Here is a 57,671-nt window from a genome sequence, read left to right on the forward strand (position 1 = left end):
TCCGGACGGCACCAAATTCCGATATAACCCCGGCGAGCAACGCTGAAAAATATCGCGTGAGTACATTTAGTTACAAAACCATTAAATAAGTAAGGTTATACTGCGACGCCCTTCGGGGCGTTTTTTATTTGCCTTTCAGTATTAATCAATTCGGGATCCACAGAATGAAAAAGAATCTGTTTGGTGCAGCCATGCTGCTTGCCTCCTTCTCCGCATTCGCCGCTGAACATCATGCCCACTGGGGTTACAACGGTGAAACCGGCCCTGAAAACTGGGCGAAACTGACACCGGAATTCGGTGCCTGCGCCGGTAAAAATCAGACCCCGGTCAACCTGACCGGTTTTATCAAAGCTGATTTGAAACCGCTGAAATTCAACTATAAAACAGGCGGCAGCCAGATCCTGAACAACGGCCATACCGTACAGGTCGTGTACGATGCCGGCAGCAACGTGGTGATTGATGGCGTGGAGTATGGTCTGAAACAGTTCCATTTCCATGCCCCCAGTGAAAATCTGATCCAAGGTGAATCTTATCCGCTGGAGGGCCATTTTGTTCATGCCGATAAGGATGGCAATCTGGCGGTGGTGACCGTCATGTTTAAAGAAGGCCATGAAAACACGGCGCTGAAAAACCTGTGGGCACATATGCCAGCCAAAGAAGGCGACAAGATTGCCCTGTCTCCGGCATTTAATGCGCAGACACTGTTCCCGAACAACCACGCCTACTATCGCTTCAGTGGCTCGCTGACGACTCCACCTTGTACCGAAGGTGTTCGCTGGATCGTGCTGAAAAAGCCGGCCTTTGTCTCTAAAGCACAGATTGACGCGTTCAAAAAGGTCATGGGACAGGACAACAACCGTCCTGTACAGGCCATCAATGCCCGCGAAATTCTGGAATAACATCGCTTGTGACGTTTCTCCGCCGGGAGAAACGTCTCTTTACCCCTACTTTCCCTGCTTTGATTTTTCGCGGCTGACGGGCTAGTGTGTACAGCAGTAGCCATGATTCAGGAGCCCGCCATGTTTTATCAGAAATATTACCCCGTTGATGTGGTAAACGGTCCGGGCACCCGCTGTACCCTGTTTGTCTCCGGCTGCGAACACCAGTGCCGGGGCTGTTACAACCAGTCCACCTGGCGCACCGATTCCGGCCATCCGTTCACTGCGGAACTGGCTGATCGCATTATTGCCGATCTGAATGACACCAAAATCAAACGCCGCGGCATTACCTTCTCCGGCGGCGATCCGCTGCATCCGGCCAATCAGGCCGATATACTGGCGCTGATCCAGCGTATCCGCGCGGAATGCCCCGGTAAGGACATCTGGATGTGGACCGGTTATCTGCTCGCCGAACTCACCCCCACCCAGCAGGAAATCACCGCCCTGATCGATGTGCTGATCGATGGCAAATTCGTGCAGGAACTGGCCGACCCGTCGCTGGTCTGGCGTGGCAGCAGTAATCAGGTGATCCACTACCTGCGCCAGCCGGCGGAATAATCCTCACTTGTTACCGCCTCAACTACACTAAGAGATAAAACAGCCCGTGATGTTGAGGTGTGTATGTCTGATGACACATCCACTACAGGACTTTTCAAGTCGCAGTACAAGCCGCTGATCCTGCTGCTGGATGTAGCGCTGCTGCTGATCCTGCTGAACTGGCTGCCGTTTGATCCCCGGATAAACAAAGGGTTATCGCTGTTCCTGTTCATTGCCGTGTTATGGCTGAGTGAAGCCATTCATGTCACCGTGACTGCCCTGCTGGTACCCATCATGGCGGTGCTGCTTGGGATCTTTCCGTTACAACCGGCAATCAGTCATTTCGCCAATCCGACCATCTATCTTTTCTTTGGTGGTTTTGCCCTGGCGGCAGCATTACATAAACAGCTGCTGGATCAGTTTCTGGCCCGACAGATCCTTATCCTGGCCAGGGGACGTCTTGATATGGCCGTCGGTTTGCTGTTTGCCATCACCGCGCTGCTCTCGATGTGGATTAGTAATACCGCCACGGCAGCCATGATGCTGCCACTGGCCATAGGTATTGCCTCACAACTGGGGGACGAAAAAAAACACAATACACAGACTTTTATTCTGCTCGGGATGGCTTACAGCGCAAGTATCGGTGGCATTGGTACGCTGGTGGGCAGCCCGCCCAATGTGATTGCCGCTGCGCAGGCACATATCTCCTTTCTGCAATGGCTGATGTTCGGCATTCCGATCGTCCTGATCCTGTTGCCCTGCGCCATGCTCGCCCTCTATCTGGTGTTACGTCCGCACTTAAATCAGCACTGCACCATGCAACAGATGGAACTCGTCTGGACGCGCCAGCATAAACTGACGCTGGTTATCTTCTCCGGTACGGTCTTAGCCTGGATCGGCTCCCAACCAATTTCTGCCTGGCTGGGCGGTATTGAGCAGATAGATACCCTGATTGCGCTCGCAGCGGCCGTGATGATCTGTATTACCGGTGTTGCCAGTTGGCGGGATGTGGAACGGCATACCGAATGGGGCGTGCTGATGCTGTTTGGGGGCGGGCTGAGTTTGTCTGCGATCCTGAAGGAGACCGGCACCAGTCTGTTTCTGGCACAACAGATCACCACCTGGTTCAGTCACACCCATCCGCTGCTGTTACTGCTGGCAATCGCCACCTTTGTGGTGTTCCTGACCGAACTGGCCTCCAATACCGCGACGGCGGCACTGATGGTCCCCCTGTTTGCCAGTGTGGCCGGCAACATGGGCATGTCGGTCAGTATCATGTCGATCATGATTGCGATCTCCGCTTCCTGTGCGTTTATGCTGCCGGTCGCGACGCCGCCGAATGCCATCGTCTATGCCAGTGGTTATGTACTGCAACGGGATATGATCCGGGTCGGATTCGTACTGAACATTATGTGCGCAATTTTGTTGGCCCTGTTCGCTTATTCCGGCGGGATCTGACGAGATCCACCAAGTTTTTTTTGCATGAATATGGGCGTTGTATGTCCTGATCCGCGTTTTTATTCACACTGGATCACTGCCTAGTCAAAGGTTTTCAATAGAAACCTTTTGTGGCTATAAAAAAATGTTTATCGCCAGAGTAATACGCATAAAATACGCCGCGATCAGAAGGGCGCACCAGGGATACTGCCATGTTGCTGACACGAACGCGCCCGATACTGCACCGTGATTATGATTGATTTTTACTAAGGAAATGCCATGGCAAACTGGTCCTGTCAGGACGCCCTGAAGATGTATAACGTTCCTTACTGGGGCGCGGGCTTTTTCAATATCGATGCGCTGGGCCGTGTCGTCGTGACACCGGATAAAACCCGGTTAGACTGCAAGATTGCCTTAGTCGATATTATCGAACAGTTACGTAAACAAGGCTATGCCGCACCGGTATTGCTGCGTTTCCCGGATATCATCAAAACCCGCATTAATGCGCTGTTTGGCGCCTTTGAACAGGCGATCCAGAGTTACGGCTACAAAGGCCGTTACCAGTGCGTTTATCCGATCAAGGTCAACCAGCAGAATCAGGTCATTGAATCGGTCACGCGCGCGTTTGCCGACAAGCCGGCACTGGGTCTGGAAGCGGGCTCCAAGCCGGAACTGCTGGCCGTGCTGTCCCATCACCACGATCAGGGTTCGGTGATCGTCTGTAACGGTTATAAAGATCGCGAATATGTTCGCCATGCGCTGCTCGGCTCCCTGCTGGGTCACCACGTTTATATCGTGGTGGAAAAACCGTCCGAGCTGGAGCTGATCCTGGATGAAGCGGCCCGTCTGAATATCGCCCCTCGTATCGGGGTGCGGGCCCGTCTGGCATCACAGGGTTCCGGTAAATGGCAGGCCAGCGGCGGCGAAAAATCCAAGTTCGGCCTGAATGCCGCCCAGATCCTACGACTGGTAGAACGTCTGCGTGAGGCCGGCAAACTGGATTGTCTGCAACTGGTGCATTTCCACCTGGGTTCACAGATTGCCAATATCCGTGATATTCAGGGCGGGATCCGTGAATGCGGTCGTTTCTATGCCGAGCTGCGTCATCTGGGCGCCAACATCGAAGTCGTTGACGTCGGTGGCGGACTGGGTGTCGATTACGAAGGCTCCCGTTCTCAGAGCCATTGCTCGGCCAACTACAACCTGCGCGAATATGCCAATAATGTGGTGTGGGGTATCGGTGATGTCTGCGAAGAGTTCGATCTGCCGCATCCGATGATCATCAGTGAATCCGGTCGTGCCATTACCGCACACCATGCGGTCCTGATCTCCAATATCGTCGGCATGGAAAGTCAGCTACCGACCTCGCTGCCGGATGCACCGAATGCCGAAGCTCCGATGCTGCTGCAGAACATGTGGGACAGCTGGAAAGAACTGCATGAGAAAGAAGATCCGGGCCTGCTGGAAATCTTCCATGACTCGGTGTCGGATCTGGCCGATGTGCATACCCAATACACGCTGGGCATGCTGTCACTGCAGCAACGCGCCTGGGCAGAAGATCTGCATCTGAATCTGTGCCTGAAACTGAAGGTCATGCTGGATCCGGTTAACCGCATGCATCGCAATCTGCAGGATGAACTGAACGAGAAGCTGGCAGACAAATGCTTTGTGAACTTCTCGCTGTTCCAGTCACTGCCGGATGCCTGGGGGATCGACCAGATCTTCCCGATCATGCCACTGAGTGGTCTGGATCAGCAGCCAACCCGTCGTGGTGTGATCATGGACATCACCTGCGATTCTGACGGTATGATTAAAGAGTATGTCGATGGTGTGGGTATCGAAAATTCGCTGCCAATGCCTGAAATGCGCAACGACGAAACCCACTATATGGGCTTCTTCCTGGTCGGCGCTTATCAGGAGATCCTCGGGGATCTGCATAACCTGTTTGGTGATACCCACAGTGCGGAAGTATGCCTGAACGATAACGGCGAACCGGTGATCACCAATATCATCAAGGGTGATAACGTCGATAACCTGCTGCGTTACGTCAATATCGACACTTCGGTGATCCGTCGCGATTACCAGAAGCTGGTAGCACACCCGTCGCTGAGTGAAGAGACCCGCAAGGAATTGCTGGAGGAACTCGAAGCCGGCTTGCAGGGTTACGCCTATCTCGAAGAGGAATAATCCTCTGACACTGTTTTCTCTCTCATAAGCAAAAGGGTTCGCCGTGAAAAGCGAACCCTTTTTATTTGTACTGCAATCAGGCGTAGGAATTACATCTGGTAACTGAAATCGACGTAGTAACTGCGCTCTGCCGTGGCATAGCCTTTGGCCAGGGTGTAATCCTTGTCAAACAGGTTGTCGATCCGGCCACCAATCCGCAACTGTGGCAGCACATGATAGCCTGCCGCCGCATTCCACAGCGCGTAAGGCGCCAGACGGGTGGCACTGTCATACCGCTCACTCTGATACTGACCGGTCAGTGACGCATCCCATTTATTCCAGTTCGCCATGCCAGTCCATTTGTAGTTACGTTTTGCACGACGTGACAGCGGCGTATCGTCTTCCAGATCCCGCGCATTCTTGAAGTCCGCGCTGAGTTTATGCGTGAGCCAGCCGGTGGCGAATTCCGCTTCCAGTTCAACCCCCTTGATCCGCGCACGACCCACGTTGCCCGGATACCAGGAGCCACTGCTGTCCGGAGCCCATTCGATCATATCCTCAAGATCATTACGATACGCAGTCACACGCCATAAAACCTCCCGGGTAGTCCCTTCCAGTGCAATTTCACTGTTTTTGGATGTTTCCGGCTTAAGATCCGGGGATGCGGCATACGGCGTATAAAGATCATTAAAGGTTGGCGCCCGGAAGGCGGTGCCATAACGGGCACTCAGACGATATTCCGGCAGGAAATTCCAGCCCAGACCCGCCTGCCAGGTGTTATGCCGGCCATATTGCTGGTTATCATCGGTACGGCCACTCAGCTCGCCCAGCCATTGTTCCCAGCGATATTGCGATAACGCATAGACCCCGACGTTGTTGCGGTTTTTATCTTCATCAAAAAACGCGCTACCGGAAGACAGCGAATCCGAATGCAATACGTCACGGCGCAAATCGACACCGGCGCCCACCGTCCAGGGATCCGTCACCTGATAATGATTCAGCCAGCTCAGCTGATATTGACTGGTTTTATACACCGAATCCGCGTCATGACGGGTGATCGTATCCGGATAATAATACATGTCGTTGTTGATCAGGCTGGCATTCAGTTCGGTCTGATAACGCTCTTTTCTGTATTTCGTGCCTAACTGATAGTGGGTGTTCTCTTCCCAGGTTTCATCGCGTTCATGCCCACCATATGTGACGCCATCATAAACATATGGCACTGATGAACCGTCACTTTGCACCGTGTTGCGGGACCAGTGCATCGCACCGTACACATTCACGTTATCCGTCAGCTGGTTCTGGTAATCCAGCATGGCATTACGCCCCAGAAAACCATGTGCATCACCGTCGTTGACACCTTCCACCGGATGCACGTTATAGCCATCTTCGGTTTCATAACCGGCTGCGAATTTCAGATGTTGCTGCTGGTTGATATCAAAGGAGGTGCTGCCATTCAGGTTCTGGTAATCGCGGGAGCCGGCACTGCCATTCAGCGTATGCTTATTCTGCCCGGCGCTGCCGCGGGTAATAATGTTGATGACACCGCCAATCGCATCCGAACCGTACACCGAAGCGCGGGCACCCCGGACGAATTCAATCCGTTCAACCTGATTGAGCGGAATACCGCTGAAATCCGTGCCGCCGTTGGTCGCGCTATTGATACGTACGCCATCCATCAGCACCAGTGTTTCGGCGGAGGTCGCGCCACGCACGATGACCGAGGATTGCTGACCGCGCCCCCCGTTAGACACCATTTCCACACCCGGCAATGTTTTCACAACATCGCTCAGAGAGCGGGCATGTAACTGTTCGATATCCTTGCGGGTAATAATATTTACCGGCGCCAATACAGAGGCAGTTGGTTCGGCAAAGCGTGTTGCCGTCACCGTGATCGGCAGGCCGGTGGATTCTTCGGCGTGTACAGGCGCAGCAATAGCCAGCGCCGACAGCACAGAAGCAGTCAGTCGTTTTGACATGGGTATTCCCTAGTTCGCGTAGTGGTCCCTGTTTGTCACATCAGAGGATATGACCCGGATTTTGCTCTGGCAGGTCTTCGGGCTTGGGGGCTTGTTCATTCCTACGGCGACGGCTTCCCGCCGGGCGGCAGTGCCTGAGTGTTCACTCGTTCGCTTTCGTTCCCCGATACCGCTGCGCGCCAGCTCCGGATTCACACCGGATTCCCTTTTAAGCAGGTTATTGCGCCAGAGAGCCGCGGATTATAGAGAGCCCATCAGGGTCTGTATAGCCGGACGTGACATTTTGTTAACAAATAACACCGCATAAAACGTAAGCATAAAACTGGACAACCACGCACAACCGCATACAATTTGCGCCCTTCCAGCCGTGACGGAGTTCAACATGACATACGCAGCGCATTCCGATGCCCTTTACCAGCAACAGTTGCATGAAAAACAGCAGCGCCTGACGCAATTGCTGGCTCCGTTTCAGGCACCGGAGCCGGATGTGTTTGCCTCTGCCCCGACGCATTACCGGATGCGGGCCGAATTCCGTATCTGGCACGAAGGGGATGACCTGTTCTATGTCATGTTCAATAGCGAAACCAAACAGCGTTACTACGTGGAAGAATTCCCTACCGGCAGTCTGCTGATCAACCGGCTGATGCCGCGCCTGAAAGCATTGTTACGTGCTGACCACGCCCTTAAACACAAGCTGTTCCAGGTCGATTTTCTGACCACCCTGAGTGGTGAAGCCCTGATCACCCTGCTTTACCACAAGCAGCTTACCGACGCCTGGGAACCGGCGGCACGTGAACTGCGGCAGGCACTGCGAGCCGAATTCGGCGAAATCGATATCGTCGGCCGCGCGTACAAGCAAAAGATCGTGCTGGAGCGGGAATATGTGCTGGAACAGTTGCAGGTTGCTGGCCGTACACTGGAATATATGCAGGTGGAAAACAGCTTCACCCAGCCCAATGCCGAAATGAACCAGCACATGCTGGGCTGGGCACTGGATGTCACCACGGATTGTCAGGGTGATCTGCTGGAACTGTATTGCGGCAACGGCAACTTCTCGCTGGCACTGGCGAAGAATTTTGACCGCGTGCTGGCCACGGAAATTGCCAAATCCTCCGTACACGCTGCGCAGCATAATATCGCGGTAAACCAGATTGAGAATGTGCAGATCCTGCGCATGTCAGCCGAAGAGTTTACCCAAGCCATGAACGGCGTACGCGAATTTAACCGGCTGAAAGGCATCGACCTGAAAGGCTATCACTGCAACACCATTCTGGTGGATCCGCCGCGTGCCGGGCTGGATCCGGATACTCTGGCGATGATTCAGGAATACGAGCAGATCCTCTATATCTCCTGCAACCCGGAGACCCTGAGCGATAACCTGAACACCCTGTGTCAGACCCACGAGATCAAACGCTGCGCCCTGTTCGACCAGTTCCCGTTCACGCATCATATGGAATCCGGTGTCTGGCTGGTGCGCAAATAGCAGACAAAACAAAACGGCATGCGGATGAGACTGGCATGCCGTTTCTTTTTCACCGTTAATTAGTGGATTTCAATTTCCAGTGGCTTGTCACCCGTCGGTGTACTCTTCAGCATATGCACATAGAGCATGCCATCACTGAAGTTGGCAGTGACATTTTCCGCCTTAACATCATCCGGTAACGTGAAACTGCGACTGAAACTACCATAGTAACGTTCTATGCGATGGTGTTTTTCATCGCTCTTTTCCATCTTACGTTCGCCGGTAATCGTCAGCGTGCCATGATTGACCTGCAGTTTGATGGCTTCGCGTGGAATTTCAGGAATTTCGACTTTGAGCTGATACTCTTTGTCGTCTTCCACGATATCCACAGCAGGAACCCAGTCGCTGCTGCCCGTCATGGATTCCCGGCCCCAGAACGGAACAGGGAAAGAGCGCTGATAATTATGGAAAATATCGTCAAGGTCACGGAACGGGTTCCATTTTTCGAGACGCATATAAACCTCCTTACGGCGCAGGTGGATCACTCAGATAACGATCACGCCTGTTATTATTATAGAACGCATTGAATATTTTTTAGGCAAAAACAAGCCTTTTTATACCAGTGAAACCCCGTGTCGCAGTAACCCTAACGCAATCAACCACATGATGCAGCCAACTCCGGCATCGATACATTGCTGAACCCGGACGCGCTGCAACTGCGGCGCCAGCCAGCTGGCCAGCAGCGCCAGACCAAAAAACCAGAGCAGCGAGGCCGAGATACTACCCAGCGCAAAACTCAGTTGCTGGGTTCGCGGATATTGCCCGGCAACCGCGCCCTGGATCATGACCGTATCCAGATAGACATGCGGATTCAGCAAGGTCACGGCCAGCGTCATACCCACCGCCTGTATCCGGCTCATCGTTCCCTTTTCTGCCAGTGACGATGTGGTCGCCCGCCAGGCGCGCTGCAGACTGGACCAGCCATAACGCAGCAAGAATGCCGCACCACCGACTGTCAACACCAACTGCAACGTCACGGATCCCGCAATCATCTTGCCAGCCCCACCCACGCCCAGTGCAATCAGTAACGTATCCGCCAAAAAACAGAGTCCGGCCACCAGCATGGCATGATTACGCCGGATCCCTCTTTCCAGCACAAAGGCATTCTGTGCCCCGATTGGCATAATCAGACTGGCTCCGACCAGCATACCTTGCAGATAAATAGCCGCGTTCAGCATCCGTTTTTCCATCTTTTATTCTTCAGTGGCTGCAGCATAAGAACGCGCTAGAATTAAGTAAAATTCATGATTCTTATAGAAGATAAGAAAAATTAATGAACCATCTGGATTACAAATTACTGCAGGCACTGGATGTGGTGTTGCGGGAACAGAGTTTTGAGCGGGCCGCACAGCAACTGCATCTGACCCAGTCGGCAGTATCTCAGCGTATCAAACAGCTCGAACTGCTGGTCGCACAGCCGGTACTGATCCGCTCTCAGCCATTGCAGCCCACCGCGACAGGGCAACTGCTGCTGACCCATTACCAGCAGGTACAACAGCTGGAACGGGAGCTGTTACCGCATCTGTCCCCGACAACGCCGGGAAAACCGCTGCCGGTCACCATCGCCACCAACGCAGACAGCCTGGCAACCTGGTTGATCCCGGCGCTGGCTTCGTTGCTGCAGCCAGGGCTGATTGAACTGAACTTACTGATTGAAGATGAAAACCGCACCATCGACCGCTTGCGCCGGGGTGAGGCATTCGGTGCCATCAGCACTCAGCAGGAACCGTTACCGGGCTGCCAGTCTGAACTGCTGGGGTACATGGACTATGTTCTGACCGCCTCGCCCGCGTTCATCCGCCGCTATTTCCCGGACGGGCTGACCGAGCAGGCCCTGCGCAAGGCGCCCGGGGTCGCGTTTGATCAGCGGGATGACATGCATGTCCGTTTTGTGGAGAAACATTTCGGCTTGCCGCCGGGCAGTTATCCCTGTCACACCGTCCGCTCTTCTGAGGCCTTCGTCGCTTTAGCCAAAGCCGGCGCTGCCTATTGCCTGATCCCGAAACTGCAGATCACGGTGGAATTGCATACTGGCGAACTGCAAGATCTGATGCCGGAGACCCCCTTGTTGCAACGCGGTCTCTACTGGCAACGCTGGGCCCTGGAGCGGGGCATCTACCGGCAGATTTCACAGCTCCTGCTGAGCCACTGTCGTCAGATCCTGCCGCAGCAATCAATATGTCGCTGATTTAACAGACAGTATTTGTGCTGCCGAACTGGCATCGTGCATCCGATTGTCTGATAATCAGACTTCAGGGCCAACAACTATCAAAGGACGGGATATGAATTGGCGTCTTATTTTTACCAGTGGATTTATCTTATCGGTGTTATTCCAGTGGCCGGCGCAGGCCTGTAGTGATGATAGTTGTTATCCGACCTGGAATCTGAAAAAAGACCTGCTTGATACCTGTAATAATGCGCCGTTTCTTTCCCCCGCCAATGACAGCCGAATCAATCTGCAATTACTGCTCGCCGACTCCAGCCACATTCCCCTGACCTCCCCGGCCTCGGACAATTACTACAAAGAGAAAGGCTACGCGCTGGTGCCGTTTCCGGCAGACTTTACCGAATTTTCAGAGAGCAGCGACAATGAGGCTGCCGCTCAGTCGCATTCCGCGTCAACACTGTTTACTCTGGCCGTACAGCTTGGCGTCAGCCGTGAAACAGCCACCGCTCTGCTGACACAAAGTCCGCGCTGGGAAGGCAGCCGCTGTGCCTCAAACAACCCGCAGACTGCCCTGCTTTATCTGCAGCAACTGGCACAGACCCGTGACATTCCCTCTTCCGAACGTCAGCAACTGGCACAGAGCCGCCTGGTCATGATCCAAAATTGCGCCCCCGATCCCGAACAGCAATCCGCTTTCTTACCCGGCGAGATAAAATCGCCGGCCGGGCAATTATTTGCCACTTACCAGCAGGGGGCACAGGCCTTTTATAACGGCGACTTTGCCCAGGCGATTGCGGCATTTAACGAACTCGGCTTGTCATCTCATCCCTGGCTGAAAGAAACGGCCACCTATATGAAAGGACGGGTCTTTCTGAACGCCGCCCAGCAGAATGCGTTCGATGAAATGGGATTTCCCAGCAATGATAAAGTCGATCTTGCGGCACTGCAGGCTGCGGAATCGGCCTTTAACGCTTATTTGAACACCTACCCGCAGGGACACTACTCCACTTCCGCGCAAGGACTGCTGCGCCGTGTATTCTGGTTGATGAATGATCAGAAACGGCTCGCGCAGGCCTATGCCTACTGGTTTGAACATCCACTCAGTGAAACGAATATCACCAGTAATCAGCTGATACAGGAGATCGATAACAAATTACTGATGTCTTCCAGTGACAACAGCATGATTGAAAACCCCCAGTTGCTGGCGATCATGGATCTGGTGCTGATGCGGCAGCGCAGCAGTGATGACAGCCGGCTGCCGTTGACCCTGACACAGTTGCAGGCGCAGGAATCCCGTTTTTCCGCACAGCCGGCGCTGTATACCTATTTGCTGGCCGCTTATGCCTTGTATGTGGAAAAGGACGCCGACAAGACACTGAGTATTCTGCCGGAAAGAGCCGCCGGAAAAATACCGGACTCTCTGGCCTTCAGTCAGCAGACGCTACGGGGATTTGCACTGGAAAGCCAGGAACAGTGGAGCCGGGCCGAACAGCTATGGCTGGACCTGCTGTCAGCGGTGACCGAGCCATTACAGCGGCAACAGCTGGAACTGGCGCTGGCGATGAATTACGAGCGCAGCGGGAAAACGGAACAGGTTTTTGCTTCCCGGTCCCCGGTCAGAACACCGATGATCCGGGAGATCCTGCTGCGCAACGTCGCCTCGCCGGCCTTGTTACGCCAGCAGATAACGCAGCCACAGTCGGAGCAGGAACATGATATTGCGCTGTTCACGCTGTTATACAAGGATCTGACCCGGGGTTTTTATGCCGACTTCCTCCAGGATCTTACATTATTGCCGGAAAAAGCCAGTACCCTTCCTCTGTTCATGGGCTTCACTTACAACACGCAGCAGGCCCTGGCGCTGTTTCAGTGGAATGGAAAAAACGCCACGGATTACCAGTGCCCGGCATTACGCGACATCGCGCAGACCCTGCAGGATGACAACACACACCCGCAGGCGCTGAATTGTCTGGGAGAGTTTATTTTCCGTCATGGCCTGGACGACTTTCCGCTGAATAATCAGCCTGAAGCGCAGGAGCTGGGTGGAACTGAAAGTCAGTTTACCGGCAAATTCTTCTCCCGCCTGGATGGATATCAGCAGGTCATCGCCAGCAAACAGGCCACGCACGAGGATAAGGCGTATGCCCTCTACCGTGCGGTGAACTGCTTTGCACCCAGCGGTTATAACAGCTGTGGTACGCAGGATATTCCGCTGACACAACGTAAACAGTGGTTTGACACCCTGAAATCCCGGTTCGGTGATACCCGCTGGGCGCAACAACTGAAATATTACTGGTAATGGCGGGATTGCAACGGCTCATTCTTCTGTTGCTGGCCAGCGTGATCCTGCCGGCACAGGCCATCGTCGATGCCCGGGAATATGATGCCTTCTGGTTATGGAGTGCCGTCCGCCCGCAGCCCGTGCTGGCGCAGGCAAAGTCGCTCTATATTCTGCAGGGGCAAATCAGTGAACAACGGGGAGAAAGCCGCTTCATCCCGCAAGGGATCGCCATTCCCCGTTTGCGTCACGGCCAGATCTGGCTGGCTTATCGGGTGGAAACCCTGAACTGGTCAGAAGCCATTTACCAGAGTATCGCGCAGCAGCTCACCCGCTGGCAGCAACAGGGCAATCCCGTCACCGGGATCCAGATTGATTTCGATGCCCGTACACTGCGCATGCAGCAATACGTCAACTTTTTACAGCAGTTGCGTCAGCGATTACCGGAACACTATGCGCTAAGTATTACCGGCTTGCTCGACTGGAGTAACCACACCTCGCCGGAATTGGTCAATCAGCTGGCCGGGATAGTCAGCGAGGTCGTCGTACAAACCTATCAGGGTCGGCACACCATCCACAATTACACCGACTACCTGCCGAGGCTGGCCCGGCTGCGTATTCCGTTCAAGGTAGGTCTGGCACAGCACGGGGAATGGCATGCCCCGGCGTATCTGGAGCAGGCTGCTTTTTTCCGCGGCTATGTGGTGTTTCTGTTCAATCACTAAGCTGGTGTGGGAATAAGACGGCCATCCCGGAGCTGGCGTAACAGCAGCAGCAACGCGGCAACACTGCGGGCCTCATGAAACTGCGGATGTTCCAGCAGCGCTTCCGCGTCTTTCAGCGGCCAGGCAATAATTTCCAGAGGTTCAGGCTCATCACCGGTCAATTGCTGCGGAAACAGATCCTGCGCCAGAAAAATCGCCATGCGGGCATTCATAAAACCGGGCGCCAGTGAAACCTGCTTCAGGAAAGACAGCTGACGGGTCGCCATCCCTATCTCCTCCTGCAGTTCCCGGTTGGCCGCTTCTGCATCCGTTTCCCCGGCATCCACCAGCCCTTTCGGAAAACCGAGTTCGTAAGCATGTGTTCCGGCGGCATATTCCCGGATCAGCAGCAAGGTATCATTATTCAGCACTGGCACAATCATCACCGCATGCCGGTTTCCTCCCGGAATGCGCTCATAGACCCGCTCCTCACCATTGCTGAAGCGCAGATGCAAAGACTCGACCCGAAACAGACGGCTCTGTGCCACAACATCCCGCTGAATGATTTCCGGTAAAGCACGTTCTGACGTGACTGGCTTATCTGACATGAAAATCACATGATGTTAAAAACTGTAACATCAGTATATCTTTCCCCGCCCGGACTGTCTTTGCTGATATTCTGTGATTTCTATGAAGATTTGCACATGAATTCCCGCAAATAGTTGTATAGGAAGGGGATCACATAGCAAAATGTTTCCTACACTGGGATAAGTATAACGATAAAGAGATCAACGTATGCAGTTACTGACGATCCGGGACTGGTTTCTGAGCGAGCGAGGGCTAAGCACGTTACAGCGCGCGCTGATATTGTTGCTGCTGATTGCCAGCAGTTATCAGCTGGCATTACTGAGCTGGCGTCTTATTCCTGCCCCGCAGACAACAGCTTCTCCGTCGGCCCCGGCAACCGTGGCGCCTGCTACTCCAGGCGCCAGTCAGGAACATCAGCAACGACTCACGCAGATCCGCGATGCCGCACTGTTTGGTGTCGCCCCACCTGCGGCAGAAAATATTCAGACTTCTGCCCCGAAAAGCCGGCTGAACGTACAGCTTACCGGCATTATGGCCAGCAGTATCGCCAGCCGCTCTATCGCGATCATTGCCCGTAACAACATCCAGCAAAGCTATGTCATCGACGAGGTGATCCAGGGCACCGATGCCAGAATTGTTCGGATCCTACCGGATCGGGTGATCATCAGCCGGCAGGGACTGCAGGAAGTCTTGTTTCTGGATGAAAATGCAGCCGCAAACGAAAATGTTGCCTCCCCGGCCCGGAATGATATTTCCGGATTAAGACAGAATCTCCTGAAGAACCCGGCCCGGTTACCGGACTATCTCAGCATTACGCCGGTCATGGAAAATGACAAGCTCAAAGGTTACCGATTAAATCCCGGGAAAAATCCGGAGTTTTTTAACCAGTCAGGCTTGCTGGCGAATGATCTGGCCATCAGTATCAATGGCCTTGATCTTCGGGACAAAGGCGACGCTGTCATGGCCATGCAGCAGCTGACCCATCAGACGGAAATGAACATCACTGTAGAACGCAACGGCGCAGAACAGGATGTTTACATTAATCTGGCACAACCATAAGCACGCGGAGTTATATATCTAAAATGAAAGCATTTCTCAAACGCAGTCTGATCATTGGTTGTCTGTGTACCCAACTCGGAATCCCGCCTGCCATCGCGGCTGAATACTCCGCCAGCTTCAAGGGAACCGATATTCAGGAATTTATTAATACCGTCGGGAAAAACCTGAATAAAACCATCATCGTCGATCCGGGCGTCCGCGGCACCATCAACGTCCGCAGTTATGATCTGCTGAACGAAGAGCAGTATTATCAGTTTTTCCTGAGTGTGCTGGATGTGTACGGCTTTGCTGCCGTGCCAATGCCGAACGGTGTGCTGAAAGTCGTCAAGGCGCAGAACGCCAAGACCTCCGCCATTCCGGTTGCGGACGACAAACGCACCGGCATCGGTGATGAAATGGTTACCCGGGTCGTACCGGTTCGGAATGTCTCGGTCCGGGAACTGGCGCCGTTACTGCGTCAGCTCAACGACAATGCCGGTGGGGGTAACGTCGTGCATTATGAACCGTCGAACGTCCTGCTGCTGACCGGCCGTGCCGCCGTCGTCAACCGGCTGGTAGAAATCGTGCGCCGGGTCGATAAGGTCGGCGATGAAAATGTCGATGTGATCAAACTCAAGTATGCCTCGGCCAGTGAAATGGTGCGTCTGATTACCGCACTGACCAAAAACGACAAGAATACTCTGGCGAATGTATTAACACCGAAGGTGGTCGCCGATGAACGTATGAATGCCGTCGTGATCAGTGGTGAAAATCAGGCCCGTCAGCGTATCGTGACCATGATCCGTCAGCTGGATCGCGAACAGCAAAGTCAGGGCAACACCCGTGTGTTCTATCTGAAATATGCCAACGCGAAGAATCTGGTGGATGTGCTGTCCGGCACCAGCAAATCCCTGCAGAACGAAAAAAGCGGCAGCGCGGGCGCGATGACAACCGAAGCCTCAGCTTCTGGCTCCGGTTCTGGTTCTGGCAGTACCGGTTATAACGGTAAAGACCTCAGTATCGTCGCGGATGAACAAACCAACGCGCTGGTCATTACCGCGCAGCCCGATCTGATGCAGGAGCTGGAAAACATCATCGCCAAACTGGATATCCGCCGGGCGCAGGTACTGGTGGAAGCCATCATTGTCGAAATACAGGATGGTGATGCCCTGAACTTCGGTGTGCAGTGGATCAACTCTAACGGTGGCGGGACACAGTTCACCGCATCCGGCTTACCAACCACGACGGTGGTCAACGCAGCACAGGAATATAAGAATGACGGCGAGCTTTCCAGCACCTCGACCTCTGCCCTCAGCAGTTTTAATGGTCTGGCCGCCGGTTTCTACGAAGGAAACTGGGGCGCACTGCTGACAGCGCTGTCCACCAACACCAAGAGCAATATTCTGGCGACACCGAGTATCGTGACACTGGATAACAAGGAAGCCGCCTTTAATGTCGGTCAGGAAGTGCCGGTGGTCACCGGCAGCCAGTCCAGCACCACCGGCAGTGTCTACAGCACCGTAGAACGTAAAACGGTCGGCACCAAACTCAAAGTCACCCCGCAGATCAATGAAGGTGACTCGGTGTTAATGGAAATTGAACAGGAAGTCTCCAGTGTGGCTTCCTCGACCTCCACCGATTCGTCATCCAGCAGCAGTGATCTGGGTTCCACCTTCAACACCCGTACCATTAAAAACGCGGTATTGGTAAAAAGCGGTGAAACGGTCGTCCTCGGTGGCTTACTCAGCAACAACACCTCCGAATCCGTTTATAAGGTGCCTTTGCTGGGAGATATACCGATCCTTGGTTACCTGTTCCGGTATAACAGTAGCTCCACTTCCAAGCAGAATCTGATGGTATTTATCCGTCCAACCGTTCTGCGTGATCCGGTCACTTATACCGGTGTATCCAGCAGCAAATACAACCTGTTCCGGGCTGAACAGCTTAACCAGGGAGAAGATGCGTTATTACCGTCGGTAGAGCGTCCCGTGCTGCCTGCTTATGGCACCGCGCCGACCCTGTCTCCTAAAATGAAAGCCTTGCTGGAACAACAAGGTCAGGCAGAAGGTGTGCGGTAATGCCTCAGGAGTCTACTGCAACAATGACAGAGCCCGGGCAACCGGTACGCCTGAATTTTGCCTTTGCCCGTGATCACGGTGTGTTACTGCAATGGCAGCAGACAGAACCCGTTCTGTTCTGTCGCACCGGCGTCAGTGCACAGACACTGCAGGAAATCCGGCGGCTGCTGCGGCAGCCCTTTCAGTTACGCTGGCTGAACGCCGACGATTTTGAACAGCAACTGACGGAGGACTATCAGCGTGACTCGTCAGAAGCTCGTCAGCTGATGGAGGATATCGGCAATGAAGTGGATTTCTTCACGCTGGCAGAAGAGTTGCCGGCCAATGAGGATCTGCTGGATGCGGACGATGACGCGCCGATTATCCGGTTGATCAATGCCATGCTGAGCGAGGCCATCAAATCGGAAGCATCGGATATTCATATCGAGACGTTTGAAAAACATCTCATCATCCGTTTCCGCATCGATGGCGTGCTGCGGGAAATTCTGCGTCCGCAGCGCAAACTGGCGTCGCTGCTGGTCTCCCGTATCAAGGTCATGGCCAAACTGGATATTGCCGAAAAGCGTATACCGCAGGATGGCCGTATCGGTCTGCGCATCGGTGGCCGCGCCGTCGACGTGCGTGTTTCCACGATGCCCTCCAACTATGGTGAACGGGTAGTATTGCGTCTGCTGGACAAAAACAACGTCCGGCTGGAGCTGAAACAACTCGGCATGACCGACAGCAACCGGGCGCATATTGCCGAACTGATCCGAAAACCGCACGGTATCATTCTGGTGACCGGTCCGACCGGTTCGGGGAAATCCACCACCCTGTATGCCGCACTGTCAGAAATTAACAGCAAAGATCGCAACATCCTGACCGTCGAAGATCCTATCGAATACGACCTGGAAGGCATTGGCCAGACCCAGGTCAATCCGAAGGTGGATATGACATTTGCCCGCGGTTTGCGCGCAATCCTGCGTCAGGATCCGGATGTGGTGATGGTCGGGGAAATCCGTGATCTGGAAACAGCGCACATCGCGGTACAGGCGTCATTAACCGGCCACCTGGTGCTCTCCACGCTCCATACCAACACGGCCATCGGGGCCATTACCCGCCTGCGGGACATGGGGATTGAACCATTCCTGCTCTCGACCTCCCTGCTGGCGGTGCTGGCGCAGCGTCTGGTACGAACACTGTGTCCGCTCTGCAAACAGCCGCAATCACTGAGTGAAGAGGATCGCCATTACTATGGTATTCCGGTTGGTGTCCGTCAGCTGTACAAGGCCACGGGCTGTGACGCCTGCAACTTTACCGGTTACAAAGGCCGGACCGGTATCTATGAACTGCTGATTGTCGATGAAAAGGTCCGGGAGGCGATTCATGCCGGTGCCGGCGAGCTGGCTATCGAACACCTGATCCGGGAACATACTCCCAGCATCCGTGCGGATGGTATGCAGAAAGTTCTGAACGGTGAAACCACGCTCGAAGAAGTCCTGCGTGTAACACGGGAGGATTAAAATGGCCTCGTTTGCATATCAGGCTCTGGATGCCAAAGGGCGCAATAAAGAAGGCATGATCGAGGCCGATTCACCCCGTCAGGCCCGTCAGGCCTTGCGTGATCAGGGGCTGACGCCGGTGGCACTGACCGAGTCGGTTGAACAGGCCAGACAGCAAACGCTGAAGCGCAGCTGGTTCAGTCCCCGTATCAGTACGGCCGAGCTGGCATTGCTGACCCGGCAACTGGCGACGCTGGTCGCCGCCGCGCTGCCCATTGAAGAGGCATTAAAGGCGGTGGCGCAGCAGACGGAAAAAGCCCGGCTGAGCACGCTGATTGCCGCCGTCCGGACCAAGGTTCTGGAAGGTCATTCTCTGGCGGATGGTATGTCCGCCTTTCCCTCCGTATTCGACCAGTTGTACCGGGCGATGGTTGCCGCCGGCGAAAAATCCGGCCATCTGGATACCGTACTGAACCGGCTGGCCGATTACACCGAACAGCGTCAGCAGATGAAGAGCAAGCTGCTGCAGGCCATGATCTACCCGGTCATCCTGACGCTGGTTGCCGTCAGCGTCGTTGCTATCCTGCTGGCGACGGTCGTCCCCAAGGTCGTGGAACAGTTCATTCATATGAAACAGGAACTGCCCTTCAGTACCCGGTTTCTGATGGGGGCCAGTGATCTGGTGCGGGATTATGGTCTCTGGTTTATCCTGTTACTCGCCCTGCTGCTGTTCGGCTGGCGCAGTTGGGTCATGAAACCCGCCAACCGGCGGCGCTACCATGCCATGCTGCTGCGTTTGCCGGTCATTGGCCGGGTCAGCCGGGGGCTGAATACTGCCCGTTTTGCCCGTACACTCAGCATTCTCAATTCCAGTGCGGTTCCTTTGCTGGAGGGCATGCGCATCAGCGGCGATGTGCTCAGCAACGAGGAAGCCAAAAGCCGGATCGCCGTTGCGGCAGACCGGGTCCGGGAAGGTAGCAGTTTGCGGGCGGCACTGGAGCAGACCCGGCTATTTCCACCAATGATGCTTCATATGATAGCCTCCGGTGAACGCAGCGGTGAATTGGATAACATGCTGGAACGGGCTGCCGACAATCAGGATCGCGAGTTTGAAAGTCAGGTCAATATCGCGCTGAGCATCTTTGAGCCGGCACTGGTGGTCAGTATGGCGGTCGTGGTGCTGTTTATTGTGCTGGCCATTTTGCAGCCGATCCTGCAACTGAATAACATGATTGGCAGATAATTTTGTTTTTATTACTCAGGGAGTCATCCATGCAACGCAAACAACAACGCGGCTTTACGCTGCTGGAAATCATGGTTGTTATCGTGATTTTGGGCATTCTGGCCAGCCTCGTCGTACCTAATCTGATGGGCAACAAAGAGCAGGCCGACCGTCAGAAAGCCGTCAGTGATATTGTGGCACTGGAGAACGCGCTGGATATGTACAAGCTGGATAACACCCGTTATCCCACCACCGATCAGGGGCTGAATGCGCTGCTGGTCAAACCGGACAGCGATCCGGTACCGAGAAACTACAAAGATGGCGGTTATATCAAGCGTCTGCCGGCTGACCCGTGGCAAAACGAGTATCAGCTGCTTAGTCCGGGTGAACACAGCAAGATTGATGTCTTTTCTATGGGTCCGGACGGTCAGGCCGGTACCGAAGATGACATCGGCAACTGGACGCTGGATAAGCGGGATAATCAGCAGTGATGCGTAAACGCATGCGTGGCTTCACGCTGATTGAAATCATGCTGGTGATCGTCATCATCGGTTGTGCCGCCGGCATTGTCGTCTTGTCGATCCCGGGTGGGCCCAGTCCGAAACTGGGCTATGACCTGGCAGAGGAAAGCCAGCAACTGGCAGCGACTATTCAGGTAATGAGCGAACAGGCCACACAGCAGGGACGAACGATCGGTCTGCATATTTCTGAACATGGCTACCAGTTTATGGTCCGCCAGCAAGCGGTAGCCGCCGGGGAAAGCAGCCCGGAGCAGACCACCAGCAAGGCACTGGATGATACCCTGACTGACTGGGAGCATCAGTCATGGCAGCCTTATGACAGTGAAAAACTGCGGACTGCCGGTGAATTTGATGAAAAGATCTCACTGGCACTGACACTGGATGGCATGCAGTTGCAGGATGAAGAAAACCGTCTGGGCCGCTCCGAACCACAATGGTTTGATACCGAAAACCAACTGGAAGCCAAGACACCGCAGATATTGCTGTTACCCAGCGGTGAGATCACGCCGTTTTCACTGACGTTGCAGGACCAGGAGTCTGATCACAGGCTGTCCCGACAGATCAAGGGACAGGAAAATGGTCAGGTCACCGTATTAAGTACATCGCCAGAGGATCTCCCGGGGGGAAGTTCTTGAATTGCCGCGGCATGACTCTGCTGGAAGTGATGGTGGCGATGGCGATATTTGCCATCGCCGGCCTGACGCTGATGAAAACCGTCACCGAGCAGGTCAGCGCTCTGGCCGTACTGGAAGAAAAAACGTTCGCCGGCTGGGTGGCCGATAACCAGCTGGTCACGATCCGGCTGACGGATAAATGGCCAAATCTGAATTGGAGCGAAGGTACAGAGGAGATGGCTGGTCACACCTACTACTGGCGCTGGCATGGCGTTGAAACTGCGGATCCGCAGTTCAGAGCCGTCGATGTGGAAGTCCGCGATGAGGAAAAAGCGGAAGATCCCCGGGCGACACTGCGCAGTTATATTGCGAAGAACTAGCCTTATATGCTGCCCCGTCCCGTTTCCAAATCATCCCAAACCGGTTTTACCTTACTGGAGGTATTGCTGGCACTGGTCATTTTCGCCATGCTGAGCCTCAGCGCCTACGCCGTTTTACAGGGCGTCATACGTAACGATGAAGTCTCGCGTGACAAAATTACCCGTCTCTCTGAACTGCAACGGGCATTTGCCACCCTGTCGCGGGACTTTACTCAGACCATACCTCGACCGGTCCGCATCAATGGTGAAACCAGCACCGTCCTGTTTCAGGCGGAACGTTTTCAGCTGAACAGCGATGACGGTGCCGTGATGTTTGTCCGCGCCGGCTGGCTGAACCCGGGCGGCGAACTCCGCCGTTCGGAATTGCAGCGCGTGGGTTACCGCCTGCGCCAGCAAACGCTGGAACGTCTGACCTATCTTTATCCCGATGCCGTCACCGGCACCGAGCCGGCCGCGACACCGTTACTCAGCAAGGTCACCGCATTCAGTCTGCGCTTTTACCGCAACGGGGAATGGCTGACACAGTGGAATACGCCAACGGAACTGCCGGCGGCGGTTGAAATCACACTCACGCTGGAGGATTACGGGACCATCCGGCGACGTTTTCTGCTGACGGGATCCGAAACTACCGCCGACAACGGGAGCAGTGAATGAGACAGCAACGGGGAATGGCTCTGCTGGTCGTCTTGCTGCTGCTTGCCGTGATGGTGACCATGGCCAGCAGCATGACGGAACGCTATCGGATGCAATGGCAACGCACCTACAACCAGCAGTTACAGCAACAGAATTACTGGTATTTGCTGGGTTCGGAAAACCTGATCAGCAAGATACTGATACAGGACTTCAAGGACAATCCGGAAAAAACGTCACTGAACCAATACTGGGCGACCGAGGGCCAGATTTTCCCGGTGGAGAGTTCAACACTGCAAGGCGTGGTCCGTGATCAGCAGGCCTGTTTTAATCTGAACGCTCTGAGCAATAACATCACAGATGAAACCGCGATTACCGCCAGTGCCACTTATCGTGCCACTGTTTTCCAGGATCTGTTAATCAATCTGGGGGCCGAGGAATACCGCGCGCAGCAAATCACCGCAGCCGTGCAGGACTGGTTGGATACCAATACCATCGTGCGATCCCTGGGTGCGGAAGACAGCGAATACGAAGCGCAGACCCCACCCTACCTGCCAGCAAACGGCCGGATGCTGGATGTCAGCGAATTACGCGCGGTCAGAGGCATGGATGCGACACTTTACCGCCGCTTATTGCCACAGGTCTGCGTCATTCCGGAAACAACGCTGCAGATCAATCCCAATACCTTGCGCCCGATCCACGCTCCCCTGCTGGCCGCCATGTTTCTCAATGATCTGAGCATCGATGACGCCCACAGCATCCTGGAGCAACGACCACCGGAAGGCTGGGATAGTGTTGCCAGTTTCCTCGAATTGAATGCGCTGAGTAACACAACCAGTGCCGGCGATCAGGTACAATCGGCGCTAACCATAAAAAGCTTCTATTTTCTGGCAACCTTGCAGGCTGACACAGATAATTATCAGAGTCGTCTTATCAGTTTGTTTCAGCGACAGAGCAATAACCAGGTGACAGTTATCCGTCGTCATTTCGGAGGATTAGAATGAATGAATTTCTGTTAATACGACTGGGTTCCCGTTATCAGGATCGTGTCTACTGGCTGGTATGGTCGGTCACACAGCAAGAGGTGATTTCCAGCGGACGCCTGGACAGCGCGGCACAACTGGCCGAGTTGACAGAACGGGCCGGTCACCGCCCGGTGTATGTGCTGGTGCCGGGATGCGATGTGATCTTCCGGGAACTTACCCTGCCTGGTCGTCTGAATAGCCAGGCAATGCGGGCATTACCGTTCATGCTGGAAGATGATATTGCCAGTGATGCCGAGCAGTTGCATATCACGGTACTGGCACAGCAGGGACAGCAGATCCAGATTGCCGCCGTCGAACAGAACCAGATGCAGCAGTGGCTGTCCTGGCTGACGGAAGCCGGGCTGGCGGCGCAGCAACTCCTGCCGGATGTACTGGCGCTGCCACAGCCGGAAGCTGAGCAATGGTCATTGCTGCAGCTGGGTGAGCAGTGGCTGGTTCGCCAGTCGGCCTGGCAGGGCAGCGTCGTGGACAGTCACTGGTTCCCTTCCTGGATCACTTGTTATCCGCAAATTCCGGTACTGCACAGCTACACACCGCCGCCGGCAGATATTCCGGCTGAATGGCAGGTTTCTTTATGTGAGCTGCCAATGCAGTTGCTGGCAGAACAGATCCCAACGCAGCGTATAAACCTGTTGCAAGGCGCTTTCCGTAAAGTTTCTCCGTGGAAAAAACAGTGGGCACGCTGGCGTCTGCCGGCAGTGCTGGCCGGGGTTCTGCTACTGCTGTTCGTGGCGAATCAGGGCATCGAATATCTGAAATTGCGTCAGCAACAGCAGCAGTTGCAACAGCAGATGACTTCGCTGTACCGGCAGATGTTCCCGGAGGAAAAACGGGTTGTGAACCCAAGAGCACAGCTAAAACAGCATCTGGAGGACTTGCAACTGGTGCCTGTCACTGACAGTTTCCTGAGTCAGCTCGCTTTACTGGCGCCGCTACTGCAGAAAACACAGGATGTCACATTACAGCAACTGCGGTTTGAAGCGGATAAACAGGAATTCCGTTTGCAGATCAGCGCTAAAGATTTCGCTATGCTGGGTCAGTTCCGTAATCAGGTCAGTTCCGTTTTCGCAACCGAAATGACGAACATGCAGGATCAGGGTGGACAGGCCAGCGGTACGCTGATCATAAGGAGCAAATCATGAAACAATGGTGGCAGAATCTGACGACTCGTGAACGCCAGATCGTCCTGGCTGGCGGCCTGATGCTGTTGCTGGTCATACTGTACCAGAATTTATGGTCTCCGCTGCAGCAGCACCTCCGGCTCCAGCGCAATCAGGTTCAGCAGTTGCAGCAGCAGTTAGGCTGGATGCAGCAGCAGGCGCCGCTGGTACGTCAGCTGAAAAGAGCACCGTCTCCTGGTGCATCCCGCACCGGCGATATCACCGGCACACTCAGTAACAGCAGTCAGGCCTATCAGATTGCGTTAAAGCGGATCCAGCCTCAGGGCGATAATGCGCTGGTTGAGATAGATATCACCGGTTTTGATCAGCTGGTAAACTGGCTGGGTATGCTAGAGCAGCAACATGGCATTACCCCGCAGCAAATTGATTTGCAGCGGACCGGCGAACCCGGAAAAATCCAGGTGAAGCGTTTGTTACTGGGACGGAATAAAGAATAATAAAATGACAATAAAGAACCTGTTTTCCCGGCTCTTGCTCCCTTTGCTGTTCCTCGTGTGTTATCTGTTGTTTTTAGTGGCAACTTTTCCGGCGGCCCAGTTGCTGCCCCGCCTGCCATTGCCCGCCGGCATGCAGTTGCATGATATCAGCGGTACTATCTGGCAGGGACGTATCGGTCAGCTGAGCTGGCAAAGACGTGCATTTCATAATGTGCAATGGGAAGTGCTGTTCAGCCGTTTATGGCTGGGAATGCCGACCGTCAGACTGTCGCTGCAGGATCCGGAAACGGCCATGGCCAGCGCAACTGTGGGCTGGCGCGGGAAATGGCAGATTGACGATCTGATGCTTCAGGCGCCGCTCAGCATCCTGCAGCAGCAACTCCCCTATCCGCTGCCGGCAGAAGCGTCAGGCACATTACATCTGAATATCGACCAGCTGAGCATTCGTGATCAGCAATGCCTCGCACTGGAAGGTCTGGCTGACTGGCGACAGGCGGCTCTGCAGACTCCGGCCGGAGAACTGGCGCTGAATAATCCGCAGGCCAAGCTGAGCTGCCAGAACAATAAACTGGAGATTGCCGTGCGTCAGGATTCACCCGCCTTGCGCAGTCAGGCACAACTACAGCTCTCCTGGCAGGGACAGTATCAGATACAGGCTTCGCTGTATCCGGGAAATGAGTTTCCGCCCGGATTGCGTGCCGCACTTGATTGGCTCGGCAGGCCCGACAGCAGCGGTGCAATCCGGATCAAGAACGAAGGTCGCTGGACAAACTGAAAAACCGCTGGCGCATCAGAGCATCAGCACAAACTGCATCACCTGACGCATCAGCCGGGTCAGTGCCGCCTTGTCCAGATCCGGATTATGGATGCTTTTTAGCAGCAGACCGTCAAACATGGCGGCAATCAGATCAACCTTGACCGATACATCGAACTCGGAGGTGGCGCCGCGTTGCGCCATCTCCTTTTTCAGCAGATCGTATAACCGCTGGTGACCGAATGCGTGCGACTTCTGCAGCGTCGCGGCAATCTGCGGATTCCGGGACGACTCGGCAAAGATCTCCAGCATCAGCGCCGCATTGTCACGCTGTGTGTTGGCCTCAATACCACAACTGACACTGTCAACCATTGTCTGCAGGATATTATCCGAGGTATAAAATATCTCCGTCCACTCCACCATCTCCTCAATGTCACGTTCCACAATCGCGGTAATGATGGCTTCCTTACTACCGAAATAGTGATAGATATGGCCCGGACTCATACCGGCGGTTTTCGAGATCTGTGCCATACTGGCTCCATGAAAACCATGATTACGAAAACAGATTGCAGCCGCATCCAGCACCTGATTGCGGCGCTGTACGGTACGGTCGGATTCTGGCGGGGTAGCGGTCATTTCACTCATCGGACTATCCATATACTTAGGGCACAATATTTTACCTTGTCTCCCGATTGATACCGAAAAAATTCTAATCTAGAATGAACGCTCGAAATAGAATGAACGTTCAATTTTTTGCATAACTTAACGTTTCAGCGGTGAATCCGTCAAAGTTCTGTGACATTTTTCAGCTCAAATTACAGATATATACTCAAACGGCCATTATTAACCTGAGGTTGACATGCAGCATTACTCCACTTTGTTCCGTGCAACATCGTTTGCACTCCTGACCACAACACTGTTTCTGGCCGGTTGCAACCCATCAGCAGATCAGGCTTCGGCAGCCAAAGGAATGCAGGCGCCCGAGGTTAATGTCATTGCACTTCAGCCGCAGGAACTGACCCTGCACACCCAGTTACCCGGCCGCACCAGCGCCTACCGGGTGGCCGAGGTACGTCCGCAGGTTGGTGGTATTGTTATCAAACGACTTTTCCGTGAAGGCAGCGATGTCAAAGCGGGTCAGACACTGTATCAGATTGATCCGGCCACCTACGAAGCCAGCCTGGCCAGTGCCAAAGCGACCTGGGAACGCGCCAAAGCGTCAGAAGCCATTGCCCGGATCAAGGCTGAACGCTATCGCAGTCTGATCAAGACCAAGGGTGTCAGTCAGCAGGATTACGACGATGCCGAAGCCAGCTGGAAACAGGCAGTAGCAGATGTGTCTTCAGCCAAAGCCGCGATGGATACCGCCCGGATCAATCTGGAATATACCCAGGTGAAAGCCCCGATTTCCGGTCGTATCGGCAAATCCGGCATCACGGAAGGTGCGCTGGTGACCGCGCAGCAAACAACCGCGCTCACCACGATCCAGCAGTTGGATCCACTGTATGTCGACGTCAGCCAGTCCAGCACCGAACTGCTGAATCTGAAAAAAGCACTGGCGGAAGGTCAGCTGGAAAAAACCGGTCCGCAGGAAGCCAAGGTGAAACTGCTGCTGGATGATGGTTCTTATTATGCGGAGAACGGCAAGCTGCAGTTCTCCGATGTCACGGTGGATGAAGGTACAGGCAGCGTCACGGTACGGGCCATCTTTGCCAACAAGGATCTGCAGTTACTGCCGGGCATGTTTGTGCGGGCCGAACTCAGTGAAGCCACGCTGAAAGAGGCGTTATTAGCCCCTCAGCTGGCCGTCAGCCATGATCCACGCGGTAATGCCACCGTTCTGGTGGTTAACGCACAGGATCAGGTGGAACAGAAAGCCTTTGAAACCGTGCGCAGTATTAACAATAACTGGCTGGTGAAAAATGGGTTGCAGGCCGGCGATCGCATCGTTGTGAATGGTGCCCAGAAAGTTAAAGCCGGCATGAAAGTCCAGGCGAAGATCGTCGATGCCGCTTCACTGGTAACAACCAGTCCGGCAACAAAACAATAATTATTCGCGGAGTCGTTATGTCCAGGTTTTTTATTGATCGCCCGATTTTCGCGTGGGTAATTGCGATAGTTATCATGCTGGCTGGTGCCTTGGCCATCCGGTCGTTACCCATCGAGCAATACCCGACCATTGCTCCGCCATCTGTCCGGATCAGCGCAAACTATCCGGGCGCGTCCGCCCAGACCGTTGAAGACAGCGTGACACAGGTACTGGAACAGAACATGACCGGTATCGACAATCTGCTGTACATGTCGTCACAAAGTGACTCCAGTGGCCGAGTCACGGTCACGCTGAGTTTCACTGCCGGCACCAACGCGGATACGGCTCAGGTTCAGGTGCAGAATAAGGTGCAGCAGGCATTGAGCTCCCTGCCGCAGACCGTGCAGGATCAGGGGGTGACGGTTGAAAAATCCACCTCATCTTTCCTGATGGTAGCCGGTCTGATCTCTGAAAACGGCAGTATGGATCAGTCCGATATCAGCGACTATCTGGTGACAAACATCAAAGAGCCGCTCAGCCGTCTGGAAGGGGTCGGTTCTGTTCAGATTTTCGGTGCCCAGTATGCAATGCGCATCTGGCTGGATCCGAACAAACTCAACAGTTTCAACCTGACACCGGGCGATGTTACCAGTGCCATTACCTCTCAGAATACGCAGATCTCTGTCGGTCAGCTGGGTGCCGCCCCTGCTGTTGCCGGCCAGCAGTTCAATGCCACGATCACCGGTCAGGGCCGTCTGACCAGCATCGACGAGTTCAAGAATATTCTGCTGAAGGTCAATACCAACGGTTCCCAGGTCCGTCTGCGTGATGTCGCACGGGTCGAACTCGGTGCGGAAGGTTATAACGCCGTCAGCCGGTATAACGGCAAGCCGTCATCCGGTATCGCCATCAGTCTGGCGAGCGGCGCGAATGCGTTAAAGACCGCCAACCTGGTGAAAGCCAAAATGGCCGAGCTCTCCAAATACTTCCCGGCAGGCCTGAAAGTTGTCTATCCGTTTGATACCACCACTTTCGTAAAAATCTCTATCTCTGAAGTTGCGCAGACGCTGGTTGAAGCCGTCATCCTGGTGTTCTTCATCATGTATCTGTTCCTGCAGAACTTCCGGGCAACCCTGATCCCGACGATTGCGGTCCCGGTCGTGTTGCTGGGGACCTTCGGCATCATGTCGGCGTTTGGCTACACCATTAACACCCTGACCATGTTTGGTCTGGTACTGGCCATCGGTCTGCTGGTGGATGACGCGATCGTCGTGGTCGAAAACGTAGAGCGCGTGATGTCCGAGGAAGGACTGTCTCCTCTCGAAGCGACCCGTAAATCCATGGATCAGATCACCGGCGCACTAGTCGGTATCGCGCTGGTTCTGTCAGCCGTATTTGTTCCGATGGCTTTCTTCAGCGGCTCTACAGGGGCGATCTACCGTCAGTTCTCACTGACTATCGTCTCGGCAATGGCGTTGTCGGTGGTGGTTGCGCTGATTCTGACCCCGGCGCTTTGCGCCACCATGCTGAAGCCGGTTCCAAAAGGTGATCATGGTATTCAGACCGGCTTCTTTGGCTGGTTTAACCATATGTTCGATCGCAACAGCCGTCGTTACCGGACCGCGGTAGGACGGGTACTGACCCGTTCTGGCCGTATGCTGGTGATCTATGCGGTGCTGTTGCTGGGGCTGGTCTGGTTATTCACGCGCATGCCGACCTCCTTCCTGCCGGAAGAGGATCAGGGTATTGCGCTGACCATGGTGCAGTTACCGACCGGCGCCACCCAGGAACGTACCCTGAAGGTACTGGATAAGGTTTCCGAACACTTCAATACCGCCGAGAAAAAGAACGTCGAGTCAGTGTTTACCATTGCCGGCTTCAGTTTCGCCGGTAGCGGACAGAACATGGGTCTGGCGTTCGTCAAACTGAAAGACTGGAGTGAACGTAAAGCCGCCGAAGACTCAGCCAGTGCGATTATCGGCCGGGCAATGGGCGCGTTTTCACAGATCAAGGACGCGTCGATCTTCGCGTTCAATATGTCGAGCATTCCGGCACTGGGTAACGCTACCGGGTTCGACCTCTATCTGCAGGATCGGGGGGGTTTAGGCCATGAGAAACTGATTGAGGCCCGGAACCAGCTGCTGGGCATGGCCGCCAAAGAACCATCGCTGACCCGTGTCCGCCCGAACGGCATGGAAGATACGCCGCAATACAACATCAATATCGACTACGAAAAAGCGATGGCGCTGGGTCTGACCGTCAGTGACATTAACAGTACCCTCTCGACCGCGTGGGGCTCGAATTACGTTAATGATTTCATCGACCGTGGCCGGGTGAAGAAAGTCTATGTGCAGGCTGATGCGCCATTCCGTATGCAGCCGGAACATCTGCAACTGTGGTATGTCCGTAACGCGCAGTCACAGATGGTCCCCTTCTCTGCGTTTGCAGAGGGTCAGTGGACTTACGGTTCACCACGTCTGGAACGCTATAACGGTTCTTCTGCGATCGAAATTGTGGGTGAAGCGGCCGATGGCTATACCACCGGTGAAGCTATGGCGACGATGGCCAGATTAATCGGCCAGTTACCGGAAGGTATCGGCTTCGAGTGGACAGGCCTTTCCTATCAGGAACAGGAATCGGGCAGTCAGGCACCGGCGCTGTACGCAATTTCGCTGCTGGTGGTGTTCCTGTGTCTGGCCGCGCTGTATGAAAGCTGGACTATTCCGTTCTCCGTCATGCTGATCGTACCACTCGGGGTGATCGGGGCACTGGCGGCGGCCACCCTGCGCGGCTTGTCGAACGATATCTTCTTCCAGGTCGGCCTGCTGACCACAATCGGTCTGGCGGCCAAGAACGCCATCCTGATTGTAGAGTTTGCCAAAGAGCTGTTTGACAAAGGAATGGGACTGCGTCAGGCCGTGATCGAGGCTTCCCGTATGCGTCTGCGCCCGATATTGATGACTTCGCTGGCGTTTATTCTCGGCGTGCTGCCGCTGGTGATCAGTTCCGGCGCCGGCGCCAGTGGCCGTCACGCCATCGGTACCGGTGTGACCGGCGGGATGATCGCAGCGACAGTTCTTGCTATCTTTTATGTACCGAGCTTCTTTGTACTGGTCATGAAGTACTTCAGCAAGCATCGTCATTCGTTACGCGCACCGAATTCTGCGGAGAAACAACATGATTAAACGCCCTCTCGCGTTCCTGGTTTCCCTGTTACTGACAGGTTGCTCACTGGCTCCGGACTATCAGCGTCCGGCAGCCCCGATCCCTGCCAGTTACGAAACCACCGCGCCAACTGCTGCAGTTCACCCGGCAGACTGGCAACAGGTCTTTACGGATCCGGCACTGCAGACCCTGATCGATACCGCTTTGAAAAATAACCGGGACCTGCGGGTGGCCGTGCTGAATGTAGAAGCGTATCAGGCTCAGTACCGTATTCAGCGGGCGGCACAATTACCGACGCTGACGGCATCCGGTTATCAGAGCAGACAGCGGATCCCGGAAACTTACAGCGGTTCGGCAGATACGATCAGTACCACGGATTCCGCCACTGTCGGCATCAGTGCCTATGAACTGGATCTGTTTGGCCGGGTACAAAGCCTGAAAGATCAGGCGTTGGAAAACTATCTGGCTCAGGAAGAAACGCAGCGCAGTACACAACTCAGCCTGATTGCCAACGTCGCCACCGCCTATATGACGCTGCTGGCCGATCAGGATCTGCTGCGTCTGGCGGAACAAACGGCCAAGAGCTATGAACAGAGCTATCAGCTGATTGATCAACGCTATCAGGCCGGTGTCTCTTCATCGCTGGATCTGAGCCAGTCGCGCAGCAACCTGGAAAGTGTGAAAGCCAGTCTGGCTCAGTATCGCCGTCAGGTCGCGCTGGATAAAAATGCACTGCGTCTGCTGGTCGGTACCGATATCCCGGGCGGCTTATCTTCCGGCCTGCCGGAACAGGATCTGACTCTGCTGTCCCCTCTCGGTGCGGATATGCCATCCACGCTGCTGGCCCGTCGTCCGGATATCCTGGCTGCAGAACATGCCCTGAAGGCCGCAAATGCCAATATTGGTGCGGCACGCGCCGCCTTTTTCCCGACCATCAGTTTGACCGCCAATGCCGGCAGCATGAGTTCATCGCTGAACAAACTGTTTGATGGTGGTTCCGGTACCTGGTTGTTCCAGCCAAGCGTCAGCCTGCCGATCTTTGACTGGGGTAGCCGTGATGCCCAGCTGGATGTCGCGGAAATACAGAAAAAAATCGAAGTGGCCACTTATGAAAAAGCGATCCAGACCGCCTTCCGGGAAGTGTCTGATGGCCTGGCCGCTCAGGATGGCTACCGGGAACAGCTACAGGCACAACAGGCCCTGGTCGATGCCAACAAAACTTATTATGAACTGGCTCAGAGCCGCTATGAAAAAGGGGTGGACAGTTATCTGACCCTGCTGGATGCCCAGCGCTCCCTGTTCTCTGCCGAGCAGGGACTGGTCAGTACACGCCTCGCGCTGCTCAGTAACCGGGTCAGCCTGTTTAAAGCCCTGGGTGGCGGCTGGCAACCGAAGTAAAGATCGTCATCAACCAAAATGAGGGAGCCTGATTCAATCTTACCGATTAATGATGGTTCTGACCCGGCAACGGGTTATTTTGGTCTTTTCCGGCATATTGCCGATCCGGCTTTATATCATTGATATAAAGCCTTTTTTCTTTGCAACTATGCCTGCGACTGACACCACGATGCTGCCGGTTTTTCCGCCCGTTATGCACTTTGTTTCCGCTTCTGTGCTAGTATTGCGCCGATTAGCGGACCTCTCATATAAAGTCAGTTACAGTGGTATGAATAAAATCAGAAAACTCCTGCTCAGTAGCGGATTCCTGCTGTTGCCTTCTCTGGCTCATGCTGTTCCGATCACTGAATTTGTCGATACGCTCTTTATTGGTGGCGGCGTCATGCTGTTTATCGCTGGTGTATTACTGCTGCTAATACCTGGATTATTCAAAACCGGTGTTGTCATCACGTTGCTGGCAGATATCCTGTTCATGACCCGGGTCCTGTTTCCGGATGTACTGGAACAGGATCTGGCTGCGGACCCCGACTGGCAGCTATTAGTAGAATCCACCACCACAGGCAGCAGCCGGTTTTATGCGGCCATGGGCGTTGCATTCATCGTACTTAGTATCCTGGGACTACGCTGGCTGGTACGCTCATTCTTTGCCCCTCCCGGCACAGGCAAGCCCAAAGCAAACAACAAACTCTCACGCCAGACCAGTGCGCGCCCCGCCCGTTTCAGTAACCAGAAACAGCCAACCCGCAACAAAACCCGCCTGAATCGTGATCGGGAAGATTTCTCGGGCTATACAGAAGAACCGGAGCTACAACCGGAACCGGTATCTCCGGTACATAATAAACGATTCCGCGTTCATGATTATCTGGAAAATCTGGAGCATCAACAGGCACAACCGGAACCGCAGCCCGTTCCGCAGGATATCGAACCTGCTATTCATTTCGACCGAATTGAACGTTAAGGACAGCCGGTACATTCATGGATGCACATCAGAAACAATCCCTGCCGGCCATCACGCTGGCAGCTATCGGCGTGGTCTATGGTGATATAGGCACCAGTCCGCTTTATACCTTCAAAGAATGTTTCTCTCCACATCTCGGTCTGGCCCCGTCACAACCGGTTGTATTCGGCCTGCTCTCCCTGATTTTCTGGGCTCTGGTACTGGTGGTCTCGGTAAAATATCTGGCATTTGTATTACGGGCCGATAACCGGGGAGAAGGCGGGATCCTGACACTGATGTCACTGGCCGGACGCAGCACCTATGCCGGCACAACGGCAGCACTGCTGGTGCTGGGATTGATTGGCGGTGGTTTCTTTTACGGCGAAGTGGTGATCACCCCCGCCATGTCCGTACTTTCGGCACTGGAAGGTCTGAGTGTCGCCACACCAGCACTGACACCCTATATTCTGCCCGTCGCCATCGCGGTGCTGACCGCATTGTTCATGATCCAGAAACATGGTACCGGTAGCGTGGGGAAACTGTTCGGGCCGGTCATGCTGGTCTGGTTTATTTCACTCGGTACGTTAGGTGCCATCAGTATTTTCAAAAATCCGCAGGTTCTCGCCGCACTGCATCCGCACTGGGCCATTCAGTTTTTTGTCACTCATAAATCAGTCGCATTTTTCTCTCTCGGCTCGGTTGTTCTGGCGATTACCGGCGTGGAAGCGTTGTATGCCGACATGGGGCATTTCGGTAAATTCCCGATCCGGCTGGCATGGTTCACTATCGCATTACCGGCTCTGCTGCTGAACTATTTTGGTCAGGGAGCGCTACTGCTCAGCAATCCGAAGGCCATCGTGAATCCTTTCTTTATGCTGGCACCGGAATGGCTGGTTTTCCCGATGGTCATTCTCTCGACCATGGCCACCGTGATTGCCTCACAGGCGGTGATATCCGGGGTGTTCTCGTTAACCCGTCAGGCGATACGTCTGGGCTACCTGCCAGGCATGAGCATTCTGCACACCTCGGAAGTGGAAGCCGGACAAATCTATATTCCATTCATCAACTGGATGCTTTATATCGCAGTCTTGATCGTGGTAGTCACATTTCAGGCATCAACCAATCTGGCTGCAGCCTACGGCATCGCTGTCACCGGGACCATGGTGATCACCACCATTCTGGCCTGTACGGTAGCTCGCTATAACTGGGACTGGCCACGCCGGTTAGTGAAATTAATCCTCATCAGTCTGCTGCTGATCGATGTGCCGCTGTTTCTGGCGAACGTGGTCAAATTACTTGCCGGCGGCTGGCTGCCAGTCATGCTGGGTGCCATGATGTTTATGGTGATGGCTACCTGGAAATGGGAACGTTTCCTGCTATTGCGTCAGCTCAGTCGTATGAGCATGCCACTGGAAAGCTTTGTCGCAATGGTAGAAAAAGAAGCCCCGCAAAAAGTACCGGGAACCGCTATCTACCTGTCGCGTACCCAGCAAGGGATCCCGCACGCACTGCTGCACAATCTGAATCACAATCACGTTCTGCATGAGCGCATCGTGCTGATGACCTTCCGCACCCAGGATGTGCCCTATGTGGATCCGGATCAGCATATTCAGATTGATATGCTGTCGCCCAACGTCTGGCGGATCTCGGCCACCTATGGTTTCCATGAAACACCGGATGTCTATGAGGTCTTCCGGCGCTGCGCAATGAAAGGGATGGCCTTCAACCTGAATACCACCTCTTTCTTCCTGTCGCGGGAAACATTACTGCCGTCTCATCGGTCCATACTGGCTCGAATCCGGGCGTCCCTGTTTATCTGGCTGAGTAAAAACTCGTTACGCACCAACGACTTTATTCATGTCCCGCCTGATCGCGTGGTGGAAATGGGCGTTCAGGTCGAAGTCTGAGAAAACAGTGATGACATCAGCCGGGCTCGTCCCGGCTTTTTTGTCTGTTGGGTCTCAGTGCAACAATCGTTATAATCTTTTTACTGTATAAAAACCCACCCCGGTAAATCGGGGGCGGCTTAATTCTGGAGCTGTGATGGATATATCCCACCTGCTGGATGGTCTGAACGATAAACAACGCGATGTCGTTGCCGCCCCGCTGCAAAATATGCTGGTTCTGGCTGGCGCCGGTAGCGGTAAAACCCGTGTCCTGGTGCATCGCATCGCCTGGTTGTTACAGATCGAGCAGGTCTCCCCGCACAGCATTCTGGCCGTGACCTTCACCAACAAAGCAGCAGCTGAAATGCGTGGTCGTATCGAACGTCTGCTTGGAAACAGTCTCGGGTTTGGCCGTGGCGGCATGTGGATCGGTACCTTTCATGGTCTGGCGCACCGTCTGCTGCGCGCTCATCCACTGGATGCTAATCTGCCGGAAGATTTTCAGATCATCGACAGCGACGATCAACTGCGTCTGCTGAAACGCATCCTGCGAAACCTGAACCTGGATGAAAAACAGTGGGTGCCTCGCGCGGTAGCCGGTTATATCAACAGCAAAAAAGACGAAGGCTTACGTCCGCACCATATCGATGTTTATGATCCGGTGGGAAAAACGTATCAGAAGATTTATGCCACCTACCAGGATACCTGTGATCGGGCCGGTCTGGTGGATTTCGCCGAACTGTTGCTGCGGGCACATGAACTCTGGCTGCATAAACCGCATCTGCTGGAACACTACCAGCAACGCTTCCGTCATATTCTGGTCGATGAGTTTCAGGATACTAACGGCATTCAGTATGCCTGGATCCGTATGCTTGCCGGCGACAGCAGCAAGGTGATGATCGTGGGCGATGACGACCAGTCCATCTACGGCTGGCGTGGTGCCCGTGTCGAAAACATCCAGCGTTTCATGCAGGATTTCGACGACGTGCAGACCATCCGTCTGGAGCAAAACTACCGCTCCACCAGCACGATACTGAAAGCCGCCAACCAGCTGATCGCCAATAACTCCGCCCGTCTGGGTAAAGAACTGTGGACCGATGGTGCCGCCGGGGAGTCCATTTCCGTCTATGCCGCCTTCAATGAGGTGGATGAGGCCCGGTTTGTCGTCAGTCGCCTGAAAGCCTGGCGCGAACAGGGGAACAGCCTACTGGATGCTGCCATCTTATACCGCAATAACGCCCAGTCGCGTATTCTGGAAGAGGCACTGATGCAGGAACAGTTGCCGTATCGTATCTACGGCGGTCTGCGTTTCTTCGAACGTCAGGAAATCAAGGATGCCCTCGCCTATCTGCGACTGGTCACTAATCATGGTGATGACGCTTCGTTTGAGCGCGTGGTCAACACCCCAACGCGCGGTATTGGCGATCGGACCCTGGGCCTGATCCGCGAAGCCGCGCGCGATCGCAGTCTGAACCTATGGCAGTCCGCCTGGCAACTGTGTGAACAGGGGGTGCTGGCTGGCCGGGCGGCCAGTGCGGTGCGCAATTTTCTCGCACTGATTAATCAGCTGGAAACCGATACGTCAGAATTACCGCTGCATGTGCAGGTAGATCGGGTGATCCGCCAGTCCGGTTTGTGGACCCACTACGAAAACGAAAAAGGTGAAAAGGGTCAGTCCCGCATCGAAAACCTGGAAGAACTGGTCAATGCCACCCGGTTGTTCCGGCCGGCCGATGAATATCTCGACATGAGTCCCCTGACGGCGTTTCTGGCCCATGCCACGCTGGAGTCCGGTGACAAACAGGCGGATGAGTTCGACGAAGCCGTACAGCTGATGACACTGCACAGCGCCAAGGGACTGGAGTTTCCGCTGGTCTTCATAGTCGGCGTGGAAGAAGGCATGTTCCCCAGTATGCAAAGCGCCGAAGAACCGGGACGTCTCGAAGAAGAACGCCGCCTCTGCTATGTCGGCATGACACGTGCGATGCAGAAGCTCTATCTGACCCATGCGGAGAGTCGCCGTCTGTATGGTAAAGAGAGTTACAATCGCCCCAGTCGTTTCCTGAAAGAGTTACCGAGTGAGTGTCTGGAAGAGATCCGGCTACGCACACAGGTCAGCTGGAGCAATACCGCCCAGTCACAAAGCCGTTTCAGTCAGGAACGGTTACAGGACAGTTTCGCCAGTACCGGTTTTAAACTGGGCCAGCGGGTACGACACCCAACCTTCGGCGAAGGCATCGTACTGAACTACGAAGGTGTTGGTGCCCAGAGCCGCGTACAGGTGAACTTTGCTACCGCTGGCAGTAAATGGCTGGTTGTCGCCTATGCCCGTCTGGAGGCGATTTAATGTTTTATCCGGTCAGGCCGTCAATGGCCTGACCTGCTATCGCCAACCAGATGAATCCTTTCTTTCATTAGCCAATATCACCTTTCCGACATAAAGGACGCGACTAACTCCATCCGGTTACACTACACTCTGCAGTGTTAATTTTTCATGCAGGGATGTGAATGATGATCGGATTACTGGTGGTCCTCGGTGTTCTGTTACTGGCCGTGTTCTGGCTTGTCTCTATTTATAATCAGTTAGTCACTCTCAAAGGTCGCTATCAGAATGCATTTGCCCAGATCGAAGTACAGCTGAAGCGCCGTTATGACCTGATCCCCAATCTGGTCGAGACCGCCAAAGGCTATCTGCAACACGAAAGCAAAACACTGACGGCGGTGACTGAAGCACGCAATGCCGCATTAGCCGGGCTGAAAGCCGCTACCGCGGCACCGGGCAATCCGGCTGCCATGCAACAGCTGGCCGCTGCTGAACATCAATTACATGGCGCCCTGCAGGGACTGAGCGTACAGATTGAAGCCTATCCTGAGCTGAAGGCGAATGAAAATATGCTGCAACTGTCGGAAGAGCTGACTGCCACCGAAAACCGGGTCGCCTTTGCCCGGCAGGGTTTTAATGATTCTGTTACAGCCTACAATATTTATCGTCAGCAGTTCCCGAACTCACTGGTCGCCAACCGCTTTGGTCATGCCAGCGACGCCTCTTTGCTGGAGATAGAAAATCCAGAAGAATATCGTCAGACACCGAAAGTCAGTTTCTGATAGCGGATAACCTATGGACTTTTATCGCTATCAGGATCAGGCGAAAAAACTCAGTGCCCGTTTGTTATTCCTGTTTTTTTCCGGTTTGCTCAGTTTATCGGTAGCACTGACATTTGCCGGATTCATGTTATGGAAACTGACGGATCAGACGGTCCATATCAATACCGATAGCCAGTTCTGGCATTGGTATGTCACCGGTAACATCGTGATCCTGGCCGTTCTGGTGCTGATCACGCTGCTGAAATACACCAGCCTGTGCAAGGGCGGCCGGGTCGTCGCCGAAACGCTGGGGGCCCGCTATGTCCACGTCAACACGCAGGATCCGGGCGATCGGCGCCTGCGTAATGTGGTGGAAGAAATGGCACTGGCGTCCGGTATTCCCGTCCCCAGTGTTTATGTGCTGGATAATGAGCCCGGCATCAATGCCTTCGCGGCAGGCATGAGCATGAATGATGCGGTAGTTGTCGTGACACAAGGCGCCATCAGTTATCTCAGCCGCGATGAATTGCAGGCTGTCGTGGCACACGAATTCAGTCATATCCTGCATGGCGATATCCGGTTAAATCAGCAACTGGCCGCCCTGATTGGCAGCCTGATGTTTCTGGGCGAGTTGGGGCGCTGGTTAACACAGGGCTCCGGACGCCACTACCGTATCAGCAATTCGTCACGGGGCAAAAGCAGTTCTGCATTGCCATTTTTTGGTTTAACCCTGATGTTACTGGGTGCTGCGGGTACTATCTGGGGACGGCTGATGAAAGCAGCGCTGAACCGGCAACGCGAATTTCTGGCCGATGCATCGGCAGTACAGTTCACCCGCTACCCAGCTCCGCTAGCCAGTGCTCTGAAAAAAGTCGGCGGACACCGTTATGCCTCGCTGGTGTTTCATCCACAGGCCGAGACGTTCAGTCATCTCTTTTTCAGTCAGGGATTAACACAGAACTTTTGTGGCTGGCTCGCCAGTCATCCGCCGTTACAGGACCGGATTCGTCGTCTGGATCCACAATGGGACGGAAAATATTATGCGAATCTGCAACCGGTCATGGAGGAAGAACCAGCGCCGTCACTTCCCGAGAGTTTCATTGCCGGCGTACAGCAGCAAGCCAATGGAAATCAGGATCTGGCCGCGATGCTGCTGGCGCAGAACGCATTGACCAGCACTCAGTGGGAAATGCCAAAACAACCCAAACCGACACCAGACGAGTTACCACTGACAACCGGAGCACAGCCGGTTTTGTATGACCCGACCGCCATCAGCGACTGGTTACCCAAACTCCCCGAGCCGCTGGTAACCGCCACCCGCTCGCCGTTTGATGCCCGCCTGCTGATCTACCGGCTGGTGCTGGCAACGGATCTGACCACCCGGCTGAAACAGCGCCATCTGCTGGGACAGGAGGAGTCGGCCGTCCTGGCACTGGCGCAATATATTATCCCGAACGGACTTCAGCTGGCACTGGTTGAACTGGCGATTCCGGCACTGAAAGAACTGACGAGGGATCAGTATCAGCAGTTTCATGATCAGTTACAGGTATTGATCCAGGCTGATCAGAAAACCTCATTTCATGAATGGCTGCTTTACCGGATGCTGACACACCAGTTACAACCGCATTTCGGCCAGACAAAACGCCCCGGCATTCAGTACCGGGATATCAGCGAAGTAGTGACGGCGCTGGAGACCTGGTTCAGTTATCTGGCGCAGATCAACAGCCTCAATAAACCGGCAAAAGAGGCTTTTGCCATTTATACCGCTCCGCTGGCCATGCACAGCCCCCTGACACTGCAGGCCAAGCCATCGCTGGACTCACTGGGCCTGGCGCTGGATCAATTACAGTTAAGCAGCCCGGCCATCCGCTTTCGGCTGATGCAGGCCCTGATTAATGCGATCGAACAGGACGGGCAAATCACCGAACAAGAAGCCGGTATTTTTCAGATGCTGTCTTATTGCCTGGATTGCCCGCTGCCACCACCTCAGGTCCAGATCTGAACAAGATGTCCCTAGAGGCAGATGGTGGCCGTCAAACTTGCTCGATTGTAATATGAACCAGTTTATCCAGCTGAGACAGAGCCCCTCGCAGTGTGGAAATTGATTCAGGTTGTGATGACGCCAGACCAATAATTGCGGCATAACGCTGCTCGCCGATACGCCACACATGCAGATCGTTGATTTGCAGATCATGCTCAATGGCAGTTTCCAGGATCCTGGCCCGCATACTGTTCTGGCTGTCGGCATCGATCAGGATCAGGCTGCTTTCTTTCAGTAAGCCCCAGGCCCAGACCAGGATCACGATACCACCGACGATACCCATCATCGGATCCAGCCAGGCAGCTCCCCATAACAGGCCGCCCGCCAGGGCAAAAATAGCCAGCACCGAAGTCGCCGCATCAGTCAGCACATGGATATAGGCCGCTTTCTTGTTCAGATCATGATGACCATGATCATTGTGGTCGTGGTCGTGGTCGTGGTCGTGGTCGTGGTCGTGGTCGTGGTCGTCAGCATGATGACCATGCGCATGACTATGTCCAAGCCCGTGATGATGCTGCTCACCCAATAACCATGCACTGAACAGATTCACTGCCAGCCCCAGTACGGCCACCAGCATGGATTCCACGTAGTTGATATCACCGGGATTCGCCAGACGGGAGACAGACTCCGCAATCATTGAAAAGGCTATCGCTGCCAGCACCAGCGCACTGGTATAAGCCCCCAGCACTTCGATTTTCCAGGTACCAAACGCCAGCCGGTGATCGCCGGCCCAACGCCGTGATAATGCATACGCCAGCAACGAGATCCCCAGAGCCAGCGCGTGTGTACTCATGTGCCAGCCATCCGCCAACAGCGCCATAGAATGAAACAACCACCCGGCAAGAATCTCGATCACCATCATCACGACAGTCAGAACGACTACCCACCGAATACGCTGTTCCGCTCCATGAACCGGACGCTGAAATGCAGCAGCCTGACAACATTGCATCATTTCTCGTACGCTTGACATACAATCCTCACTGACTGAAATTGGCGCTGTTTAAGCAAAAATGAAATTGAGAGTTATTATTAAGTATATACTCCCCCCCAGTATAAACAAGGATCTTTAATGAGCCACACACTGAAGCATAAAAAGCCATTACTGAATCGGGTCCGCCGTCTGAAAGGACAAGTAGAAGCGTTGGAGCGGGCACTGGATGAAGAAACCGGCTGCTATCCAATCCTGCAACAGATCACCGCGATTCGCGGCGCAATCAATGGCCTGATGGCGACAGTGATTGAGGGACATATCCGCGAACACATGCAGCCACTGCTGGAACAGGATGAACCACAGGCAACAGAAGAATTGATAAAAGTGTTGCGATCGTATCTCAAATAAAGTGCATAACACTGCCATGGAGCACAATATTTGAACAAAACCACTATTTTTTGCTCTTTTTAGTGGCAAATTGATGCAATGAATGGGATATTTCTGCACCACCCGGTGATTGGTGCAGAAAAAACTCGTTTTTTAACGAATTCGGGGCAGATTTCTTTGTATCTGTTGTTTTACCGACAATTTATTCTGCTGTCACGGGCTACAGGAGTTAATGATCAACACGCGCTAAGTGTCAGGACTTTATATGAGCCAAACCCCTCCATTTTTTATTCGATTAATCAATAAAACCAGCCTGGTCAGTCAGATCCTGATCGGTATGGTCGCTGGTATTTTACTTGCCACGCTGATGCCATCCGCAGCCAAAACTGCAGGACTGCTGGGTACGCTGTTTGTTGGTGCCCTGAAAGCTGTCGCACCGGTACTGGTGTTATTACTGGTTACCAACTCGATCGCAGGTCATACCAAAGGTCAAAAGACCAGCATCCGCCCATTACTGATACTCTATTTTTTTGGCACATTCTGCGCTGCTACAATTGCCGTAATTGCCAGTTTTGCTTTTCCTTCAGTATTACATCTGAGCACTCAGAGTACTGATATCGTTCCTCCCGGCGGAATCGCTGAAGTCCTGAACACCCTGCTGTTTAATGTTGTTGCAAATCCGGTCAAGGCGTTGTTAGAGGGTAACTACATCGGTATTCTGGCGTGGGCCGTTGCACTGGGTTTAGCTCTCCGTCAGGCCAAAGAAACCACAAAATCGCTCATTAATGACTTATCTCATGCCGTTTCCGGAATCGTCAAAGGCGTGATCCGCTGCGCACCACTCGGCATTATGGGGCTGGTTGCCTCAACCTTTGCCGAATCCGGTTTTAGTGCACTGGTCAGTTACGCGCATCTGCTGGTTGTACTGATCGGTTGTATGCTGTTTGTCGCATTCGTCGTGAATCCGCTGATTGTGTTCTGGAAAATAAAACGCAATCCTTATCCGCTGGTGCTGATGTGCCTGAAAGAAAGCGGTGTAACGGCATTCTTCACCCGTAGCTCAGCAGCCAATATTCCGGTTAACATGAATCTGTGCGAAAAACTGCGCCTGCCGGAAGAAACCTATGCTGTTTCCATCCCGCTGGGTGCCACCATCAATATGGCGGGTGCAGCAATCACCATTACCGTATTGAGTATGGCAGCAGTACATACGCTGGGAATTCAGGTGGATGTTGCCACCGCAGTCCTGCTGAGTCTGGTTGCCACTATCAGTGCCTGTGGCGCATCCGGTGTTGCCGGCGGCTCGCTGTTGCTGATCCCGCTGGCCTGTAGCCTGTTTGGTATCAGTAATGATGTTGCCATGCAGGTCGTTGCGGTTGGTTTCATCATCGGCGTATTGCAGGATTCAGCAGAAACAGCATTGAACAGCTCCACCGATGTACTGTTCACTGCAACTGCCTGCATGGCAGAAGATGTATCGCTGAACGAAAGCAATCTGCAGGAAGAAACGGATCTGGTCTGAACCCGTCAATCCAAATAGCTTAGGAGCGTGGCTTGCCCGCGCTCCTTCCCCTCCCGGCTCCTCTCATCCCGTGCTTGCACAGACTTTCTGTAATAATCCAACTTTAATTTGTGCTTTTAATGAAAAGTTAATTTAGGGCCGCTAATTTGTGTTCATACGCACCACGTTGCGTGAACATTTCCTTTCCGAGGAGTTAGCGATGGCATTTTCATCAGAAAAGGTCAAAGTATGGGATCTTTTCATACGGTTTTTTCACTGGACCGTCGTCACCCTGTTTTTCTGCAACTATCTGTTGTCGGGCAAAGGCATGCCATTGGAACGGGGCGGCATACTGCATATCTACGCGGGTTACATTGTTATTAGCTTCGTTCTGGCCCGTTTAGTCTGGGGAGTCATTGGTTCCCACCATGCCCGCTTTAAAAACTTCCTGCCCACTCCTGCTGAATTTACAGCCTATGTACGAGCGTTATGGCGAGGTGAGTTTCCTTACTATGAAGGACACAATCCGGCTGGTTCCGTGATGATTGTCTGTCTGTTAAGCGGTTTGTTGTTCACCGGTCTGACCGGCTGGCTATCCAGTCTGGCCGATGTTTTTGATGGCTGGCAAGGCAGTGTCGCGGCAGCCACCGATTTTATCGACTGGGGTGAAGTTCATGAGTTCTTTGCTAACCTGACGATGCTGGGCGCAGGAATACATATCACGGCCGTTGTTATTTCCAGTCATCTGACCGGTGAAAGACTGATTCATGCCATGTTCAGCGGTTACAAGAAAAAACCAGAATAGCCTGACAAAACTAACGGGGGAAGACCGTGTTCGCGTTGCTTCCCCGGTTATATGTGCAAAATATTGCTTCTGACCATAAATCCTGCACACAAAAAAATACCAGTAAAAACATATAATTATAAAAAATAACGTATTTTATTCAGATCCTTTTTTCCTCGGCCACATACTACCACTGCACCCCAGCAAGATAATAAACCTTATTTTTCAATAATTTATGAAAATGACGTGAGCTGGCACGATCCCTGCGTTCTATAGCCTGCTGCCAATTCCGGCACATCACAATAATCAGATTTTAGGAGCACGACTATGCCAACTCCCGCGTATATGACTATTAATGGTGAAAAACAAGGCTTGATCACTGCAGGGACGTTCACTGAACCATCCGTCGGGAATATTTATCAGGAGGGCCACGAAGATGAGGTTCTGGTACAGGGATTTGAACATCAGGTCGTTCTGCCTCGTGACCCGCAATCAGGCCAGCCATCCGGTCAGCGCGTTCATAAACCAGTGAAAATCAGCAAGGTATTTGATAAGGCATCCCCTCTGATCTATAACGCCCTGACCTCCGGGGAACGTTTGCCAAGCGTGAAAATCAAATGGTACCGCACTTCTGCCGCCGGTACTCAGGAACATTATTTCACCACTGAACTGACCGATGCCATCATCGTTGATGTTCAGGCATGCATGCCTAATTGTCAGGATCCATCACAAGCGCACTTCACTCACCTGGAAGACGTTTACATGACCTATCGGGCCATCAAATGGACGCATGAAGTGTCCGGTACATCCGGTTCTGATGACTGGCGTACACCAGTATCAGCCTGATACACCGAAACGGGCGAAATATCGCCCGTTTTCATTCCGCATATCGTTCATCAAACATGCCGTTTATTTTCCCCGAAGAGTATTTTACATGAGCCTCTTTTCTGCCAATGAAGCACAGTTTCTGTTTGCTGTTGATAGCTGTAGTGAAACGATGCACGTTTTACGTTTCTCCGGTCATGAGACTCTTGGTTCAAATTATCGGTTTGAAATCGACATTGTCTGCAATTCCGATAGTCTGGATGTTTATTCCCTGCATCATAAAACGGCCTGTCTGACACTACGGGATTTCCCCGACCCGCGTTACATTCATGGTATCGTGCTGGATGCCGCTTTTATCAGACAAGACTATCGTTATCATCATTACCGGTTCTATCTTGCACCTCAGGCTGAATTCCTCAATTACCGTACCAATCAACGTATATTCCAGAACAAAACCGTTGCCGGAATCATTCAGGACGTCTGGCAAGACGCCGGATTAAACCCCGACGCACTCCGGTTCCGGATACAAAAACACAGCTCTCCGCTGGTTTACTGTGTGCAATATAACGAAACGGATCTGAACTTTATTCAGCGTTTATGCGAATTTCATGGCCTCTTTTATTACTTCGAACATGCAGCCGGTCAGCACACCATGGTATTTGTGGATGGCAAAGAGCAATGCCCGAAAGTGGCGACCACCCATTATCAGCCTGATTCCGGTCAGTGCCCGGATAATCCCGTGCTTGATCAGCTGGACTGGCAGTTTCAGGCCACAGCAGGTTCTACAGAGATCAGAGAATATGATTTCACCCGGCCGTCGTTTTGTCTGACTGCGAGAACACAGACTGGTTTGCGGGAATGGTATGAATATGCGGCACAACAGAATTCGCAACAACAGGCCTCCGCACGAGCTGAGCTATTTCTGAATCAACAACAGCATGAACAGCAACGGACCTATGCAGCAGGTAACATTCGTGCTATTTACCCCGGCGGTTTTATGTCCGTCATCAATCACCCGCTGACCACCATGAATACCGACTGGCTGATTGTTACTATCACTCATGCCGGTGAGCAACCACAGGTATTACAGACGCTGGCCAGCGGCAGTAGCCAATATCAGAATCAGATCACCTTACATCCTAAAGACGCGCCATTTAACTTGCCTCGTCGTCACGCTAAACCTCAGCTCAGCGGTTACCAGACAGCCCTGGTCACCGGACCTGAAGGGCAGGAAATCTATACCGATGAGCATGGCCGGGTAAAAGTACAATTTCACTGGGATAAAGCCACCCCCGGCGATGAAACATCCAGTTGCTGGCTACGTGTTGCGCAAGGCTGGGCTGGTGCTGGTTATGGGCAGAACTTCCTTCCCCGTATTGGTCAGGAAGTCCTGGTGGCCTTTCTGGAACAGGATATCGACCATCCCTATGTCATCGGGTGTGTTTATAACGCAACCAACATGTCGGCCATAGCATCCCCGATTAATCAGTCACAAAGCGGATTAAGGACCCTTTCCAGCCCAGGTGGCATGGGCTTTAATGAATTGCGCTTTGAAGATAAAAAAGGCAGAGAGCGAATCGTACTACATGCCCAGCGTAACTGGCATCGCAAAGTTAAACGGATTAGTCGGACCGAAATTGCCGATAATGAGCATCTATGGATTGGCGGTGAAGATAAACGCAGGGTGACAGGTGAAGAACACCTGACCATTCATAAAAACCGGCTGACAGAAATTGACGGCCATCAGGATCTGCATGTCTTACAAAATAAACATCTGCATATCGACAGTAACTGGCTAAGCAAAATCGAACAGAACTTATACATAAAAGCAGGACAGATGCTCGTGCTTGAAGCCAGTTCAGCGCTGAGTTTTGACGCAGGAGGTAACTGTATTCTCATCAACGCTAGTGGCATCCACCTGCAAGGTGGCAACATCAGAATTAACAGTGGCGGCACAGTCTGAGCAGTCGAATGTCAATCGATGCTAGCGACATAAAAAAACGAGCTTTACGCTCGTTTTTTAACTGAAACCAGAGATTAGCCCGCCGCAGCTGTGTCAACCACTGCATAGCTTTTCATGACATCACCGTCAAACTTCAACTCAACCTTTTTTTCGACCGTCGTGGTGTCCGTCCCCAGAACTTTAGCAATTCCGGCAACGGTACCTAGTTTACTGCTGACACTGTTGATGTCGTAAGTCCAGACTTCCAGTGAATCGCTGGTGGCGGTGGCGACAGGTTCACCCAGGTTGGCTTTGACTTGCGCTTTGGTAGTCACATTTTCCTGAAATTTTGTTTTCAGCAACGATGTGACAGCCTGTTCTGTGGTAATACCTGACTCTTTGGACGAAACCATCGCATTCGTTGTTTCAGCAACACTTTCCAGCAGACCCGCATTTGCCACACCCGCCATCACCAGCAAAGACCCAGCTACAATAATTTTTTTCATCAATTTTTTTCCAGTTAAATTATCCAGGCTCAGAAAAAAGCCATGGCGAATCTATAAAATTCAGTCTTATTGATCAACTGACTGAATTGACACTACAAGCCCAATCAGGAGTTTCTGATGAATAAGACAAAACTACTAGTTCCTTTACCTTGGTTAACACTGGATATGATCGGGATTTTATTGGTCCTGTGGGGCGGACTGGAATATTTCGGCTGGCTGCAATGGTGGCCCAAAGCATGGCATTACCCGTACTATGAATTACTGCTGATGATGGTCGGTTTTTTCATGATGATTCCTTATCAGGTCATGTTATTAATGGCCGTGATGCGCCGGATTCAGGAAGTGAAAAAAGCCCAGCAATAAAGCGCTCGCCATTGCATTAACGCCCAGAGCTGGGGCTCAGCTATAGTCTGTGATAACATAGCCTGCAAATCATTTTTTAGTCAGGACTGCGACCTTGGATACCCCGCTGCTGAATTTTCGTAAGGTGCATTTTGTTACCAGTGCGCCAGACATCCGTCATCTGCCCAATGACGGAGGCATAGAGATTGCGTTTGCCGGTCGTTCCAACGCAGGTAAATCATCGGCCCTGAATGCTTTGACCCAGCAAAGACAACTGGCCCGTACCAGTAAGACCCCAGGCCGGACACAGCTGATCAACCTGTTTGAACTGGAACCGGGTAAACGTCTGGTAGACTTACCTGGTTACGGTTATGCCCAGGTTCCGCTGGATATGAAGCTGAAATGGCAGGCATCACTGTCTGAATACCTGCAGCGCCGGGAATCGTTAAGAGCGCTGGTACTGCTGATGGATATCCGCCATCCGCTAAAAGATCTGGATCTGCAGATGCTGGAATGGGCTTCCAACAGTGATCTGAAAATTCTCGTCTTGCTGACCAAAGCTGACAAGCTGAATCCGGGTCCGCGGAAAAATGTTGTGCAGCAGGTGCGGAAGGCGACAACCGTCTTTGGTGATAATGTGTTTGTTGAAGCATTTTCATCACTGAAAGGAATTGGTGTCGAAGAAGTCACCCGGATCCTTTCTGAATGGTATCAGTCCGACGACCTGCAAGATGAAGCAGGCGCCAGCGAATGAAAAAATGCCGATGGATTTTCCATCGGCATTTTTGTTTGAGCGTTAGTGAGCCTGTTCCCAGTTCTCACCCACGCCGATACCGACATCCAGTGATACTTTCAGGTTTGCAGCCTCCGCCATGCACTGCCGGATCACCGGCAGATAAGCATCCACTTTGTCTTCCCGAACTTCAAATACCAGTTCATCGTGTACCTGCATCACCATACGGATAGAGTCTTTGTCACAGGTTTGAATCCAGTCGGCCAGTTTGATCATGGCCCGTTTGATAATATCCGCAGCGGTTCCCTGCATCGGCGCATTGATTGCCGCCCGTTCCGCCGCCTTGCGTAAACCCATGTTTTTCGATTTGATATCCGGCAAATACAGACGACGCCCGAAAATGGTCTCCACATAACCGGCCTGTTCCGCCTGTTGGCGGGTCCGTTCCATATAACTCAGTACACCCGGATAACGCTCAAAATAGCGATCCATATAGCGCTGCGCTTCGCCGCGCGGGATACCCAGCTGTTTTGCCAGACCAAATGCGCTCATGCCGTAAATCAGACCAAAGTTAATCGCTTTGGCATTGCGACGCTGCTCACTGGTTACCGCTTCCGGTTCGATGCCCATGATTTCAGCCGCCGTCGCCCGGTGAATATCTTTACCATGTGCGAAAGCATCTAGTAGCCCGGCGTCCTCTGACAGATGCGCCATAATGCGCAGTTCAATCTGCGAATAGTCGGCTGCCACAATCTTGTATCCCGGTTCCGCCACAAACGCCTGACGGATACGCCGCCCCTCTTCCGTCCGTACCGGAATATTCTGCAGATTAGGATCAGTGGAAGACAAACGTCCGGTAGCCGTCACCGCCTGATGATAAGACGTATGCACACGCCCGGTTTTGGCACAGATCATCTGCGGTAATTTATCGGTATAGGTCGATTTCAGCTTGGATAGACTGCGGTGTTCCAGAATCAGCTTAGGCAACGGATAGTCATAGGCCAGTTCCTGCAATACTTCTTCTGCTGTTGAAGGTGCCCCTTTCGGGGTTTTCTTAATCACCGGCAATTGCAGCTTTTCGAAAAGAACTTCACCAAGCTGTTTGGTCGAACTGAGATTAAAAGCCCCGCCGGCAATTTCATGTGCCTGCGTTTCCAGTTCCGCAAGTCTGATCTCAATCTGCTGACTCTGATTTTGCAACAGGAACGGATCAATCAGGGCCCCGGTCCGCTCCATGTCTGACAGCACCAATGCCAGGGGTTGTTCCATCTCCAGCAAAAGTGATTTCAGCGCCGCTTCTTTTTCTACCTGGGGCCAGAGCGCCTGATGCAGACGTAAGGTAATATCCGCATCTTCGGCGGCATAAAAAGCAGCCTTGTCCAGTTCGACCTGATTAAAAGTCAGCTGTTTAACGCCTTTCCCGGCAACATCTTCAAACGTTTGGGTGGTGTAATTAAGGTATTTTTTCGCCAGATCGTCCATGTTATGCCGCGAAGCCGTGGAATTCAGCACATAGGACTCCAGCATCGTATCAAACGCAATGCCGCGCAGCTCAATACCATGGTTCAGCAACACGTTCCGATCAAATTTCAGATGCTGCCCGACTTTCAAGCGGGATGGATCTTCAAGTAGTGGTTTTAACCTGGCCAGCGATTCTTCACGATCGAGTTGCGCCGGCGCCCCCAGATAATCATGCGCCAAAGGCAGATAGGCCGCTTCGCCGGGCGCAATCGCAAACGATAATCCGACAATCCGGGCCTGCATGTAATCCAGAGAATTGGTTTCTGTATCGAATGCAAATAATTCGGCCTGCTGCAATTTCTCCAGCCAGTTCGTCAACTGCGCTTCTGTCAGAATGGTTTCATAATGTACCGCAACAGGCTCCGCCTCTGCAGTTTTAACTGCAGCATTCTCGGCACTTTCCAGTTCCTGAACCAGATTTTTAAATTCAAACTGACGATACAATGCCAGCAAGGCATCTTTCTGTATGTCGCCACGGCGCAAACAAGTCAGGGAAACCGGCAATTCAACATCGGTTTTGATCGTGGCCAGTTGGTGTGATAAGCGGATTATCGCTTCCTGCTCTTTAAAACGTGCCGCAAAGGTTTTAGCCCCCCGGAAACTCAATTCCGCAATCCGTTCCGGATGCTCGGCAATCACATCAATACCACCAACACCTTGCAGTACAGCGACAGCTGTTTTTTCACCCACACCAGCCATACCCGGAATGTTGTCCGAACTATCACCCGTCAGCGCCAGATAATCGATGATCAATTCAGGTGGCACGCCAAACTTATCAATGACACCCTGACGATCGGTCAACTGATCCTTCATCGTATCCATCAACGTGACATGATCCGATACCAGCTGCGCCATATCTTTATCACCCGAACTGATCAGTGTATCGATCTGCAACTCTGTCGCCTGCCGGGCCAGCGTACCAATCACATCATCAGCCTCAACACCATCAATGACCAGCAGAGGAATACCCATGGCCTGAATGATCTGATGAATAGGTTCAATCTGGCTGCGTAAATCATCCGGCATCGGTGGGCGGTGTGATTTGTATTCCGGATATAAATCGTTGCGGAAACTTTTTCCCTTGGCATCAAAAACTACGGAAACAATGGAGTCAGGATACTGCTTCAGCAAGCTGCGCAGCATATTGGTCACCACACGAATGGCGCCAGTTGGCTCACCATGCGAGGTGCGCAAATCAGCTTGCTGCGAGGCAAAAAAAGCACGGTAAAGATAGGAAGATCCATCAACCAGAATCAAAGGAGGCGTCTGCGTCATTGTATTTTGTTCTATGAAAGAGAATTGCTTTAGCATGCCACAGCTGGCTATTCAGCTCCATGGCTGGAATCTGTGGATAACTAAATTAATTTGTGGATAAGTTTGTTGAAGAAATTGGCAGAACCTGTTAAGCAATATGTAAAACTTGAGAAATAAAAAATTAAACCCAATGTTTTCAATATGTTAAAAACAAACAAATACCGAATTAACAATAAATATGATTTATGTCAATGTGGAAAAAATATGATCTTTTGAAAAAAACTTACAAAGTTGATGCCAAAAATACTTGATCTTTGGCATCAATTGATTCAGATGGCTTGCCAGGCTGAACCATCCGGTCCCAGCAATTTCCGAGTCAGATAGCGCAGCAACACCCCATAAGCCGGGACAAACAAACCGATACTAATAATCAGTTTCACCACATAGTCTACCGCAGCGATTTCCACCCAGTGTTCCGCCATAAACGGATCCGGACTCTGATAGAAAGCAATGCCAAAGAAGGCAACGGTATCAAGCAAGTTGCCAATAATGGTTGATGCTGTCGGTGCTATCCACCATTGCGGCAATTGCCGTAGCCGGCTAAACACAGAAATGTCCAGGATCTGGCCCAGCAAATAAGCCATAAAACTGGCACAAGCAATGCGGGCCACAAATAAATTCAACTGCGTGATCTGGCCTAGCCCCTGAAAATCACCCGCATTGAACAGCACCGACAATAAATATGAAATCACCAGCGCCGGTAACATCGCACAAAGAATAATTCTCCGGGCCAGTTCAGAACCAAAAATACGAACCGTCAAATCTGTCGCCAGAAAAATAAAGGGGAAACTGAATGCACCCCATGTGGTATGTACGCCAGCCATTTCTATTGGCAGTTGTACCAGGTAATTACTGGAAGCAATGATCAAAATATGAAACAGTGACAAACGCCACAGCGCCTGCCGAGACAGATTTTCGGTGGACAACATAACGATTCCTTTTTGGATAATAAATGGGGTGAGGGAACCCATGAGCGCTTGCATCTTAACCAGATATTTTGCACATAAAATATCGGCAAACCATAGCAAGGCGCGCGATTATACCGATAAAGATGTCAGAAACAAGTCAGACATCAAACTTATCGTAAAATTTCACTGACTGACTTGCAGAACCGGCAGGCCGGTACCATGCTTAGGTTAAGCGAGCAACAAGCTTTCGGGCGTAAGGATTCCACTTCGCACCCGGAAGGATGATGAAGCGAATCAATCAAAAACGCTCCGACTTGTTGACCGACTGGGTGGTTGTTTTTTGTTCTGTCGCAAACGATCCGGTGAGCAGGCTTTATGCCAGACCCGATCAGGACACATGATGACGCCATGCGCAGCTACAGAAAATAATCAGAAAGACAATCCGGGAGCGCTTTACTACGTTGGCTGTCGGGAAATACCGGATAGCACTGCAACAAGTAAGGACGGCTCTTCCTGAACCAAGGAGGCAGCACCCTGATCAATCTTTTAAACGTAATCCAGTGTTAAATGTTAGCTAGTTTGTGTGTTTTGTTAATTCGTAAAACCGTAAAACTGTTTTGCAAGGGCCCATCCACCGGGCCCTTTTTGCTGCTCCCGTTTTGCCATTTTCGGCCGAAATCCTGCAACGATCTCACCCGATGAACAACGCCTAAGAAATCGCTTCTGAAGTCTGGTTAAAATTACGTTACACTGCTCATGTTATTAGCATAAGGAATCGTTGCACATGGCGGACAACACTCATTTCGGCTTTAAAACCGTTTCCGAAACTGAAAAAGAACATCTGGTAGCAGATGTATTCCATTCGGTCGCAGATAAATATGATCTTATGAACGACCTGATGTCGTTTGGTATTCATCGTCTGTGGAAACGTTTTACTATCGATTGCGCTGGTGTACGCCCGGGTCAGAAAATATTGGATCTGGCCGGAGGAACCGGCGATCTGACCGCTAAATTTTCACGTCTGACCGGAGAAAACGGTGAAGTCGTGCTGGCAGATATTAATGACTCCATGCTGAAAGTCGGTCGCGAAAAACTGCGCAATAGAGGCCTAGTCAACAATATCCGTTATGTACAGGCCAACGCGGAGAACCTTCCTTTCCCGGATAATCATTTTGATCTGATCACCATCGGTTTTGGTCTGCGTAATGTCACCCATAAGGAACAGGCACTGGCCTCCATGTACCGGGCGCTGAAACCCGGCGGACGCTTGCTGGTACTTGAGTTCTCAAAACCAACAAACGTTGTCATGTCCAAACTGTATGATTTCTATTCCTTTCAGGTACTGCCAAAAATGGGACAGCTGATTGCAAAAGACAGTGACAGTTACCAGTACTTGGCTGAATCAATCCGCATGCATCCGGATCAGGAAACACTGAAGTCAATGATGGAGTCGGTTGGTTTTGAACAAGTGACGTATCACAACCTAACTCAGGGGATTGTCGCCCTGCACCGCGGCTTCAAATTCTGAAAATAAGATTAGCAGGAATACGGTATGACACTGTCCCCGCTGAGCATTGCTTTCGCCGCCTTGCTGGAAACAGGCTTGAATCGGCTACTGAGCTTTGACCCTCAGTCAGTAGCGCGCAGCAAGACGCTGCACGGTAAGGTACTGAAATTAGAACTACAGGGATTACCCGCTCTCTGGCTGGTGTTCTCACCGCAGCAGGTCGATGTATTAACCGATTTTGAACACCCGGCACATGCCAGTCTGAGTCTGAAATGGCAGGGACTTCAGGTATTACGCCAACCCGAGAACCTCAGTCGTTATATCCGGGAAGGCCGTCTCGATCTGCAGGGGGATCCGGCGTTGTTCCATGCGTTCAGCCATTTATTCAGTGAGCTGGACATCGACTGGGAAGAACAACTTGCCGCCTATACGGGCGATGTAGTCGCGCACAGCTTATTCCGGGGGATGACCCGGATTCACCAGACCGCAATGAGGCAGTGCCAACTCTCTGTACAGGATCTGCGAGAAGCAATTACCGAAGAGTGGTTGTTGGCACCAGGAGCCTTAGAGGTAGTCTCTTTTTGCGATGATGTTGCCATTCTGGAAAGCGATAGCGAGCGATTATTGCAACGGGCTGAACAGCTTTTACTGCGGAGTCAGCGATGATTTTACGTGAATGGCGCCGCTTCTATACCATCGGAAAAATCTTACTGCAGCATGGCCTGGATGAACTGATCCCCCGTCACTGGCAACCCTGGCCAGTACGGTTGTTTCGTCGCACCCTGTTCTGGCTCCATAACCGTTATCCGCAGCAATCTCGTGGCGTCCGCTTACGTCATGCACTTGAAAATTTAGGACCCGTCTTTATTAAATTCGGGCAGATGCTCTCCACCCGGCGGGATCTATTACCACCCGACCTCGCGGAAGAACTGGCGCTCCTGCAAGATCGCGTCCCTTCCTTTGACGGAGAGCTGGCACGGAAACAGATAGAGCAATCCTTGGGCCAGCCAATCGAAGCCCTGTTCTCTGATTTTGATCCCCAACCGCTAGCCTCAGCCTCTGTCGCTCAAGTGCATACCGCACGTTTGAAAGAAAATAACGCCGACGTAGTTATTAAGGTGATCCGTCCGGATATACAACCGGTGATTCATGATGATATCCGCCTGATGCGGTTATGCGCCCGGATCATTGCGTTCCTGATCCCCAATAACCGGTTACGCCCGGTAGAAGTAATCGAAGAGTACCGCCGGACATTGCTGGATGAACTCAATCTGATGAGTGAAGCCGCCAATACCATCCAGTTACGGCGGAATTTTGAGAATTCACCGCACTTGTACGTGCCATATGTCTATTCCGATTATTGTCGGGAAAATGTGCTGGTCATGGAACGGATTTACGGAATTCCCGTCTCCGACCGCGCAGCACTCGAGGCAAATGGAACTGATCTGAAGTTGCTGGCAGAACGCGGGGTCGAGGTCTTTTTTACTCAGGTTTTCCGCGATAGTTTCTTCCACGCCGACATGCACCCCGGCAACGTCTTTGTCTCCCGGGAACACCCTAATAACCCGCAATGGATCGGCATCGATTGTGGTATTGTCGGTACACTGAACCGACAGGATAAACGTTATCTTGCCGAAAATTTTCTGGCCTTTTTTAACCGCGATTACCGTAAAGTCGCCGAATTGCATGTTCAGTCTGGCTGGGTTCCACTTGATACAAAGGTGGAGGAATTTGAATCGGCGTTACGTACTGTACTTGAGCCCATTTTTGCTAAACCGCTGGCAGAGATCTCTTTCGGGCATGTATTACTGAATCTGTTCAACACCGCCCGGCGTTTCAACATGCATGTGCAACCGCAACTCGTGCTGTTGCAAAAAACACTGCTGTATATTGAAGGACTGGGACGCCACCTCTATCCGCAACTCGATTTATGGCAAACAGCCAAGCCTTTCCTGGAACACTGGATGCGTCAGCAGATCGGTCCCCAGGCTGCATGGAATGCTATCAAAGAAAAAGCGCCATTCTGGGCGGAAAAATTACCCGAAATGCCGGATCTTATTTTCGACACCCTGACACAGGTTCAGCATCAGCAACATATGGTGAAAGGGCTTTATCAACAATATCATCAGCAACACCGTCGTCATGCTCAGGCCCGTTATCTGTTAGGAACCGGAGCAACACTGATGCTGGGGAGCATTATTCTGCTACCCTCTCACGAACAACTGGCAACCATTGGATTAACTATCAGTATTCTTTGCTGGATCAACGGCTGGTGGAAAATCTCCCACCGTTAATTCTTCAGCCACAGGAGCAGACATGCCACAATTTATAGCCTCCCCCTTTCCTCTGCGTCGTCTGCGCCGGGTGCGCAAACACGAATTCAGCCGTCGTTTAGTCCGGGAAAACCAACTCACGGTTGATGATCTGATTTATCCCATGTTTGTTCTGGATGGCGAAAATCGTCGGGAAATCATTGCCAGCATGCCCGGAATCGAGCGTTTATCGCTGGATTTACTGCTCAGAGAAGCAGAAGAGCTTGTTCAACTCGGTATTCCGGCTATTGCCCTGTTCCCTGTTATACCCGCCGAGCAAAAAAGCTTACTGGCGGAAGAGGCCTATAATGATGAAGGTCTGATTCCCCGTGTTGTTCGTGCCCTGAAAGAACACGTTCCAGAGCTAGGCATTATCACAGATGTGGCTCTGGACCCCTATACCACTCACGGCCAGGATGGAATCATTGATGATCATGGCTATGTTTTAAATGACATTACCAGCGATATTCTTGTCCGGCAGGCATTATGTCATGCCAAAGCAGGTGCTGATGTTATTGCACCATCAGACATGATGGATGGCCGGATCACCGCAATCCGGAGTGCGCTGGAACAACAAAATCTGGTCAACACACAAATCATGGCCTACTCAGCCAAGTATGCATCCAATTATTATGGACCTTTCCGTGACGCTGTTGGTTCAGCCGGAAATCTGGGGAAAAGCAATAAAAACACCTATCAGATGGACCCAGCCAACAGTAACGAAGCTCTCCATGAAGTCGGCCTTGATATTCAGGAAGGTGCGGATATGGTCATGGTAAAACCAGGAATGCCTTATCTGGACATCATTTACCAAGTGAAACATCAGTATGGTGTACCCACTTTTGCTTACCAGGTCAGTGGGGAATATGCCATGCATATGGCCGCCATTCAAAACGGCTGGCTGAAGGAGCGCGAATGCATCATGGAATCGCTGCTCTGTTTCAAAAGAGCTGGTGCTGATGGCATCCTGACTTACTTTGCCAAACAGGTTGCCGGCTGGTTACAGCATAAATAGCTTACATAAAAGCCCCGAAAGGGGCTTAAAGTAACTATTTTCCCGCTGAATCCGTTGCTGATGCCGGCGTATCCAGAACAGGCTTAAGCTGCAATTGCCGCTCACGTAAACTCTGCATCATCTTCTGACGCGCTTCAAGACGCGCGGCTTTCAATTCATCCTGAGTAATGCCACTATCCCCATCTCTGTCAAAGGACGAAAACTGCATCTTATCCATGCGCTGCTTTATCTGCCGAAACATACGTTCTTCTTGTAATTGTTTAAATACAGCAAATTCTTTCTGATCCAGTTTACCATCCTGATCTTTATCAGCTTTGGTAAATAAGTTATCAGTCTGTACCGGGACAAGTTTGGCTTGCGTAACCTCTGTAGCCATAACATAAACAGGTGCGCACAGAATAGTTACCAACAGCGCAGATCTCATCACTTTCATCTGTATTTCTCCGGTTAATCAAGCACGAACAAACTAACGGAGAAAATGAGTAAATCTATGTCTGAAATAGCTTTATTTGCGACAAAGTGTGACAGAAAATAAAAATAAGCCAGTTTTACCGGCTTATTCTTCAAAATATTTATGGGCGAATTTCAATTGGCGTCCCAGGTGATACAGAGTCCCAGATTTCATCCATATCTGCATTAATTAAAGCGATACAACCATTAGTCCAGTTAGAACGTTGTACGGTTTCATTACTCATCACAGAGCCCTTACGTTGACCATGTAACAAGATTTGACCACCCGGCTCAACACCTAACCGTTGGGCTCGCCTCATATCATCCAGACTTGGATAAGAAATATGAAATGCTTTGTAATAATTGGAGTCTTCTTTTTTGTAGTCCAACAAATAACGGCCTTCCGGCGTTTTATTATCACCTTCGCGAACCTTTGGTCCCCGGGGATTAGGGCC

At 52.5% G+C, this 57,671-nt stretch carries 51 protein-coding genes and 1 riboswitch (2 of these 52 running past the window's edge); of the genes, 40 read left to right on the forward strand and 11 right to left on the reverse strand.

The genetic code is table 11. The features are described 5' to 3' along the window. The 5 genes from lpxL to speA all read left to right on the forward strand — a co-directional run. A protein-coding gene (gene lpxL / locus HNR75_RS02095; RefSeq protein WP_188025348.1) for an LpxL/LpxP family Kdo(2)-lipid IV(A) lauroyl/palmitoleoyl acyltransferase crosses the window boundary here: on the forward strand, positions 1 to 46 show its 3' portion. The gene continues 908 nt to the left of window position 1, outside the view; 46 of the gene's 954 nt are visible here — the last part of the coding sequence; its start codon lies off the left edge, out of view; it ends in the stop codon at positions 44 to 46. A gap of 118 nt (positions 47 to 164) precedes the next feature. Next, positions 165 to 899, forward strand: coding sequence for a carbonic anhydrase (locus HNR75_RS02100; protein ID WP_188025349.1), 735 nt, complete (start codon positions 165 to 167; stop codon positions 897 to 899). 120 nt (positions 900 to 1,019) lie between these two features. Beyond that, complete coding sequence (nrdG, locus tag HNR75_RS02105) at positions 1,020 to 1,496, forward strand: anaerobic ribonucleoside-triphosphate reductase-activating protein (protein WP_188025350.1); 477 nt, start codon at positions 1,020 to 1,022, stop codon at positions 1,494 to 1,496. 63 nt (positions 1,497 to 1,559) lie between these two features. Continuing rightward, on the forward strand, positions 1,560 to 2,933 hold the full coding sequence (locus HNR75_RS02110; RefSeq protein ID WP_188025351.1) for an SLC13 family permease: 1,374 nt from the start codon (positions 1,560 to 1,562) through the stop codon (positions 2,931 to 2,933). A 258-nt stretch (positions 2,934 to 3,191) separates the two neighbouring features. Beyond that, positions 3,192 to 5,099: a biosynthetic arginine decarboxylase gene (gene speA, locus HNR75_RS02115; protein ID WP_188025352.1), complete on the forward strand. Its 1,908-nt coding sequence runs from the start codon at positions 3,192 to 3,194 to the stop codon at positions 5,097 to 5,099. A gap of 89 nt (positions 5,100 to 5,188) precedes the next feature. Here speA and HNR75_RS02120 read toward each other — a convergent pair whose 3' ends face one another. Next, positions 5,189 to 7,057: a TonB-dependent receptor domain-containing protein gene (locus HNR75_RS02120; protein WP_188025353.1), complete on the reverse strand. Its 1,869-nt coding sequence runs from the start codon at positions 7,055 to 7,057 to the stop codon at positions 5,189 to 5,191. A 51-nt stretch (positions 7,058 to 7,108) separates the two neighbouring features. Beyond that, a riboswitch (cobalamin riboswitch) is annotated at positions 7,109 to 7,302 on the reverse strand. Between the two features lie 137 nt (positions 7,303 to 7,439). Here HNR75_RS02120 and trmA point away from each other — a divergent pair. Continuing rightward, positions 7,440 to 8,540 (forward strand): tRNA (uridine(54)-C5)-methyltransferase TrmA, encoded by a 1,101-nt coding sequence (gene trmA, locus HNR75_RS02125; RefSeq protein WP_188025354.1) that lies wholly within the window; start codon positions 7,440 to 7,442, stop codon positions 8,538 to 8,540. 59 nt (positions 8,541 to 8,599) lie between these two features. Here the strand turns inward: trmA and HNR75_RS02130 are convergent, their stop codons facing one another. Together HNR75_RS02130 and HNR75_RS02135 are read right to left on the reverse strand one after the other, a co-directional pair. Next, positions 8,600 to 9,034 (reverse strand): Hsp20/alpha crystallin family protein, encoded by a 435-nt coding sequence (locus HNR75_RS02130; RefSeq protein ID WP_188025355.1) that lies wholly within the window; start codon positions 9,032 to 9,034, stop codon positions 8,600 to 8,602. Positions 9,035 to 9,133: 99 nt separating this feature from the next. Then, positions 9,134 to 9,769 carry a LysE/ArgO family amino acid transporter gene (locus tag HNR75_RS02135; RefSeq protein ID WP_223157723.1) on the reverse strand — a complete coding sequence of 212 codons (636 nt, stop codon included), beginning with the start codon at positions 9,767 to 9,769 and terminating at the stop codon, positions 9,134 to 9,136. Between the two features lie 83 nt (positions 9,770 to 9,852). On the opposite strand from HNR75_RS02135, the gene HNR75_RS02140 reads away from it, so the two are divergent. The 3 genes from HNR75_RS02140 to HNR75_RS02150 all read left to right on the forward strand — a co-directional run bounded on the left by HNR75_RS02140 (position 9,853) and on the right by HNR75_RS02150 (position 13,749). Then, complete coding sequence (locus HNR75_RS02140) at positions 9,853 to 10,767, forward strand: LysR family transcriptional regulator ArgP (RefSeq protein WP_188025356.1); 915 nt, start codon at positions 9,853 to 9,855, stop codon at positions 10,765 to 10,767. A 94-nt stretch (positions 10,768 to 10,861) separates the two neighbouring features. Next, on the forward strand, positions 10,862 to 13,045 hold the full coding sequence (locus HNR75_RS02145; protein ID WP_188025357.1) for a PA5441 family protein: 2,184 nt from the start codon (positions 10,862 to 10,864) through the stop codon (positions 13,043 to 13,045). Beyond that, positions 13,045 to 13,749: a DUF3142 domain-containing protein gene (locus HNR75_RS02150; protein WP_188025358.1), complete on the forward strand. Its 705-nt coding sequence runs from the start codon at positions 13,045 to 13,047 to the stop codon at positions 13,747 to 13,749. The genes HNR75_RS02145 and HNR75_RS02150 overlap by 1 nt, the downstream gene beginning before the upstream one ends. Here the strand turns inward: HNR75_RS02150 and nudE are convergent. Beyond that, on the reverse strand, positions 13,746 to 14,336 hold the full coding sequence (gene nudE, locus HNR75_RS02155; protein ID WP_188025359.1) for an ADP compounds hydrolase NudE: 591 nt from the start codon (positions 14,334 to 14,336) through the stop codon (positions 13,746 to 13,748). The genes HNR75_RS02150 and nudE overlap by 4 nt on opposite strands. Before the next feature lie 187 nt (positions 14,337 to 14,523). On the opposite strand from nudE, the gene gspC reads away from it, so the two are divergent. From gspC to HNR75_RS02215, 12 genes are read left to right on the forward strand one after another with little or no spacing between them, the layout of a single operon-like run. Further along, on the forward strand, positions 14,524 to 15,375 hold the full coding sequence (gspC, locus tag HNR75_RS02160) for a type II secretion system protein GspC (protein WP_188025360.1): 852 nt from the start codon (positions 14,524 to 14,526) through the stop codon (positions 15,373 to 15,375). 23 nt (positions 15,376 to 15,398) lie between these two features. After that, entirely contained in the window at positions 15,399 to 17,432 is a 2,034-nt protein-coding gene (gspD, locus tag HNR75_RS02165; protein ID WP_188025361.1) for a type II secretion system secretin GspD, read from the forward strand. Further along, positions 17,432 to 18,934 carry a type II secretion system ATPase GspE gene (gene gspE, locus HNR75_RS02170; RefSeq protein ID WP_188025362.1) on the forward strand — a complete coding sequence of 501 codons (1,503 nt, stop codon included), beginning with the start codon at positions 17,432 to 17,434 and terminating at the stop codon, positions 18,932 to 18,934. Before gspD ends, gspE begins: the two co-directional genes overlap by 1 nt. A 1-nt stretch (position 18,935) precedes the next feature. After that, entirely contained in the window at positions 18,936 to 20,156 is a 1,221-nt protein-coding gene (gene gspF, locus HNR75_RS02175; protein WP_188025363.1) for a type II secretion system inner membrane protein GspF, read from the forward strand. A 29-nt stretch (positions 20,157 to 20,185) separates the two neighbouring features. Next, the gene (gene gspG / locus HNR75_RS02180) at positions 20,186 to 20,626 is read left to right on the forward strand and encodes a type II secretion system major pseudopilin GspG (RefSeq protein ID WP_188025364.1); all 441 of its coding nucleotides are present in this window, start codon (positions 20,186 to 20,188) and stop codon (positions 20,624 to 20,626) included. After that, on the forward strand, positions 20,626 to 21,291 hold the full coding sequence (gspH, locus tag HNR75_RS02185) for a type II secretion system minor pseudopilin GspH (RefSeq protein WP_246358703.1): 666 nt from the start codon (positions 20,626 to 20,628) through the stop codon (positions 21,289 to 21,291). The genes gspG and gspH overlap by 1 nt, the downstream gene beginning before the upstream one ends. Then, on the forward strand, positions 21,288 to 21,650 hold the full coding sequence (gene gspI / locus HNR75_RS02190) for a type II secretion system minor pseudopilin GspI (protein ID WP_188025366.1): 363 nt from the start codon (positions 21,288 to 21,290) through the stop codon (positions 21,648 to 21,650). The genes gspH and gspI overlap by 4 nt, the downstream gene beginning before the upstream one ends. A gap of 6 nt (positions 21,651 to 21,656) precedes the next feature. Beyond that, entirely contained in the window at positions 21,657 to 22,304 is a 648-nt protein-coding gene (gene gspJ / locus HNR75_RS02195; RefSeq protein ID WP_188025367.1) for a type II secretion system minor pseudopilin GspJ, read from the forward strand. Next, the gene (gene gspK, locus HNR75_RS02200) at positions 22,301 to 23,284 is read left to right on the forward strand and encodes a type II secretion system minor pseudopilin GspK (RefSeq protein WP_188025368.1); all 984 of its coding nucleotides are present in this window, start codon (positions 22,301 to 22,303) and stop codon (positions 23,282 to 23,284) included. Before gspJ ends, gspK begins: the two co-directional genes overlap by 4 nt. Further along, positions 23,281 to 24,468 carry a type II secretion system protein GspL gene (gspL, locus tag HNR75_RS02205; protein ID WP_188025369.1) on the forward strand — a complete coding sequence of 396 codons (1,188 nt, stop codon included), beginning with the start codon at positions 23,281 to 23,283 and terminating at the stop codon, positions 24,466 to 24,468. Before gspK ends, gspL begins: the two co-directional genes overlap by 4 nt. Beyond that, positions 24,465 to 24,944 carry a type II secretion system protein GspM gene (gene gspM, locus HNR75_RS02210; protein ID WP_188025370.1) on the forward strand — a complete coding sequence of 160 codons (480 nt, stop codon included), beginning with the start codon at positions 24,465 to 24,467 and terminating at the stop codon, positions 24,942 to 24,944. Before gspL ends, gspM begins: the two co-directional genes overlap by 4 nt. A 4-nt stretch (positions 24,945 to 24,948) precedes the next feature. After that, on the forward strand, positions 24,949 to 25,719 hold the full coding sequence (locus tag HNR75_RS02215) for a type II secretion system protein N (RefSeq protein WP_188025371.1): 771 nt from the start codon (positions 24,949 to 24,951) through the stop codon (positions 25,717 to 25,719). 15 nt (positions 25,720 to 25,734) lie between these two features. Here HNR75_RS02215 and HNR75_RS02220 read toward each other — a convergent pair whose 3' ends face one another. Continuing rightward, positions 25,735 to 26,343 (reverse strand): TetR/AcrR family transcriptional regulator, encoded by a 609-nt coding sequence (locus HNR75_RS02220; protein ID WP_188025372.1) that lies wholly within the window; start codon positions 26,341 to 26,343, stop codon positions 25,735 to 25,737. A 214-nt stretch (positions 26,344 to 26,557) separates the two neighbouring features. Here HNR75_RS02220 and HNR75_RS02225 point away from each other — a divergent pair, with 214 nt between their 5' ends. The 8 genes from HNR75_RS02225 (at position 26,558) to HNR75_RS02260 (ending at position 40,199) form a co-directional block, all read left to right on the forward strand. Then, on the forward strand, positions 26,558 to 27,748 hold the full coding sequence (locus tag HNR75_RS02225) for an efflux RND transporter periplasmic adaptor subunit (RefSeq protein WP_188025373.1): 1,191 nt from the start codon (positions 26,558 to 26,560) through the stop codon (positions 27,746 to 27,748). 17 nt (positions 27,749 to 27,765) lie between these two features. Beyond that, positions 27,766 to 30,912, forward strand: a complete 3,147-nt coding sequence (locus HNR75_RS02230; RefSeq protein WP_188025374.1) for an efflux RND transporter permease subunit — start codon at positions 27,766 to 27,768, stop codon at positions 30,910 to 30,912. Continuing rightward, positions 30,905 to 32,290: an efflux transporter outer membrane subunit gene (locus tag HNR75_RS02235; RefSeq protein ID WP_188025375.1), complete on the forward strand. Its 1,386-nt coding sequence runs from the start codon at positions 30,905 to 30,907 to the stop codon at positions 32,288 to 32,290. Before HNR75_RS02230 ends, HNR75_RS02235 begins: the two co-directional genes overlap by 8 nt. Positions 32,291 to 32,558: 268 nt before the next feature. Then, positions 32,559 to 33,248 carry a hypothetical protein gene (locus HNR75_RS02240; protein WP_188025376.1) on the forward strand — a complete coding sequence of 230 codons (690 nt, stop codon included), beginning with the start codon at positions 32,559 to 32,561 and terminating at the stop codon, positions 33,246 to 33,248. Positions 33,249 to 33,265: 17 nt separating this feature from the next. Continuing rightward, positions 33,266 to 35,134: a low affinity potassium transporter Kup gene (gene kup / locus HNR75_RS02245; protein ID WP_188025377.1), complete on the forward strand. Its 1,869-nt coding sequence runs from the start codon at positions 33,266 to 33,268 to the stop codon at positions 35,132 to 35,134. Positions 35,135 to 35,270: 136 nt separating this feature from the next. Beyond that, on the forward strand, positions 35,271 to 37,460 hold the full coding sequence (uvrD, locus tag HNR75_RS02250) for a DNA helicase II (RefSeq protein ID WP_188025378.1): 2,190 nt from the start codon (positions 35,271 to 35,273) through the stop codon (positions 37,458 to 37,460). 161 nt (positions 37,461 to 37,621) lie between these two features. Beyond that, positions 37,622 to 38,218, forward strand: a complete 597-nt coding sequence (locus tag HNR75_RS02255; RefSeq protein WP_188025379.1) for a LemA family protein — start codon at positions 37,622 to 37,624, stop codon at positions 38,216 to 38,218. Between the two features lie 13 nt (positions 38,219 to 38,231). Continuing rightward, a complete protein-coding gene (locus tag HNR75_RS02260; RefSeq protein ID WP_188025380.1) occupies positions 38,232 to 40,199 on the forward strand; it encodes a M48 family metallopeptidase in 1,968 nt (655 codons plus the stop codon). A gap of 31 nt (positions 40,200 to 40,230) precedes the next feature. On the opposite strand, the gene dmeF is transcribed toward HNR75_RS02260, so the two are convergent. Next, a complete protein-coding gene (gene dmeF, locus HNR75_RS02265; protein WP_188025426.1) occupies positions 40,231 to 41,190 on the reverse strand; it encodes a CDF family Co(II)/Ni(II) efflux transporter DmeF in 960 nt (319 codons plus the stop codon). A gap of 117 nt (positions 41,191 to 41,307) precedes the next feature. Between dmeF and HNR75_RS02270 the strand changes: the two genes are divergently transcribed. The 5 genes from HNR75_RS02270 to HNR75_RS02290 all read left to right on the forward strand — a co-directional run bounded on the left by HNR75_RS02270 (position 41,308) and on the right by HNR75_RS02290 (position 46,629). Next, a complete protein-coding gene (locus HNR75_RS02270; RefSeq protein ID WP_188025381.1) occupies positions 41,308 to 41,577 on the forward strand; it encodes a metal/formaldehyde-sensitive transcriptional repressor in 270 nt (89 codons plus the stop codon). A 244-nt stretch (positions 41,578 to 41,821) separates the two neighbouring features. Next, the gene (gene sstT / locus HNR75_RS02275) at positions 41,822 to 43,078 is read left to right on the forward strand and encodes a serine/threonine transporter SstT (RefSeq protein WP_188025382.1); all 1,257 of its coding nucleotides are present in this window, start codon (positions 41,822 to 41,824) and stop codon (positions 43,076 to 43,078) included. A gap of 199 nt (positions 43,079 to 43,277) precedes the next feature. Next, entirely contained in the window at positions 43,278 to 43,862 is a 585-nt protein-coding gene (locus HNR75_RS02280; RefSeq protein WP_188025383.1) for a cytochrome b/b6 domain-containing protein, read from the forward strand. 306 nt (positions 43,863 to 44,168) lie between these two features. Then, positions 44,169 to 44,687 carry an Hcp family type VI secretion system effector gene (locus HNR75_RS02285; RefSeq protein ID WP_188025384.1) on the forward strand — a complete coding sequence of 173 codons (519 nt, stop codon included), beginning with the start codon at positions 44,169 to 44,171 and terminating at the stop codon, positions 44,685 to 44,687. Positions 44,688 to 44,775: 88 nt separating this feature from the next. Next, the gene (locus HNR75_RS02290; protein WP_188025385.1) at positions 44,776 to 46,629 is read left to right on the forward strand and encodes a type VI secretion system Vgr family protein; all 1,854 of its coding nucleotides are present in this window, start codon (positions 44,776 to 44,778) and stop codon (positions 46,627 to 46,629) included. Positions 46,630 to 46,703: 74 nt separating this feature from the next. Here the strand turns inward: HNR75_RS02290 and HNR75_RS02295 are convergent, their stop codons facing one another. Then, positions 46,704 to 47,114 (reverse strand): hypothetical protein, encoded by a 411-nt coding sequence (locus HNR75_RS02295; protein WP_188025386.1) that lies wholly within the window; start codon positions 47,112 to 47,114, stop codon positions 46,704 to 46,706. A gap of 117 nt (positions 47,115 to 47,231) precedes the next feature. Between HNR75_RS02295 and HNR75_RS02300 the strand changes: the two genes are divergently transcribed. Continuing rightward, a complete protein-coding gene (locus HNR75_RS02300) occupies positions 47,232 to 47,477 on the forward strand; it encodes a hypothetical protein (RefSeq protein ID WP_188025387.1) in 246 nt (81 codons plus the stop codon). Positions 47,478 to 47,571: 94 nt separating this feature from the next. Continuing rightward, a complete protein-coding gene (gene yihA / locus HNR75_RS02305; protein WP_188025388.1) occupies positions 47,572 to 48,210 on the forward strand; it encodes a ribosome biogenesis GTP-binding protein YihA/YsxC in 639 nt (212 codons plus the stop codon). Between the two features lie 42 nt (positions 48,211 to 48,252). On the opposite strand, the gene polA is transcribed toward yihA, so the two are convergent. Next, a complete protein-coding gene (gene polA, locus HNR75_RS02310) occupies positions 48,253 to 50,985 on the reverse strand; it encodes a DNA polymerase I (protein ID WP_188025389.1) in 2,733 nt (910 codons plus the stop codon). 308 nt (positions 50,986 to 51,293) lie between these two features. Then, positions 51,294 to 51,953 carry a 7-cyano-7-deazaguanine/7-aminomethyl-7-deazaguanine transporter gene (locus HNR75_RS02315; protein WP_188025390.1) on the reverse strand — a complete coding sequence of 220 codons (660 nt, stop codon included), beginning with the start codon at positions 51,951 to 51,953 and terminating at the stop codon, positions 51,294 to 51,296. A gap of 763 nt (positions 51,954 to 52,716) precedes the next feature. Here HNR75_RS02315 and ubiE point away from each other — a divergent pair. From ubiE to hemB, 4 genes are read left to right on the forward strand one after another with little or no spacing between them, the layout of a single operon-like run. Beyond that, complete coding sequence (gene ubiE, locus HNR75_RS02320) at positions 52,717 to 53,460, forward strand: bifunctional demethylmenaquinone methyltransferase/2-methoxy-6-polyprenyl-1,4-benzoquinol methylase UbiE (protein WP_188025391.1); 744 nt, start codon at positions 52,717 to 52,719, stop codon at positions 53,458 to 53,460. A 24-nt stretch (positions 53,461 to 53,484) separates the two neighbouring features. Beyond that, positions 53,485 to 54,105, forward strand: coding sequence for a ubiquinone biosynthesis accessory factor UbiJ (locus tag HNR75_RS02325; RefSeq protein WP_188025392.1), 621 nt, complete (start codon positions 53,485 to 53,487; stop codon positions 54,103 to 54,105). Beyond that, positions 54,102 to 55,733 (forward strand): ubiquinone biosynthesis regulatory protein kinase UbiB, encoded by a 1,632-nt coding sequence (ubiB, locus tag HNR75_RS02330; RefSeq protein ID WP_188025393.1) that lies wholly within the window; start codon positions 54,102 to 54,104, stop codon positions 55,731 to 55,733. The genes HNR75_RS02325 and ubiB overlap by 4 nt, the downstream gene beginning before the upstream one ends. Before the next feature lie 22 nt (positions 55,734 to 55,755). Next, complete coding sequence (gene hemB / locus HNR75_RS02335; RefSeq protein ID WP_188025394.1) at positions 55,756 to 56,766, forward strand: porphobilinogen synthase; 1,011 nt, start codon at positions 55,756 to 55,758, stop codon at positions 56,764 to 56,766. A 34-nt stretch (positions 56,767 to 56,800) separates the two neighbouring features. Here the strand turns inward: hemB and HNR75_RS02340 are convergent, their stop codons facing one another. After that, the gene (locus HNR75_RS02340; RefSeq protein ID WP_188025395.1) at positions 56,801 to 57,199 is read right to left on the reverse strand and encodes an EF-hand domain-containing protein; all 399 of its coding nucleotides are present in this window, start codon (positions 57,197 to 57,199) and stop codon (positions 56,801 to 56,803) included. A gap of 139 nt (positions 57,200 to 57,338) precedes the next feature. After that, positions 57,339 to 57,671: the 3' portion of a L,D-transpeptidase family protein gene (locus HNR75_RS02345; protein ID WP_425506756.1), read on the reverse strand. Its footprint extends 96 nt past the window's final position; 333 of the gene's 429 nt are visible here — the last part of the coding sequence; the start codon falls outside the window, past its right edge; it ends in the stop codon at positions 57,339 to 57,341.

It is taken from the genome of Tolumonas osonensis, from assembly GCF_014202415.1.
GTDB lineage: Bacteria > Pseudomonadota > Gammaproteobacteria > Enterobacterales > Aeromonadaceae > Tolumonas > Tolumonas osonensis.

Bases quoted from the DNA above. Each gene is read 5' to 3' on its own strand.
- HNR75_RS02270 (WP_188025381.1), top strand. From the start codon at position 41,308: ATGAGCCACACACTGAAGCATAAAAAGCCATTACTGAATCGGGTCCGC.
- ubiE (WP_188025391.1), top strand. From the start codon at position 52,717: ATGGCGGACAACACTCATTTCGGCTTTAAAACCGTTTCCGAAACTGAA.
- HNR75_RS02295 (WP_188025386.1), bottom strand. From the start codon at position 47,114: ATGAAAAAAATTATTGTAGCTGGGTCTTTGCTGGTGATGGCGGGTGTG.
- gspH (WP_246358703.1), top strand. From the start codon at position 20,626: ATGCGTAAACGCATGCGTGGCTTCACGCTGATTGAAATCATGCTGGTG.
- HNR75_RS02225 (WP_188025373.1), top strand. From the start codon at position 26,558: ATGCAGCATTACTCCACTTTGTTCCGTGCAACATCGTTTGCACTCCTG.
- HNR75_RS02145 (WP_188025357.1), top strand. From the start codon at position 10,862: ATGAATTGGCGTCTTATTTTTACCAGTGGATTTATCTTATCGGTGTTA.
- gspM (WP_188025370.1), top strand. From the start codon at position 24,465: ATGAAACAATGGTGGCAGAATCTGACGACTCGTGAACGCCAGATCGTC.
- HNR75_RS02120 (WP_188025353.1), bottom strand. From the start codon at position 7,057: ATGTCAAAACGACTGACTGCTTCTGTGCTGTCGGCGCTGGCTATTGCT.
- trmA (WP_188025354.1), top strand. From the start codon at position 7,440: ATGACATACGCAGCGCATTCCGATGCCCTTTACCAGCAACAGTTGCAT.
- HNR75_RS02290 (WP_188025385.1), top strand. From the start codon at position 44,776: ATGAGCCTCTTTTCTGCCAATGAAGCACAGTTTCTGTTTGCTGTTGAT.
- HNR75_RS02110 (WP_188025351.1), top strand. From the start codon at position 1,560: ATGTCTGATGACACATCCACTACAGGACTTTTCAAGTCGCAGTACAAG.
- hemB (WP_188025394.1), top strand. From the start codon at position 55,756: ATGCCACAATTTATAGCCTCCCCCTTTCCTCTGCGTCGTCTGCGCCGG.
- gspG (WP_188025364.1), top strand. From the start codon at position 20,186: ATGCAACGCAAACAACAACGCGGCTTTACGCTGCTGGAAATCATGGTT.
- nrdG (WP_188025350.1), top strand. From the start codon at position 1,020: ATGTTTTATCAGAAATATTACCCCGTTGATGTGGTAAACGGTCCGGGC.
- HNR75_RS02325 (WP_188025392.1), top strand. From the start codon at position 53,485: ATGACACTGTCCCCGCTGAGCATTGCTTTCGCCGCCTTGCTGGAAACA.
- HNR75_RS02315 (WP_188025390.1), bottom strand. From the start codon at position 51,953: ATGTTGTCCACCGAAAATCTGTCTCGGCAGGCGCTGTGGCGTTTGTCA.
- HNR75_RS02260 (WP_188025380.1), top strand. From the start codon at position 38,232: ATGGACTTTTATCGCTATCAGGATCAGGCGAAAAAACTCAGTGCCCGT.
- gspJ (WP_188025367.1), top strand. From the start codon at position 21,657: ATGCTGCCCCGTCCCGTTTCCAAATCATCCCAAACCGGTTTTACCTTA.
- polA (WP_188025389.1), bottom strand. From the start codon at position 50,985: ATGACGCAGACGCCTCCTTTGATTCTGGTTGATGGATCTTCCTATCTT.
- HNR75_RS02280 (WP_188025383.1), top strand. From the start codon at position 43,278: ATGGCATTTTCATCAGAAAAGGTCAAAGTATGGGATCTTTTCATACGG.
- HNR75_RS02100 (WP_188025349.1), top strand. From the start codon at position 165: ATGAAAAAGAATCTGTTTGGTGCAGCCATGCTGCTTGCCTCCTTCTCC.
- HNR75_RS02140 (WP_188025356.1), top strand. From the start codon at position 9,853: ATGAACCATCTGGATTACAAATTACTGCAGGCACTGGATGTGGTGTTG.
- HNR75_RS02240 (WP_188025376.1), top strand. From the start codon at position 32,559: ATGAATAAAATCAGAAAACTCCTGCTCAGTAGCGGATTCCTGCTGTTG.
- HNR75_RS02340 (WP_188025395.1), bottom strand. From the start codon at position 57,199: ATGAAAGTGATGAGATCTGCGCTGTTGGTAACTATTCTGTGCGCACCT.
- gspE (WP_188025362.1), top strand. From the start codon at position 17,432: ATGCCTCAGGAGTCTACTGCAACAATGACAGAGCCCGGGCAACCGGTA.
- gspC (WP_188025360.1), top strand. From the start codon at position 14,524: ATGCAGTTACTGACGATCCGGGACTGGTTTCTGAGCGAGCGAGGGCTA.
- uvrD (WP_188025378.1), top strand. From the start codon at position 35,271: ATGGATATATCCCACCTGCTGGATGGTCTGAACGATAAACAACGCGAT.
- kup (WP_188025377.1), top strand. From the start codon at position 33,266: ATGGATGCACATCAGAAACAATCCCTGCCGGCCATCACGCTGGCAGCT.
- HNR75_RS02235 (WP_188025375.1), top strand. From the start codon at position 30,905: ATGATTAAACGCCCTCTCGCGTTCCTGGTTTCCCTGTTACTGACAGGT.
- HNR75_RS02285 (WP_188025384.1), top strand. From the start codon at position 44,169: ATGCCAACTCCCGCGTATATGACTATTAATGGTGAAAAACAAGGCTTG.
- HNR75_RS02215 (WP_188025371.1), top strand. From the start codon at position 24,949: ATGACAATAAAGAACCTGTTTTCCCGGCTCTTGCTCCCTTTGCTGTTC.
- HNR75_RS02150 (WP_188025358.1), top strand. From the start codon at position 13,045: ATGGCGGGATTGCAACGGCTCATTCTTCTGTTGCTGGCCAGCGTGATC.
- gspD (WP_188025361.1), top strand. From the start codon at position 15,399: ATGAAAGCATTTCTCAAACGCAGTCTGATCATTGGTTGTCTGTGTACC.
- HNR75_RS02255 (WP_188025379.1), top strand. From the start codon at position 37,622: ATGATGATCGGATTACTGGTGGTCCTCGGTGTTCTGTTACTGGCCGTG.
- HNR75_RS02130 (WP_188025355.1), bottom strand. From the start codon at position 9,034: ATGCGTCTCGAAAAATGGAACCCGTTCCGTGACCTTGACGATATTTTC.
- speA (WP_188025352.1), top strand. From the start codon at position 3,192: ATGGCAAACTGGTCCTGTCAGGACGCCCTGAAGATGTATAACGTTCCT.
- HNR75_RS02135 (WP_223157723.1), bottom strand. From the start codon at position 9,769: ATGGAAAAACGGATGCTGAACGCGGCTATTTATCTGCAAGGTATGCTG.
- HNR75_RS02220 (WP_188025372.1), bottom strand. From the start codon at position 26,343: ATGAGTGAAATGACCGCTACCCCGCCAGAATCCGACCGTACCGTACAG.
- sstT (WP_188025382.1), top strand. From the start codon at position 41,822: ATGAGCCAAACCCCTCCATTTTTTATTCGATTAATCAATAAAACCAGC.
- gspF (WP_188025363.1), top strand. From the start codon at position 18,936: ATGGCCTCGTTTGCATATCAGGCTCTGGATGCCAAAGGGCGCAATAAA.
- HNR75_RS02300 (WP_188025387.1), top strand. From the start codon at position 47,232: ATGAATAAGACAAAACTACTAGTTCCTTTACCTTGGTTAACACTGGAT.
- ubiB (WP_188025393.1), top strand. From the start codon at position 54,102: ATGATTTTACGTGAATGGCGCCGCTTCTATACCATCGGAAAAATCTTA.
- HNR75_RS02230 (WP_188025374.1), top strand. From the start codon at position 27,766: ATGTCCAGGTTTTTTATTGATCGCCCGATTTTCGCGTGGGTAATTGCG.
- gspK (WP_188025368.1), top strand. From the start codon at position 22,301: ATGAGACAGCAACGGGGAATGGCTCTGCTGGTCGTCTTGCTGCTGCTT.
- gspL (WP_188025369.1), top strand. From the start codon at position 23,281: ATGAATGAATTTCTGTTAATACGACTGGGTTCCCGTTATCAGGATCGT.
- nudE (WP_188025359.1), bottom strand. From the start codon at position 14,336: ATGTCAGATAAGCCAGTCACGTCAGAACGTGCTTTACCGGAAATCATT.
- dmeF (WP_188025426.1), bottom strand. From the start codon at position 41,190: ATGATGCAATGTTGTCAGGCTGCTGCATTTCAGCGTCCGGTTCATGGA.